General features: G+C 73.5%; 16 protein-coding genes and 1 riboswitch (2 of these 17 cut by a window edge). Of the genes, 11 read left to right on the forward strand and 5 right to left on the reverse strand.

Features of this window, described 5'->3' with window-relative positions; translation table 11 throughout:
* From ACIQRW_RS32530 to ACIQRW_RS32560, 7 genes are all read left to right on the forward strand, one after another.
* Positions 1–1,076: the final stretch of an SDR family NAD(P)-dependent oxidoreductase gene (locus ACIQRW_RS32530; RefSeq protein WP_403767261.1), read on the forward strand. 5,437 nt of this gene lie to the left of the window's left edge; only the last 1,076 of its 6,513 coding nucleotides appear in the window; the start codon falls outside the window, past its left edge; the stop codon is at positions 1,074–1,076.
* A gap of 25 nt (positions 1,077–1,101) precedes the next feature.
* Positions 1,102–10,662 carry a type I polyketide synthase gene (locus ACIQRW_RS32535; protein WP_403767422.1) on the forward strand — a complete coding sequence of 3,187 codons (9,561 nt, stop codon included), beginning with the start codon at positions 1,102–1,104 and terminating at the stop codon, positions 10,660–10,662.
* Positions 10,663–10,715: 53 nt separating this feature from the next.
* On the forward strand, positions 10,716–15,737 hold the full coding sequence (locus ACIQRW_RS32540) for a type I polyketide synthase (RefSeq protein WP_403767263.1): 5,022 nt from the start codon (positions 10,716–10,718) through the stop codon (positions 15,735–15,737).
* 96 nt (positions 15,738–15,833) lie between these two features.
* Positions 15,834–27,071 carry an SDR family NAD(P)-dependent oxidoreductase gene (locus ACIQRW_RS32545; RefSeq protein ID WP_403767266.1) on the forward strand — a complete coding sequence of 3,746 codons (11,238 nt, stop codon included), beginning with the start codon at positions 15,834–15,836 and terminating at the stop codon, positions 27,069–27,071.
* 68 nt (positions 27,072–27,139) lie between these two features.
* A complete protein-coding gene (locus tag ACIQRW_RS32550) occupies positions 27,140–34,276 on the forward strand; it encodes a type I polyketide synthase (RefSeq protein ID WP_403767425.1) in 7,137 nt (2,378 codons plus the stop codon).
* Between the two features lie 172 nt (positions 34,277–34,448).
* Positions 34,449–35,225, forward strand: a complete 777-nt coding sequence (locus tag ACIQRW_RS32555; RefSeq protein WP_403767268.1) for a thioesterase II family protein — start codon at positions 34,449–34,451, stop codon at positions 35,223–35,225.
* Positions 35,226–35,312: 87 nt separating this feature from the next.
* Positions 35,313–35,552, forward strand: coding sequence for a DUF5988 family protein (locus tag ACIQRW_RS32560; RefSeq protein WP_215109728.1), 240 nt, complete (start codon positions 35,313–35,315; stop codon positions 35,550–35,552).
* Positions 35,553–35,803: 251 nt separating this feature from the next.
* Here the strand turns inward: ACIQRW_RS32560 and ACIQRW_RS32565 are convergent, their stop codons facing one another.
* Positions 35,804–37,972 carry an MMPL family transporter gene (locus ACIQRW_RS32565; RefSeq protein ID WP_403767271.1) on the reverse strand — a complete coding sequence of 723 codons (2,169 nt, stop codon included), beginning with the start codon at positions 37,970–37,972 and terminating at the stop codon, positions 35,804–35,806.
* A 74-nt stretch (positions 37,973–38,046) separates the two neighbouring features.
* Here ACIQRW_RS32565 and ACIQRW_RS32570 point away from each other — a divergent pair, with 74 nt between their 5' ends.
* Both ACIQRW_RS32570 and ACIQRW_RS32575 read left to right on the forward strand, forming a co-directional pair.
* Positions 38,047–38,745: a TetR family transcriptional regulator gene (locus ACIQRW_RS32570; RefSeq protein WP_403767273.1), complete on the forward strand. Its 699-nt coding sequence runs from the start codon at positions 38,047–38,049 to the stop codon at positions 38,743–38,745.
* A gap of 327 nt (positions 38,746–39,072) precedes the next feature.
* Positions 39,073–48,444 carry a type I polyketide synthase gene (locus tag ACIQRW_RS32575; protein ID WP_403767428.1) on the forward strand — a complete coding sequence of 3,124 codons (9,372 nt, stop codon included), beginning with the start codon at positions 39,073–39,075 and terminating at the stop codon, positions 48,442–48,444.
* Between the two features lie 69 nt (positions 48,445–48,513).
* On the opposite strand, the gene ACIQRW_RS32580 is transcribed toward ACIQRW_RS32575, so the two are convergent.
* Together ACIQRW_RS32580 and ACIQRW_RS32585 are read right to left on the reverse strand one after the other, a co-directional pair.
* Positions 48,514–49,902, reverse strand: a complete 1,389-nt coding sequence (locus ACIQRW_RS32580) for a uracil-xanthine permease family protein (RefSeq protein ID WP_403767276.1) — start codon at positions 49,900–49,902, stop codon at positions 48,514–48,516.
* A 187-nt stretch (positions 49,903–50,089) separates the two neighbouring features.
* Entirely contained in the window at positions 50,090–51,319 is a 1,230-nt protein-coding gene (locus ACIQRW_RS32585; protein WP_403767279.1) for an MFS transporter, read from the reverse strand.
* A 158-nt stretch (positions 51,320–51,477) separates the two neighbouring features.
* On the opposite strand from ACIQRW_RS32585, the gene ACIQRW_RS32590 reads away from it, so the two are divergent.
* The gene (locus ACIQRW_RS32590; RefSeq protein ID WP_403767282.1) at positions 51,478–52,668 is read left to right on the forward strand and encodes an ROK family protein; all 1,191 of its coding nucleotides are present in this window, start codon (positions 51,478–51,480) and stop codon (positions 52,666–52,668) included.
* Positions 52,669–52,713: 45 nt separating this feature from the next.
* Here ACIQRW_RS32590 and ACIQRW_RS32595 read toward each other — a convergent pair whose 3' ends face one another.
* Both ACIQRW_RS32595 and ACIQRW_RS32600 read right to left on the reverse strand, forming a co-directional pair.
* Entirely contained in the window at positions 52,714–53,460 is a 747-nt protein-coding gene (locus ACIQRW_RS32595) for an SDR family oxidoreductase (RefSeq protein ID WP_403767285.1), read from the reverse strand.
* A 176-nt stretch (positions 53,461–53,636) separates the two neighbouring features.
* Positions 53,637–55,997, reverse strand: coding sequence for a chitinase C-terminal domain-containing protein (locus ACIQRW_RS32600; protein ID WP_403767288.1), 2,361 nt, complete (start codon positions 55,995–55,997; stop codon positions 53,637–53,639).
* Between the two features lie 323 nt (positions 55,998–56,320).
* Positions 56,321–56,451, forward strand: a riboswitch (FMN riboswitch).
* 172 nt (positions 56,452–56,623) lie between these two features.
* Between ACIQRW_RS32600 and ribD the strand changes: the two genes are divergently transcribed.
* Positions 56,624–57,671: the 5' portion of a bifunctional diaminohydroxyphosphoribosylaminopyrimidine deaminase/5-amino-6-(5-phosphoribosylamino)uracil reductase RibD gene (gene ribD / locus ACIQRW_RS32605; protein WP_403767291.1), read on the forward strand. Its footprint extends 53 nt past the window's final position; 1,048 of the gene's 1,101 nt are visible here — the first part of the coding sequence; it begins with the start codon at positions 56,624–56,626; its stop codon lies beyond the right edge, outside the window.

The raw sequence follows: 57,671 nt of genomic DNA on the forward strand, positions 1-57,671 counted from the left end.
TGATCCACGTCGCCGGTGTGTCCGACGACGGGGCACTCGACACCCTGACCGCCGAGCAGGTCGAGCGGGTACTGCGGCCCAAGGTCGACGCCGCCGTCAACCTCGACGAGCTCACCGCCGGAGCAGACCTGGCCGCCTTCGTCCTCTACTCCTCCGCCTCCGGTGTCGTCGGCACGCCGGGCCAGGGCAACTACGCGGCCGCCAACGCCTTCCTCGACGGGCTCGCCGAACGCCGGCGCGCCCGGGGCCTGCCGGGGCAGTCCCTGGCCTGGGGACTCTGGGAAGAGGAGAGCACGCTCACCGCACACCTGGGGGACAGCGACCGCGCCCGCATGGAGCGCACCGGGGTCCGCGCGCTCACCTCGGAGGAAGGCCTCGGCCTCTTCGACGCGGCGCTCGCCACCGACGAGGCCCTCCTCGTACCGCTCCACCTCGACCTCGGCACCCTGCGGACCCGCGCCGCCTCCGACGGCGAACTGCCGCCCCTCTTCCGCGGACTGGTCCGCGCCGCCGGCCGGCGTACGGTCGCGGGAGAGGCGGACACCTCGGGCGCCGACGCACTGCGCCGCCGCCTCGACGCGGCCGGCGAGCCCGAGCGCCGACGGCTGATCGTCGAACTCGTCCGGCAGCAGGCCGCCGCGGTTCTGGCGCTGCCGGAGGCCGCCCAGGTCGAGATCGAACGCCCCTTCCGGGAAGCGGGCTTCGACTCGCTGACCGGCGTCGAACTGCGCAACAAGCTGGGTGCGGCAACGGGCGTACGACTGTCGCCCACGGCCGTGTTCGACCACCCCACACCGGCGGCGCTCACCGAACACCTGCTGGAAGGCCTGGCCCCCGACGGGGGAGCGCAGGCCGTGCCCCGCCTCCTGACGGAGCTGAACCGGCTGGAGCAGACCCTCAAGTCCCTCGACGTGGACGCCACCGCCCACACCGAGGTCACCCTGCGGCTGCGCACCTTGCTCTCCCAGTGGGACACCAAGGCGGCTCCGGCCGCCGACGACTCCGCCGAGGATCTGCGCTCGGCCACCGACGAGGAGCTGTTCGGCTTCCTCGACGACGAACTCGAAACCCCGTGACGCGGTCCAGGACAGGTGAGAAGCGATCATGACCACCAACGAAGAAAAGCTTCGTGACTACCTCAAGCGGGCCACCACCGATCTGCGCCAGGCCCGGCGTCGTATCACCGAGCTGGAGGAGCGCGACCACGAGCCCATAGCCATCATCGGCATGGCCTGCCGCTACCCCGGGGACGTGACGTCCCCCGAGGACCTGTGGCGACTGGTCGCCGACGGCCGCGACGCCGTGTCCGGCTTCCCCACCGACCGCGGCTGGGACCTCGATGCGCTCTACGACCCCGAGCTGCGCAACCCCGGGACCAGTTACGTCCGGGAAGGCGGATTCCTCCACGACGCCGCCGCGTTCGACGGCGAACTGTTCGGCATCTCCCCGCGCGAGGCCCTCGCGATGGACCCCCAGCAGCGCATCCTGCTGGAGACCACCTGGGAGGCCGTCGAGCGCGCGGCGATCGACCCGGCCCACCTCAAGGGCTCCGACACCGGCGTGTTCATCGGCGCCGGGCACCCCGGATACGGCGTCACCTTCGGCCAGAGCGACCTTCCCGACGGCGTCGAGGGCTACTCGATGACCGGCAAGGCCGCCAGCGTCGTCACCGGCCGGATCAGCTACACCTTCGGCCTCGAAGGCCCGGCCGTCACCGTCGACACCGCGTGCTCCTCGTCGCTCGTCGCCCTGCACCTGGCGGTCACCGCTCTGCGCAAGGGCGAGTGCTCCCTCGCCGTGGCGGGCGGCGTCACCGTCATGCCCACCCCGGAACTCTTCGCCGAGTTCAGCCGCCAGCGCGGCCTCGCCACCGACGGCCGCTGCAAGGCGTTCGCCGCCTCCGCCGACGGCACCGGCTGGGCGGAAGGCGTCGGCGTCCTCCTGGTGGAGCGCCTGTCGGACGCCCGCGGCAACGGGCACCACGTACTGGCGGTGGTGCGGGGCACCGCCGTCAACCAGGACGGCGCGTCCAACGGTCTCACCGCCCCCAACGGGCCCTCGCAGCAGCGCGTCATCCGCCAGGCCCTCGCCAACGCCGGCCTGGCCTCCCACCAGGTCGACGCCGTCGAGGCGCACGGCACCGGTACCACCCTCGGTGACCCGATCGAGGCGCAGGCCCTCCTCGCCACCTACGGCCAGGGCCGCGACCCCGAAAACCCGCTGTGGCTTGGCTCGTTGAAGTCCAACATCGGCCACTCACAGGCCGCCGCAGGCGTCGGCGGTGTGATCAAGATGGTCATGGCGCTGCGCAACGGCACCCTGCCGAGGACCCTGCACATCGCCGAACCGACCCCCCGCGTCGACTGGGACGCGGGAGCCGTCGCCCTGCTCACCGACCCCCGCCCCTGGCCGGCCGGCGACGAGCCCCGCCGCGCGGGCATCTCCTCCTTCGGCGTGAGCGGCACCAACGCCCACGTCGTCATCGAGGCCGCCCCCGCCGAGGCGCCGGACGACGCTCCCGCCGCACCTGACGCGGACCGGGACCACCGGGCGACGGACACCCTCCCCTGGGCGATCTCCGCCGCCGGCCCCAAGGCCCTGCGCGCCCAGGCCGCCCGCCTGCTCGACCACCTCACCGACCACGAACGTCCCTCCACCGAGGTCGCCCGCGCCCTGCTCACCACGCGCGCCTCGCTCGGCCACCGCGCCGTGATCGTCGGCACCCGGCCGGACGACCTGCTCGGCGGTCTGCGGTCCCTCGCCGACGGCACGCCCGATACCCGAGTCACCCAGGGCACGGCAGCCGACGGGACGCACAACCCCGTGTTCGTGTTCCCGGGGCAGGGGGCGCAGTGGTCGCGGATGGGGTTGGAACTGGCGGATGCCTTCCCGGTGTTCGATAAGTCGCTGCGTGAGTGTGCGGACGCGCTTGCCCCGTTCGTGGGGTGGGATCTGCGGGTGGAGTTGGCGGGTGATCTGGCCCGGGTTGATGTGGTGCAGCCTGCTTCGTGGGCGGTGATGGTTTCTCTGGCTCGGTTGTGGGAGTCGTTCGGTGTGGTGCCGGCTGCGGTGGTGGGTCACTCGCAGGGGGAGATCGCTGCGGCTGTGGTGGCGGGTGCGTTGTCGTTGGAGGACGGTGCCCGGATCGTTGCTGAGCGCAGCCGGGTGATCGGTGAGCGTCTCGCCGGCCGGGGCGGTATGGCGTCGATCGCGCTGCCCGCCGAGACGGTACGGGAGCGGGTCGAGGGGTTCGGTGACCGTCTGGCGGTCGCCGCGGTCAACGGGCCTTCCTCCACGGTGGTTTCGGGTGAGCCGTCCGCGTTGGACGAGCTGCTGATGGTCCTTCAGGGTGAGGAGGTCCGGGTCCGGCGTATCGCGGTGGACTACGCCTCGCACTCCTCGCACGTGGAGTCGATCCGAGACGTACTCCTCGACGTCCTGGCCCCGATTACGCCGCGTTCGGCGACGGTCCCGTTCTACTCCACGGTCACCGGCAGCCTGCTCGACACCGAGGTTCTGGACGCCGCTTACTGGGTGCGCAACTTGCGGCAGACGGTCGAGTTCGAGGCGACGACGAAAGCACTGATAGCCGACGGGCTGTCGGCCTTCGTGGAGTGCAGCGCGCATCCCGTCCTCGCTGTGGGGGTGGAGGAGTCCGGCGCGTCCATCGTGGTCGGGTCCCTGCGCCGTGATGACGGAGGCGCTCAGCGATTCGTGACGTCACTGGCGCAGGCATTCACCCACGGCCTGCCCGCCGACTGGTCCACGCTGATCGGCCAGGGGCCCGTCGCGGAGCTGCCGACGTACGCCTTCCAGCGGCGGCCCTACTGGCTGGCCCACCGCCCGCCCACCGCCACCACTCCACGCGACGCGGCCGAGGACGACTTCTGGGATGCCGTCGAGCGCGAGGATCTGCCCGCGCTCGCCACCGCGCTCGACCTCGACGGAAACGACCTGCGCGATCTGCTGCCCGCCCTGGCCGGCTGGCGGCACCGCAGCCGCGAGCAGTCCGAGACCGACTCCTGGCGTTACAGGATCGCCTGGCACTCGCTGGCCGACCCGGGCACGGCACGGCTGGAGGGGCACTGGATCGTCGTCTCGCCCGACGCCGCCGGACCGCAGGTGTGGCACGAGGCCGCCCAGCGCGCGCTGCGCGACGCGGGCGCCCGGGTCACCCTCCTCACCCCCGACGCCGCGACGGCCGACCGGCACATGCTCGCCGCCGCCCTGCGCACCGCAGCGGGCGACGACCATGTCAGCGGCGTACTCTCGCTGCTGGCGCTCGACGGGCGGACGCACCCCGGGCAGACCACCCTCACCACCGGCTACGCCGCTTCCCTCGCCCTGATCCAGGCCGTCGCCGACAGCGAGCTCGGCGCGCCGCTCTGGTGCGCCACCCGAGGCGCCGTCGGAACCCGTCCCGACGAGCCACCGCTCGATGCCGCCCAGGCCCAGCTGTGGGGCCTCGGCCGCGTCGTCGCCCTGGAGCAGCCGCGGCTCTGGGGCGGGCTCGTGGACCTGCCGGAGCAGGCCGACTCCACCGCGTTGCGCCTCCTCGCCACCGCACTGTCCGGCCGCGACGGGGAGGACCAGCTCGCGCTCCGGGCCACCGGGCTCCTCGCCCGCCGCATGCTGCGGGCACCGCTCGGGGGTGCCGTCCCGCCGCGTACCTGGCGGCCCGAGGGCACCGTCCTCGTCACGGGAGGCACCGGCGCCCTCGGCACGCACATCGCGCGGTGGCTCGCCCGCAACGGGGCCCCGCACCTCCTCCTGCTCAGCAGGCGCGGACCGGACGCGCCCGGCGCGGCCGAACTCATCGCCGAACTCGCCGAGTCGGGCACCCGGACCACGATCGCCGCCTGTGACATCGCCGACCGCGAGGCCCTCGAAGCCGAGCTCGCCCGCATTCCCCAGGAGCTGCCGCTCACCGCCGTGTTCCACACCGCCGCCGTCCTCGACGACGGCGTGGTGGACGCCCTCGACGCCGACCGGATCGAGCGGGTCCTGAGGGTCAAGACACGCGGCGCGGACAACCTCCACGAGCTGACCCGGGACCGCGACCTCACCGCCTTCGTCCTCTTCTCCTCCTTCGCGGCCACCTTCGGCACCCCCGGCCTCGGCAACTACGCTCCGGGCAACGTCCACCTCGAAGCCCTCGCCGAACAACGCCGTGCGGCCGGGCTCCCCGCCACCGCCGTCGCCTGGGGAACCTGGGCCGGCGCGGGCATGGCCGAGGGCGCGGTCGGCGACCGGGCGCGCCGGCACGGCGTGTTCGCGCTCGACGCGGAACCCGCCACCCGGGCGCTGCAGCAGATCCTCGACCACGACGAGACCTGCCCCGTCGTCATCGACATACGGTGGGACCGCTTCGCCGTGGTCTTCACCTCCGAGCGGCCCAGCCACCTGCTCGACGAGATCCCCGAGGCCCGTCAGGCGCTCTCCGAGGCCGCCCCGGCCGCCGTCGCGGAGGACGAGCAGGAGGCGTCCGAACTGGTCGGCCGGCTCGTCGCACTGCCCGAGGGCGACGGGCGCCGCGAACTCACCGACCTGGTACGCCGCAACGCCGCGCTCGTCCTCGGCCACGACGACCCCGCCTCCGTCGACGAGAGCCGCGCCTTCCGGCACCTCGGCTTCGACTCGCTCACCGCCGTCGAACTGCGCAACCGCCTCAACACCCTCACCGGTCTGCGCCTGCCCGCCTCTCTCGTCTTCGACTACCCCACTCCCGCCGGGCTCGCCGTCCATCTGTACGCGGAACTCCTCGGCGACGCCGCCGAGCCGGTAGCCGCCGTCCACCAGGGTGGTGCCGCGGACGACGAGCCGATCGTCGTCGTCGGCATGGCCTGCCGGTTCCCCGGTGGCGTGGGCTCCCCGGAGGAGCTGTGGCAGCTCGTCGCCGGTGAGGGCGACGCGATCTCCCCGCTGCCGTCCGGCCGTGGCTGGGACGCCGACGCGCTCTACGACCCCGACCCGGCGGCGACCGGCAAGAGTTACGTACGCGAAGGCGGGTTCCTGCACGACGCCGACCGGTTCGACCCCGAGTTCTTCGGGATCTCGCCGCGCGAGGCGTTGGCGATGGACCCGCAGCAGCGGCTGCTGCTGGAGACGTCCTGGGAGGTGCTGGAGCGGGCCGGGATCGACCCCACCTCGCTCAAGGGCACGCGCACGGGCGTCTTCGCCGGGATGACCCACCACAACTACGGTGCCACCCACCCCTCCCTGCCCGTCCCCGAGGGACTGGAGGGCTACCGGATGACCGGCAGCACCACGAGCGTCGCCTCGGGCCGGATCGCGTACACCTTCGGCCTCGAAGGCCCGGCCGTGACCGTCGACACCGCGTGCTCGTCGTCGCTGGTCGCCCTGCACCTCGCCGTGCAGGCGCTCCGCCAGGGCGAGTGCACCATGGCCCTCGCCGGCGGGGTGACCGTCATGTCGTCGCCCGCCGCCTTCACGGAGTTCAGCCGCCAGCGCGGTCTGGCCCCCGACGGCCGCTGCAAGGCGTTCGCCGACGCCGCCGACGGCTTCGGACTCGCTGAGGGCGTCGGCATGCTCCTCGTGGAACGCCTCTCCGACGCCCGCCGCAACGGGCACCGGGTGCTGGCGGTGGTGCGGGGTTCGGCCGTGAACCAGGACGGTGCGTCCAACGGTCTCACCGCCCCCAACGGGCCCTCGCAGCAGCGCGTCATCCGCCAGGCCCTCGCCAACGCCCGCCTGGCGGCCGACGATGTGGACGCCGTCGAGACCCACGGCACCGGCACGAAGCTCGGCGACCCGATCGAGGCGCAGGCCCTCATGGCCACCTACGGCCGTGACCGCAACCCCGCGCAGCCGCTCCTGATCGGCTCGGTCAAGTCGAACATCGGGCACACACAGGCGGCGGCAGGCGTCGCCGGCGTCATCAAGATGGTCATGGCGATGCGGCACGGGGTACTTCCCCGCACTCTGCACGTGGACGAGCCCTCCTCCCACATCGACTGGTCGCAGGGCGCGGTCTCGCTGCTGACAGCGGCGGAGCCCTGGCCCGAGACCGGACGCCCGCGCCGCGCCGGTGTCTCCTCTTTCGGCATCAGCGGCACCAACGTGCACGTTCTGGTCGAACAGCCCGCACCGGCCGACGAGGTCTCCGCCGTGCCGGCCACCGACCCGGCCGGCACGCCGCACGGAGCCGTCCCCCTGACGCTCACCGCCGGCTCCGAGCACTCCCTGCGCCGACTGGCGCACCGCCTCCACGCACACATCGAGAACCACCTCGACGACGCCCCCCTCGCCGTCGCCGGCGCACTGCTGCGCTCCCGGGCACGGCTGGAGCGCCGCGCGGTGGTGGTGGGGGCCGATCGTTCGGCTCTGCTGTCCGGTCTGGCTTCGGTCGCGGCGGGTGAGCCGCACGCGGCGGTGGTCATGGGCACGCCGAGCGGTCCGGGGAAGGCGGTGTTCGTGTTCCCGGGGCAGGGTGCGCAGTGGTCGCGGATGGGGCTGGAACTCTCCGATGCCTTCCCGGTGTTCGACAAGTCGCTGCGCGAGTGTGCGGACGCGCTTGCCCCGTTCGTGGGGTGGGATCTGCGGTCGGAGCTGGCGGGTGATCTGGCCCGGGTTGATGTGGTGCAGCCTGCTTCGTGGGCGGTGATGGTGTCGCTGGCCCGGTTGTGGGAGTCGTTCGGTGTGGTGCCGGCCGCGGTGGTGGGTCACTCGCAGGGGGAGATCGCTGCCGCTGTGGTGGCGGGTGCGTTGTCGTTGGAGGACGGTGCCCGGATCGTTGCTGAGCGCAGCCGTGTGATCGGTGAGCGTCTCGCCGGTCGGGGCGGTATGGCGTCGATCGCGCTGCCCGCCGAGACCGTACGAGAACGGCTTAAGCGGTTCGGTGACCGTCTGGCGGTCGCCGCCGTCAACGGGCCTTCCTCCACGGTGGTTTCGGGTGAGCCGTCCGCGCTCGATGAACTGCTGACGGTCCTGGAGGGCGAGGAGGTACGTGTTCGCCGTATCGCGGTGGACTACGCCTCGCACTCCTCCCACGTCGAGTCGATCCGAGACGTACTCCTTGACGTCCTGGCCCCGATTACGCCGCGTTCGGCGACAGTCCCGTTCTACTCCACGGTCACCGGCAGCCTGCTCGACACCCAGCAGCTGGACGCCGCTTACTGGGTGCGCAACCTGCGGCAGACGGTCGAGTTCGAGGCAACGACCAAGACACTGATAGCCGACGGGTTCACCGCCTTCGTCGAGTGCAGTGCGCATCCCGTCCTCGCCGTGGGGGTGGAGGAGTCCGGTGCGTCCATCGTGGTCGGGTCCCTGCGCCGTGATGACGGAGGCGCTCAGCGGTTCGTGACGTCGCTGGCGCAGGCCTTCGTCGAAGGACTGCCCGTCGACCTCGGCTCCCTGGTGGCCGCTCCCGGTGACACCGTCGACCTGCCGACGTATCCGTTCCAGCGCAGTCGCTTCTGGCTGGAGTCGGGTGAGCTGCCGGCGTCGGTGGGTGTGTCGCGGGACGAGGTGGAGGACCGGTTCTGGGAGGCCGTCGAGCGCGAGGACCTGGAGTCGCTGGCGGTTTCGCTGGATCTTGATGGTGAGGATCTGCGGCCTCTGCTTCCGGCCCTGGCGTCCTGGCGGCGGGCCGGCCGTCAGGAGTCCGTGATCGACTCCTGGCGCTACAAGACCGCCTGGCGGCCCCTCACCGATCTCGGTGACGGATCGAGCCTCTCCGGAACCTGGCTCGTCGTCTCACCGGTGGCCGAGCGGGAGGGGACGACACCCGCTCTCGTCCGGGCCCTGGAGGACAGGGGAGCGGACGTCCGTCTGCTGGAGGTGTCCGCCGGGGACACCGACCGCGCCGGACTGGCCACCCGGATCTCCGAAGTGGCCGACGAGGACTTGCCGTTCTCCGGCGTGGTCGCCCTGTGGGGCCTGGACGACGCCCCGCACCCCCACTTCCCCGCCCTGACGGGCGGTTCGCTCGGGAGCCTCGCTCTTCTGCAGGCGCTCCACGACCTCGGCGCCGAGGCCCCGCTGTGGCTCTTCACCCGTGACGCCGTGGCTGTGTCGGACACGGACGGGCTCTCCGGCGCCGCGCAGGCCCAGCTCTGGGGCTGGGGCCGCGTGGCGGCTCTGGAGCACCCCAAGCTGTGGGGCGGGCTGATGGACCTGCCGACCGTGGTGGACGAGCGGGCACTGCGGCTCGCCGTGGGTGCGCTGGCCGCGCCCCCGGGCGAGGACCAGCTCGCCGTCCGGGCCGCCGGAGTGTTCGGACGCCGTCTCGTGCGCTCCACGCTCGGCGGCCGGACGCCGGGCCGCACGTGGACGCCGCGCGGCACCGTACTCGTGACCGGTGGCAGCGGTGGCATCGGCGGGCACCTCGCGCGCTGGCTGGCGCGGGGTGGTGCCGAACACCTGGTGCTGGTCAGCCGGCGCGGCAAGGACGCGATCGGTGCGCCCCAACTGGCCGCCGCCATCGAGGAGCTGGGCGCCCGGGTGACGTTCGCCGCGTGCGACATCGCCGACCGTGACGCCCTCGCCGCCCTGGTGCGGGAGGTGGAGGCGGACGGGCCACCCGTCACCGCCGTCGTGCACGCGGCGGCCCACATCGAACTGGGCATGCTCGCGGACACCACCCCCGGCACGCTCTCGGAGATCTGCCGCGCCAAGGTGCTCGGCGCCGAGAACCTGGACGCGCTCTTCGCCGACCGCGACCTCGACGCCTTCGTGCTCTTCTCGTCGATCGCCGGCTTCTGGGGGAGTGGTGACCACGGCGCCTACGCCGCGGCCAACGCCCACCTGGACACGCTCGCGGAGCGCCGCCGGACGCGGGGGCTGCGTGCCACGTCCGTCGCCTGGGGCATCTGGGACGCGGCGAACGACTGGGACGAGCGCAACACCGAGATGCGCGCGCTGAAGAACGAGAAGTCCAGCCGGCACGGACTGCCGCTGCTCGACGCGGATGCGGCGTTCACCGCACTGCGACGGATCATCGACCACGACGAGACGGTGGTGGCCGTCGCGGACGTGGACTGGGAACGCTTCGTCGCGCTGTTCACCATGGCCCGGGAGTCCGCACTGCTCGCGGAGGTGCCCGAGGCCGCGCGTGCGCTGGCGGCCCCGGAGGAGGCCGCGCCCGCCGGGGGCGGCGACCTCGCCCGGCGGCTCGAAGGCCTCTCCCGTCCCGAACAGGACCACCTCCTCCTGGAGTTGGTCCGTGCGCAGGCGGCCGCCGTGCTCGGGCACGGTCCGCAGGCGGAGTCCGTCGACGCCGGCCGGGCGTTCCGGGAGATGGGCTTCGACTCGCTGACGGCGGTCGAGCTGCGCAACCGGCTCGCCGCCACGACCGGTCAGAAACTGCCCGCCACGCTGGTGTTCGACCACCCGTCGCCCGTGGCGCTCGCCGAACGGCTGCGTGTCCTGCTGCTGCCGGACGACGCCTCGGCCCAACCGCTCGCCCTGGTGCGGTTCGGCGACTTCGAGACCGCCCTGGCGGCTGCCCCGCCCGACTCCGCCACCAGGCAGCAGCTCGCACGGAGGCTCCAGGGCCTGCTGTGGAGCTGGTCCGAGGGCGACGGGCCCGCGGCCGGTGACCCCGCTGCCGCGCAGGAGGACGACACGGCCCCGGTGGACGTCGCCTCGGCATCCGCCGACGAACTGTTCGACCTGATCGACAGGGGATTGGGCGCCTCATGACCGAGACGCACCCCGCCCCCCAACGACCCGAACGCCTGACTGGAGAGCCCACCATGTCGAACACGTCCACGCCGGCCGACGAGCGGAAACTCCTCGACTATCTGCGGAAGGTCACCACCGACCTCCAGCAGACCCAGCAGCGGCTGCGCGAAGCCGAGTCCCGTGACCACGAGCCGATCGCCGTCGTCGCCATGGCGTGCCGCTTCCCCGGCGGCGTACGCGACCCGGAGGACCTGTGGCGGCTGGTCAGCGGGGGCGGCGACGCGATCAGCGCCTTCCCCGCCGACCGTGGCTGGGACCTCGCCGCGCTGCACGACCAGGACGCCGACCGGGAGGGCACCACCTACGTCACCCAGGGCGGATTCCTCGACGGCGCCGACCGGTTCGACCCGGGGCTGTTCGGCATATCGCCGCGTGAGGCGCTCGCCATGGACCCGCAGCAGCGGCTCGTCCTCGAAACGGCCTGGGAGGTGTTCGAGCGCGGCGGCATCGATCCGCTGTCGCTGCGCGGCCAGAACGTCGGCACGTTCGTCGGCGCGAACCCGCTGGACTACCGCTCCGGACTGACCACCGTGCCCGTGGGATTCGAGGGGCACCTGCTGACCGGCGGCGCGGCGAGCGTGGTCTCCGGCCGCATCGCCTACGCCTTCGGCCTGGAAGGGCCCGCCGTCACCCTCGACACCGCCTGCTCGTCCTCGCTGGTCGCCCTGCACCTGGCCGTGCAGGCACTGCGCCGGGGCGAGTGCGAACTCGCCGTGGCCGGTGGCGTCGCGGTGATGTCGACGCCCGCCGAGTTCGTGGGCTTCAGCCGGCAGCGCGGGCTGTCCGCCGACGGCCGCTGCCGGGCGTTCTCCGAGGACGCCGACGGCATGGGCCTCGGCGAGGGCGTCGGGCTCCTGCTGGTGGAGCGGCTGGCCGACGCCCGGCGCAACGGCCACGAGGTGCTGGCCGTCGTGCGCGGCTCCGCCATCAACCAGGACGGCGCCTCCAACGGGCTCACCGCACCCAGCAGCCCCGCCCAGGCACGCGTCATCGAGGCGGCGCTGGAGGACGCCCGGCTGGCCCCCGACCAGATCGACGCCGTCGAGGCACACGGCACCGGCACGAAGCTCGGCGACCCGATCGAGGCACAGGCGCTGCTCGCCACCTACGGCCGGAACCGCCCCCGGGAACGGCCCCTGTGGATCGGCTCGCTCAAGTCGAACGTCGGCCACGCCCAGGCCGCCGCGGGTGTCGGCGGCGTCATCAAGACCATCCAGGGGATACGGCACGGTGTGCTGCCGCGCACCCTCCACACCGCGCAGCTCACCTCCGAGGTCGACTGGTCCGACGGTTCGGTCGCCCCGCTGACCGAGAACCTGCCCTGGCCCGACCGGGACCGCCCGCGCCGCGCCGGTGTCTCCGCGTTCGGCATGAGCGGCACCAACGCCCATGTGATCCTCGAACAGCCGGACCCGGCGGACCGCCCCGCGCCCGCTGCCGTCCGCGGGACGACCGAGGAGCCGGCCGCCGTCAGCGAGAAGACGGCGTTCACCAACGGCAGGGCCCTCGCCTGGGTGGTCTCCGGTGCCACCGAGGCGGCCCTGCGCGACCAGGCCGCCCGGCTGCATACGTTCCTCGGCGACCGCCCCACCACCGACCCCGCCGCCGTGGCCCGGTCCCTCGCCACCGGCCGGGCCGCCCTGGACCACCGGGCCGTCGTCGTCGCCGCCGACCCGGACGCCCTCCTCGACGGGCTCGCCGGCCTCGCCACAGCGGGCGGCAGCGCGGGCACCACTGCGGGCGCCTCCTCCTCCTCCGTCGCCGCCGGGTCCGTACGCGAGGGCGCCGCACGCCCCGTCTTCGTCTTCCCCGGGCAGGGCGCCCAATGGTCCGGCATGGCGCTGGCCCTCGCCGACGCCGAACCCGCCTTCGCCGCCTCCCTGCGCGCCTGCGCGACGGCGCTGGAACCCCACGTCGACTGGGACCTGTTCACCGAACTGGGCGGCCCCCTCGACCGGGTGGACATCGTGCAGCCCGCCTCCTGGGCCGTCATGGTCTCGCTCGCCGAGCTGTGGCGCGCGCACGGGGTGGAGCCCGCCGCCGTCGTCGGCCACTCGCAGGGCGAGATAGCCGCCGCCGTCGTCGCCGGCGCGCTGTCCCTGGAGGACGGCGCCCTCGTCGTCGCCCGGCGCAGCCGCGTCATCGGCCGCAGCCTGGCCGGCCTCGGCGGCATGGCCTCCCTGGCGCTCGGACGCGAGGACACCGAAGAACGCCTCCGGCCCTGGGCCGACCGGCTGGGGGTCGCGGCCGTCAACGGCAGCCGCGCCACCGTTGTCTCCGGCGACCCCGACGCGATCGCCGAACTCGTCGCCGGCTGCGAGGCCGACGGGGTGCGCGCCCGCGTCGTCCCCGTCGACTACGCCTCCCACTCCCCGCAGGTCGAGGCCGTCCGGGACGAACTCCTCGACGAACTGGCCGGGATCACGCCCCGCGCCTCGCGGGTGCCGTTCCACTCCACCGTCGACGCCCGCGCCCTCGACACCACGGTCCTCGACGCCGCCTACTGGGTCCGCAACCTGCGCAGGACCGTGGAGTTCGCCCAGGTCACCCGGCAGCTCGTGGACGCCGGCCACACCCTCTTCGTGGAGGCCGCCGCCCATCCGGTGCTCTCCCTCGCCATCGAGGAGACCGCGGGCCCCGACATCGTCACCGTCTCCTCCCTGCGCCGCGACGACGGCGGTCACGACCGCTTCCTGGCCTCCCTCGCCGAGGCGTTCACGTACGGCGCCACCGTCGACTGGACCCCCGCACTCCCCGGCACCGGCACCACGCCCCTGCCCACCTACGCCTTCCAGCACAAGCGTTACTGGCTGGAGCCGGAGCCCGTCGCGCACATCGCGGCACCGCCCGCGGACCGAGCGGAGGCCCACTTCTGGGAGGCCGTCGAACGGGGCGACCTGTCCGCCGTCACCGAGACCCTGCGCCTCACCGACGGAGCCGGACTGCCCGAGCTGCTGCCCGCCCTGGGAGCCTGGCGGCGCACCCGCCACGAGCAGGCCACCGTCGACGCCTGGCGCTACAAGACCGCCTGGCGCCCCCTCACCCCCGCCTCCGCCGCCCCGGCGCTCACCGGGACCTGGCTCCTCGTCGTCCCCGAGGAACACGTGGCCGTACCGTTCGTCGCCGCGACGCTGCGGGGGCTGGAAGCCTCCGGCGCCGACGCGCACCTCCTGCCGGTCGCCGCCGCCGACGCCGACCGGGGCAAACTCGCCGCCCGCCTGCACGAAGCCGTCGGTGACGGCCGGGACCTCACCGGCGTGCTCAGCCTCTGGTCCCTCGACGGCTCCCCGCTTCCCGGCAGCCCGACGCTCAGCACGGCCACCCTCGGCACCCTCGCCGTGCTCCAGGCCCTCGCCGACACCGGCGTCACCGCACCCCTGTGGTGCGTCACCCGCGGCGGCGTCGCCACCGACGACCACACCCCCGCCGACCCCGTACAGGCCGAACTGTGGGGCATGGGCCGCGTCGCCGCACTGGAGAACGCCCGCCTGTGGGGCGGCCTCGTCGACCTCGCCCCCGACACCGACGACGCCACCGCCGTCACCGAGATCACCGCCGCGCTGCGCCGCACCGACGCCGAGGATCAGATCGCCGTCCGCGGCGGGCGCCCCCTCGGCCGGCGGATGGTCCGCGACCTCGCCGCCGACCGCACCCCCGTCCGCGACTACCGGCCGCGCGGCACCGTCCTCATCACCGGCGGCACCGGCGCCCTCGGTAAGCTCCTCGCCCGCTGGCTCGCCCGCAACGGCGCCGAACACCTCGTCCTCACCAGCCGCCGAGGCCCCGACGCACCCGGCGCCGACACCCTCGAAACAGAACTCACCGGCCTCGGCGTCCGTGTCACCATCGCCGGCTGCGACATCGCCGACCACGACGAACTGGCCGCGCTCGTCGCCCGGGTCGAGGCCGACGGCCCGCCCGTCACCGCGGTCGTCCACACCGCCGCCCACATCGACCTCGGCCCGCTCCTGGAGACCACCGTCGAGGAGTTCGAGAGCGCCTACCACGCGAAGATCCGCGGCGCCCGGAACCTCGACCGCGTCTTCGAAGGCCACGACCTCGACGCCTTCGTGCTCTACTCCTCCATCGCCGCCTTCTGGGGCAGCGGCCTGCACGGCTCCTACGCCGCGGCCAACGCCCACCTGGACGCCCTGGCACAGCAGCGGCGCGCACGCGGGCAGACCGCGGCCTCACTCGCCTGGGGCGTGTGGCGGCCCGTGGACATCCAGGAGAGTTACGCCGCCGAACGCATGGCCATCAGCGAACGCGCCCAGGCGCAGGGGCTCCCGTTCCTGGAACCCGACCTCGGCATCGAGGCGTTCCGCCAGGCGGTCGACCACGACGACGTCAACGTCGCCCTCGCCAACATCGAATGGGACCGCTTCGTCTCCCTCTTCACCATGGCGCGCCCCACCCGCCTCCTCGACGACCTGCCCGAGGCCCGCGCGGCCCTGGAGCGGATCGCCGAGAGCGAGAAGCGCACCACGGACGACGCCGAGGAGTCCCACACCCTGCGGGAGAAGCTCTCCGCGCTCACCGGGGAGGAGGCCGACCGCCACCTGCTCGACCTGGTGCGCGAGCACGCCGCGGCCGCGCTGGGCCACGACGGCCCCGGCGAGGTGCTGCCCGCCCGCGCCTTCCGGGACCTCGGCTTCGAGTCGCTCACCGCCGTCGAACTGCGCAACCGCCTCAGCCGCGCGACCGGCCTGCGGCTCCCCGCCGGGCTCGTCTTCGACCACCCCACCCCGGCCGCGGTCGCCGTGCTGCTGCGCGCCGAACTCCTCGACGACGCCCCCGCCACCACCGAAGCGCTGCACGCCCAGCTCGACCGCCTGGAAACCGTCCTGGCCCGACTCGACACCGACACGACCGAACGCGCGCCCGTCACCGCACGCCTGCGCGCCCTCCTCGACCGCTGGACCGCCGACGAGGGAGCACAGGACGAGGGGCCAGCCTCCGTCGCCGAGCACCTCGAATCCGCCAGTGACGAGGAGATGTTCGAGTTCATCCGCCGGGAGTTCGGCCGCTCCTGAGCGGCCCCCGACCCGCCGGGCGGCAGCTTCCCCCGCTCCCGCCCGGCGCCCAGACCTGCCGACCGCTACACCGTGAACGACTCGTGGGAGACACCAGTGGCCAACAGCGAGAAGACGCTCCGTGACTACCTCAAGTGGGTGACCGCGGACCTGCACGAGACGCGTCAGCGCCTGCGGGACGCCGAGGACGCCGCCCACGAGCCGATCGCGATCGTGGGCATGGCCTGCCGCTTCCCCGGCGGCGTCAGCTCCCCCGAGGACCTGTGGCGGATGGTCGAGGACGGCGTCGACGCCGTCTCCCACCTCCCCACCGACCGCGGCTGGGACGTCGAGGGCCTCTACGACCCCGACGCCGACGCCCCCGGCAAGACGTACGTCCGCGACGGCGGCTTCCTCTACGACGCCTCCCGGTTCGACGCGGGCCTCTTCGGGATCTCACCGCGCGAGGCACTGGCGATGGACCCGCAGCAGCGGCTGCTCCTGGAGACCTCCTGGGAGGTCTTCGAACGGGCCGGACTCGACCCCACCGGCGTACGGGGCCGCCGCATCGGCACCTTCATCGGCGGCAACCGCCCCGACTACGCGGCGCACCTCGGCACCGTCCCCGACGGCGTCGAGGGACACCTGCTGACCGGCAGCAACTCCAGCGTCACCTCGGGCCGCATCGCCTACACCTTCGGCCTCGAGGGCCCCGCCGTCACCCTCGACACCGCGTGCTCCTCCTCGCTCGTCGCCCTCCACCTCGCCTGCCTCGCCCTGCGGCACGGCGACTGCGGCATGGCCCTCGCCGGCGGCTCCGCGGTGCTGTCCACGCCCGAGGGATTTGTCGCCTTCAGCCGCCAGCGCGGCCTGTCGAAGGACGGCCGCTGCAAGGCGTTCGGCGCCGGGGCGGACGGACTCGGGCTCGCCGAGGGCATCGGCGTGCTGCTGCTGGAGCGCCTCTCCGAAGCCCGCCGCAACGGGCACCGGGTCCTCGCGGTGATCCGTGGCTCCGCCGTCAACCAGGACGGTGCGTCCAACGGCCTGAGCGCCCCCAACGGCCCCGCGCAGCAGCGCGTCATCCGCGCGGCGCTCGGCGACGCCCGGCTCACCACGGCGGACGTCGACATGGTCGAGGCCCACGGCACGGGCACCCCGCTGGGCGACCCGATCGAGGCGCACGCCCTCATGGCCACCTACGGCCAGGGCCGCCCCGCCGGCCGGCCGCTGCACCTGACCTCCTACAAGTCCAACATCGGCCACGCGCAGGCCGCCGCCGGCGTCGCCGGGGTGATCAAGACGGTCATGGCGCTCCGCCACGGCGTGCTGCCCCGGACCCTGCACGCCGAGGAGCCGTCACCGCACATCGACTGGACCGCGGGCGACGTCTCGCTGCTCACCGAGTCCCGCCCCTGGCCGGAGACCGGCGAGCCGCGCCGCGCCGGCGTCTCCTCGTTCGGCATTAGCGGCACCAATGCCCACATCATCCTGGAGGAAGCCGGGACGGAAGAAGCCGAGGCGGGGAAAGCCGCGAGCCCCGACGCCGGGCCCGAGCGGGACGCGACGGCCACGACGACCACGACGACCACGACGGCCACGACGGCCACCACGGCCACGACGGCCACGACGGCCACGACGACGCCCGAGGAGTCCGCGACCGGGCACACCGCGCCGGAGCAGACCCGGGCCGCAGGGGAGGAGACCGCCGGGCAGCAGCCGCCCGTCACCCCCGCCGTGGTGCCCTGGACCGTCTCAGCGAAGAGCGCGGACGGACTGCGCGCCCAGGCCGGCCGCCTGCTGGCCCACCTGCGCGAGCACCCCGCGCTCGCCCCCGCCGACGTGGCCGCCGCCCTGGCCACCACCCGCGCCGCCCTCGAACACCGCGCCGTCGTGGTCGCCGGCGACCGTACCGAACTGCTCGCCGGCCTGGAGGCCGTCGCGTCCGGCACCGCGGCCGCCGGAACCGTCGTCGGCACCGGCGCCGTCGCCGACAAGGCGGTCTTCGTCTTCCCCGGACAGGGCGCCCAGTGGTCCCGCATGGGACTGGAACTGGCCGCCGCGTTCCCGGAGTTCGACCAGGCGCTGGGCGACTGCGCGGAGGCGCTCGCCCCGTTCGTGGACTGGGACCTGCGCACCGAACTCGCGGGCGACCTCGCCCGGGTCGACGTCGTCCAGCCCGCCTCCTGGGCGGTGATGGTCTCCCTCGCCCGCCTGTGGCGGTCCTTCGGCGTCACCCCGGCCGCGGTGGTCGGCCACTCGCAGGGCGAGATAGCCGCCGCCGTCGTCGCCGGTGCGCTCTCCCTGGAGGACGGCGCCCGCGTCGTCGCCGAACGCAGCCGCGTCATCGGGCAGCGGCTCGCCGGGCGCGGCGGCATGGCCTCCGTCGCCCTCCCCGCCACGACCGTCCGCGAGCAGATCGACGGTTACGGCACCCAGCTGGCCGTCGCCGCGGTCAACGGCCCCTCCTCGACCGTCGTCTCCGGCGAGCCCGAGGCACTCGACGCGTACCTCGCCGCCCTCTCCGCACAGGACGTCCGGGTCCGCCGCGTCGCCGTCGACTACGCCTCGCACTCCTCCCACGTCGAGTCGATCCGCGACGAACTCCTCGACGTGCTCGCCCCCGTGGCCCCCCGCGCCGCCGAGGTGCCCTTCTACTCCACCGTCACCGGCACCGTCATCGACACGAGCGGGCTCGACGCCGCCTACTGGGTACGCAATCTCCGGCAGACCGTCGAGTTCGAGACCGCGACCCGCGCTCTCGTCACCGACGGCTACACCGGCTTCATCGAGTGCAGCGCCCACCCCGTCCTCACCCTCGGCCTGTCCCAGACCGCCGACGCGACCGCCGCCGACATCGCGGCCGTCGGCTCGCTCCGGCGCGGCGAGGGCGACGCCGAGCGGTTCGTCACCTCCCTCGCCGAGGCGTCCGTCCACGGCCTGCGCGTCGACTGGACCCCGCTCCTCGCCGGGGCCGCCCCCGTCGCCGACCTGCCCACCTACGCCTTCCAGCGCACCCGCTACTGGCTGGAGAACGTCGACCCCGAGACCGCCGAGGCGGTCGGCGCCGCCGACGTCGTCGAGGCCGGATTCTGGGACGCCGTCGAACGCGAGGACCTCGAAGGGCTCGCCCACACCCTCGAACTCGACGCCGACCGGCTGAGCGACCTGCTCCCCGCCCTGTCGGCGTGGCGCACCCGCAGCCGCGAGCAGTCCGCCGTGGACGCCTGGCGCTACCACCTCACCTGGCAGAACCTCCCCGACCACGGCGACGCCCCCCGCCTCGACGGCACCTGGCTCCTCGTCGTACCGCAACTCCCGGACGGTCCGGACACCGGCGACGAGGCACCGGGCAACGACGCACCGGACCTCGACGCCCCGCACACGGCCGCGCACGCCGTCGCCCACTGGGCGGACGCCTGCACCCGCGCCCTGGCCGAGGCCGGTGCCGAGGTCGTCCGCCTCGACGTCGACTGCTCCTCCGCCCACCACGGCCTCACCGGCCCCCTCGGCACCGCACTCACCGACGCGCCCCCGATCGCCGGCGCCCTCTCGCTCCTCCCGCTCGACCAGCGGCCCCACCCCGACCACCCGGCCCTCGGCCGCGGCACCCTCGCGACCCTGGCCCTCCTCCGCGACCTGGGCCGTCACTCCCACGACGCACCGCTGTGGAGCGTCACCCGCGGAGCCGTCTCCACCGGCGCCGACGACCCGCTGCCCCACCCCGAACAGGCCCCCGCCTGGGGTGTCGGACGCGTCGCCGCACTCGAATACCCGGAGCGTTGGGGCGGCACCGTTGACCTCCCGGAGAGCGCCGACACCCTCGCCCTGCGCCGTCTCACCGCCACCCTCGCCCGTACCGACGGCGAGGACCAACTGGCCGTCCGGCCGTCCGGGCTGCTGGCCGCCCGGCTCGTCCGCGCCCCGCGCCCCGACCGCCCGGCACCGGCCTGGCGGCCCGAGGGCACCACCCTCGTCACCGGCGGGACCGGCGCGCTCGGCGCCCACCTGGCCCGCCTGCTGGCCCGCGAGGGGGCAGAACACCTCGTCCTCACCAGCCGCCGCGGCGCGGACGCCCCGGGCGCCGCCGACCTGGCACGCGAACTCGCCGAGTCGGGCGCCCGCGTCACCCTCGCCGCCTGTGACGTGGCGGACCGCGACGCCCTCGCCGGCCTGCTGGACGGCCTCGCCACCGACGGCGAACGGCTCACCGCCGTCTTCCACACGGCCGGCGTCGTCGACGACACCATCATCGACACCCTCACCCCCGAGCGTGCCGAAGGCGTCGCGCGGGCCAAGGCCCTCGCCGCCCGCCATCTGCACGAACTGACCCGCGGATCCGAGCTGTCGGCGTTCGTCCTCTACTCCTCCTTCGCCAGCGTCTTCCCGAGCACCGGCCAGGCCAACTACGCGGCGGCCAACGCCTACCTGGACGCTCTCGCCACCCATCGACGCGGCCTCGGCCTGCCCGCGACCTCCGTCATGTGGGGCTCGTGGGGCGGTGGCGGACTCGCCGACGGAGAGATCGGCGAACGCCTCCGCGCACAGGGCGTGCCCCCCATGGACCCCGGCACGGCCGTCGCCGCGCTCGTCCGCGCCCTCGCGGAGGGAGACACCGTCGTCGGAGTCGTCGACATCGACTGGGCGCGCGTCGCCCCCACCGCCGTCTCCGTGCGCCCGTACCCGCTGATCACCGGCGTCCCCGAGGCCCGCAGGGCCATCGCCCCCACCAGCGGCGCCGACACCGCCGACAGCGGCGGCAACGCCCTCGCCGGGCGGCTCGCCGGACTCGACCGGCCCGCCCGCGCCCGCGAACTGCTGCGCCTCGTCCGCGAACAGTCCGCCGCGGCCCTCGGCCACTCCGACCCCGACGCCGTTCCCGCGGGCAGCCCGTTCCGCGACCTCGGCGCGGACTCCCTCATCGCCGTCAACCTGCGCAACGGCATCGCCCAGGCCACCGGCCTGCGCCTGCCCGCCACCCTCGTCTTCGACCACCCCACACCGGCGGCGCTGGCCCGCCACATCGAGGAGCAGCTCTTCGCCGACGACGCCCCGAACAGTGCCGGCCCGGCACCCGAGGCCCTCGTCGCCGCCGACGAACCGGTCGCGATCGTCGGCATGGCGTGCAGGCTGCCCGGCGGCGTCACCACCCCGGAGGAGCTGTGGCAGCTTCTCGCGGACGGCACCGACGCCATCGCTCCCTTCCCCGACAACCGTGGCTGGGACGTGGACACGCTCTACGACCCGGACCCGGACGCCCCGGGGAAGTCGTACGTGCGTGAGGGCGGGTTCCTGTACGACGCGGCGGAGTTCGACGCGGGGTTCTTCGGGATCTCGCCGCGTGAGGCGTTGGCGATGGACCCGCAGCAGCGGCTGCTGCTGGAGACGTCCTGGGAAGCGATGGAACGCGCGGGCATCGACCCCGCCGCCCTGCGCGGCAGCCTCACCGGCGTCTACGTCGGGGCAGGCCACCGCGGTTACGTCACCAGCCTCGGCCAGCTCCCCGAGGGCGCCGAGGGCTACACGATGACCGGCAACGCCTCCAGCGTCATGTCCGGCCGGATCGCCTACACCTTCGGCCTCGAAGGCCCGGCCGTCACCGTCGACACCGCGTGCTCGTCCTCACTGGTGGCGCTGCACCTCGCCGCGCAGGCCCTCCGGCGCGGCGAGTGCGGTATGGCCCTCGTCGGCGGTGTGGCCGTCATGCCCGACGCCGAGGTGTTCGTCGAGTTCAGCCGTCAGCGCGGCCTGTCGCCGGACGGGCGGTGCAAGGCGTTCGCGGCTTCCGCCGACGGCACCGGCTGGGCGGAGGGTGCGGGCGTCCTGCTCGTCGAGCGTCTCTCGGACGCCGTCCGCAACGGACACCGGGTGCTGGCGGTGGTGCGGGGTTCGGCAGTCAACCAGGACGGTGCATCCAACGGTCTCACCGCCCCCAACGGCCCCTCGCAGCAGCGGGTCATCCGCCAGGCCCTCGCCAATGCCGGCCTGACCACCGGTGACGTGGACGCCGTCGAGGCGCACGGCACCGGTACCACGCTGGGTGACCCGATCGAGGCGCAGGCGTTGCTGGCCACGTACGGCCAGGACCGTACGGGCGGGGACCCGCTGTACCTGGGTTCGCTGAAGTCCAACCTCGGCCACACCCAGGCCACCGCCGGTATCGCCTCCATCATGAAGATGGTCCTCGCGATGGACCATGGCCTGCTGCCGCGGACGTTGCATGTGGAGGAGCCGTCGCCGGAGGTGGATTGGGCGTCGGGTGCGGTGGAGTTGTTGGTGAGTGAGCGTGGGTGGCCGGAGACGGGCCGTCCGCGTCGGGCGGCGGTGTCCGGGTTCGGTATCAGTGGGACGAATGCGCATGTGGTGTTGGAGCAGGCGCCTGTGTCGTCGGATCTGTCGGAGCCCGTCTCCGAGGTGGGGCCGGCTGTGTCGGGTGGTGCTGTGGTGCCGTGGGTGGTGTCGGCGCGGTCCGAGACGGCGTTGGTGAGCCAACTGCGGCGCTTGGCGGATCACTTGGCTGACCGGCCTGGTGTGGGTGTGGTGGATGTGGGTGCGTCGTTGTTGGGGCGTGCGGATCTGGATCATCGGGTGGTGTTCGCGGGGCGTGATCGGGAGGCCTTGCTGTCCGCTGCGGTGGCAGGTCCGGGCACGGATGCCGGTGTGGCGGTGAAGGACGGCCGGGTGGGGTTCCTGTTCGCTGGTCAGGGGTCTCAGCGGGTTGGTATGGGGCGGGAGTTGGCTGCTGCTTTTCCGGTGTTCGACGGGGTGTGGCAGGAAGTGTGGTCGTTGTTGGGGTTGTCGCCGGATGAGGTGGTGGTGGAGCGGACGGGGTGGGCGCAGCCTGCGTTGTTTGCTTTTGAGGTGGCGTTGTTCCGGTTGGTGGAGTCGTGGGGTGTGCGGCCGGAGGTGGTGGCGGGTCATTCGGTGGGGGAGATCGCTGCGGCTCACGTGGCGGGGGTGTTGTCGCTGGGTGATGCGGTGCGGTTGGTGGAGGCGCGTGGCCGGTTGATGCAGGGGTTGCCGGAGGGCGGGGCGATGGTTGCCGTCGCAGCCCCGGAGGCCGAGGTCATGGAGGCGATCGCGGCTCATCCGTGTGGGGGTGTGGTGTCGGTGGCGGCGGTGAACGGTCCGTCGTCGGTGGTGGTGTCGGGTGCGCGGGATGTGGTGGAGGAGGTTGTTGCCGGGTTTGTCGGGCGGGGTGTTCGGGTGCGGCGGTTGGGGGTGTCGCATGCGTTTCATTCGCCGTTGATGGAGCCGATGCTGGGTGAGTTCCGGCAGGTGCTGGAGCAGTTGACGTTCCACGCTCCGTTGGTTGGTTTTGTGTCGACGGTTGGGGGTGGTGGTGATGTCGGGTCGGTGGAGTATTGGGTGCGGCATGCCCGTGCTGAGGTGCGGTTCGCTGATGCGGTGGGGGAGTTGGAGGGTCGTGGGCTGACGGCTCTGGTCGAGATCGGTCCGGACGCGACGCTGACGGGGATGGCGGGTCAGGCGCTCACCGATCCCGAGGCGTTGGTGTTGGTGGCGTTGTGCCGTAAGGATCGTGACGAGGCCGTGTCGGTGGTCGAGGGGATCGGCAGGGCGTGGGCGTGTGGGGTTCCGGTGGACTGGTCTCCGTTGTGTGTGGGTGGCCGGCGGGTTGATCTGCCGACGTATGCCTTCCAGCGCAGCCACTACTGGCTCCAGCGGAGCAACAGCGCCTCCGACCCCGCAGGCCTCGGCCTTTCCGGCACCGGACACCCCCTCCTCGGGGCGGCGGTGTCGCTGGCCGAGGGCGGGAGTGTGGTGCTGACCGGGCGGGTCGGGCGTGGTGCGCAGTCCTGGGTGGCCGATCACCAGGTCGGTGGTGTGGTTCTCCTGCCGGGCACCGCGTTCGTGGAGCTTGCGGTGCGTGCCGGGGACGAGGTCGGGTGCGGGCGTGTCGAGGAGCTGACGCTCCAGGCCCCGCTGATCCTTCCCGAGCGGGGCGGTGTCCGTCTCCAGGTCGTGGTCGAGGCCCCGGACGCCACGGGCGGCCGACCCGTCGCCGTGCACTCACGGCCTGACGACGGCGACACCTGGACCCTCCACGCCACCGGACTGCTGACCGAGCCCGCCGGCGCCGAGCCGGACGACCTGGCGGCCTGGCCGCCCGCCGACGCGGAGCCGGTCGATCTCGCGTCCTTCTACGACGAGTTGGCCGATGCCGGTTCGGCGTACGGGCCGGTCTTCCGGGGTCTGCGGGCCGCCTGGCGGAGCGCCGGTGAGGTCTTCGCGGAGGTGGCCCTGCCCGACGGGGTGGAGGCCGCCGGATTTGGTGTGCACCCGGCACTGCTGGACGCCGCCCTGCACCCCATCGGCCTCGGCGGACTCGTCGACGCCCACAAGGGCGCCACGCTGCTGCCCTTCTCCTTCGGCGGGGTCGAACTGCACGCCTCCGGCGCGTCCGTCGTCCGGGTACGCCTCACCCCGGTCGGGGGTGACTCCGTGTCGCTGTTCGTGGCGGACGCGGCGGGGGAGCCGGTGGTGTCCGTGACGGCGCTGACACTGCGCCCCGTCTCCGCGGAGGCCCTGCGCGCGTCGTCCGCCGGCCATGACTCGCTCTACCGCATCGACTGGGTGCCGCTCGCCGCCGCGGAGGGCCCCGCGCCGGTCGCCGTCGTCCTCGGCGCGGCGTCCGAACTCGACGACGTCGCCGCCCGCGGAATCCCCGACCTCCTCGTTACGTACGTGGATCCCGCCGCCGACGTGCGGCAAGCGGTCGGGGACACCCTGGCCCTGCTGCAACGACTCCTCGGAGACACCCGGTACGACACAACCCGTCTCGCAGTCGTCACCCGTGCCGGCGCCCTCGCCCACGCGGCGGTGTGGGGTCTGCTCAGGACCGCGCAGACCGAGAATCCGGGGCGGTTCTTCCTGCTCGAAACCGACCAGGACCTGCACGACGCGGCCGAGGTGGCGAGCGCCGTGGCAACCGGCGAGAACCAACTCCGCGTAACAGAAGGGCAGTTGTTCGGGCCCCGACTTGCCCGCGCTGCCTCCGCCGACACGCTGCCCGTGCCCTCCGGCGCCCCCAACTGGCGGCTCGCGGTGCGCGGCGGCACGGGCACCCTGGAGGACCTGGTGCTGGCGCCGCTGCCCGACCCCACCGACGAGCCCCTGCGCCCCGGCGAGGTGCGGGTCGCCATCCGCGCCGCGGGCCTGAACTTCCGCGACATCCTCATCGCCCTCGGCATGTACCCCGGCGGTGGGGCCGCGCCCGCGATCGGCAACGAGGCCGCCGGAGTCGTCGTCGAGACCGGGCCCGGCGTGCCGGACCTGCTTCCCGGAGACCGTGTGTTCGGGCTTCTGCCCGACTCCATCGGACCCGTGGCCCGTACCGACCACCGGTTCCTCGCCCGGCTGCCCGAGGGCTGGTCGTACGAGACCGCCGCAGCCACCCCGGTCGCCTTCCTGACGGCGTGGATGGGGTTGGTGGATCTTGCGGGTGTGCGGGCGGGTGACGCGGTGCTGGTGCACGCGGGTGCTGGTGGTGTGGGGATGGCGGCGGTGCAGGTGGCGCGTCATCTGGGTGCGGAGGTGTTCGCGACGGCGAGTCCGGGGAAGTGGGGTGCGCTGCGGGGGCTGGGTCTGGACGAGGCGCACATCGCGTCGTCCAGGTCGCTGGAGTTCCGCGAGCGGTTCCTCACCGCGACCGGCGGCCGGGGCATGGACGTCATCCTCAACGCCCTGTCGGGTGAGTTCGTTGACGCCTCGCTCGATCTGCTGCCCCGGGGCGGCAGGTTCATCGAGATGGGCAAGACGGACCTCCGCGACGCCGACGCCGTGCGCTCCGACCACGAGGGCGTTGTCTACCGGGCGTTCGATCTGATCGAGGCGGGTGCGGAGCGGATCGGTGGGTGGCTGGCCGAGGTGGTGGGTCTGCTTGAGGGTGGTGTGCTGGAGCCGTTGCCGGTGGCGTCGTGGGATGTGCGTCGTGCGCGGGAGGCGTTCCGTCATGTGAGTCAGGCTCGGCATGTGGGCAAGGTGGTGCTGACGGTGCCCCGGGTGCTGGATGTCGGGGGCACGGTGCTGGTGACCGGTGGTACGGGCACGCTGGGCGGTTTGGTGGCCCGGCATTTGGTGTCCGTGCATGGTGTGCGTCATCTGGTGCTTGCTTCGCGTCGGGGTGGTGCGGCCGAGGGTGTGGCCGAGCTGGTCGTGGAGCTGGAGAAGAGTGGTGCGGTGGTCACGGTGGCGGCGTGCGATGCCGCTGACCGGGACCAGCTCGCGGCGACCCTCGCAGCGATCCCCGCCGAGCACCCCCTCACCGCCGTGATCCACACGGCGGGCGTCGTCGACGACGCGGTGCTGACATCGCTCACTCCCGAGCAGGTCGAGCGGGTGCTGCGGCCCAAGGTCGACGCCGCCGTCAACCTCGACGAGCTCACCGCCGGAGCAGACCTGGCCGCCTTCGTCCTCTACTCCTCCGTCGGCGGCATCCTCGGCGGCGCCGGCCAGGGCAACTACGCGGCCGCCAACGCCTTCCTCGACGGGCTCGCCGAACGCCGGCACGCACGCGGTCTGCCGGGGCAGTCCCTGGCCTGGGGACTCTGGGAAGAGGCCAGCGGTATGACCGGCCACCTCGGCAGCGGCGACCGCGCCCGCACCGACCGGTCCGGCGTCCGCGCGCTCACCTCGGAGGAAGGCCTCGCCCTCTTCGACGCGGCGCTCGCCACCGACGAGGCCCTCCTCGTACCGGTGGGCCTGGACCTCGCCACCCTGCGGGCGCGCGCCACGGCCGAGGAGGTGCCCGGCCTGTTCCGCGGGCTCGTCCGGACGTCGGGCCGCCGCACCGCCGGCGTCGTGAACGCCTCGGGCGCGGAAGCGCTGCGCCGCCGGATCGACGCCGCCTCCGGGGCCGAACAGCACCGGATCGTCCTCGACCTGGTGCGGCAGCAGGCGGCCGCGGTCCTCGGGCTCGGCGAGACCGGCCGTGTCGAGTCCGAACGTCCCTTCCGGGAGGCGGGCTTCGACTCGCTGACCGGCGTCGAACTGCGCAACCGGCTGGGCGCGGCCACGGGAGTGCGCCTCTCCCCGACCTCCGTGTTCGACCACCCCACCCCGGCGGCGCTCACCGAGCACCTGCTGGAACAGCTCGCCCCCGGCACCGGGGACGCGTCCCCGGGCGGCGACAGGGCGGAGGCCGAGTTCCGCCGCGCGCTGGCGGACGTACCGCTCTCCGCGCTGCGCGACGCCGGCGTCCTGAGCCTCCTGCGCCGCCTGACCGGGTTCGAGGACGAGACGGAAGGACCGGAGACGGCAGAACACGATGCCGCCTCCATCGCGGACATGGACGTCGACGCGCTCGTCGACATGGCGCTGCACAAGAACGAAGCATGACGCGACACCGAGACGGAGCTGGCATGACCACATCGACCGACAAACTCGTCGCAGCACTTCGGGCGTCGCTGACAGAGGCGGAAGAACTGCGCCGCCGCAACAAGGAACTGACGGCCGCTCAGAGTGAGCCCGTCGCCATCGTGGGCATGGCCTGCCGCTACCCGGGAGGCGTACGGAGCCCCGAGGACCTGTGGCACCTCGTCGCCGACGAGGCCGACGCCATGTCGGCCTTCCCGGCCGACCGCGGCTGGGACCTCGACGCCCTGTTCGACCCGGACTCCTCCCGAGGCGGCACGAGCTATGTCCGCGAAGGCGGATTCGTGCACAGCGCAGGGGAGTTCGACGCCGAGTTCTTCCACATCTCTCCCCGTGAGGCCCTCGCGATGGACCCCCAGCAGCGGCTGCTGCTGGAGACCGCCTGGGAGGCCGTGGAGCGCGCCGGCATCGACGCCGACACGCTCAAGGGCAGCCGCACCGGCGTCTTCATCGGATCGGGAACCCCTGGCTACGGTGCCGGTCTCAAGGACGCCCCGGAGGAGATCCAGGGCTACACCCTGACCGGCCTCGCCACCAGCGTGGTCTCCGGCCGGGTGGCCTACGCCTTCGGTCTCGAAGGGCCGGCCGTGACCGTCGACACCGCGTGCTCGTCGTCGCTGGTCGCCCTGCACCTCGCCGTGCAGGCCCTGCGGCAGGGCGAGTGCACCATGGCCCTCGCCGGCGGCGTCACGGTCATGTCCGACCCAGGAGTCTTCGCCGAGTTCAGCCGCCAGGGGGGACTCTCCCCCGACGGGCGCTGCAAGGCGTTCGCCGATGCCGCCGACGGCACCGGCTGGGCCGAGGGCGTCGGGGTCCTCCTCGTCGAACGGCTCTCGGACGCCGTCCGCAACGGGCACCGGGTGCTGGCGGTGGTGCGGGGTTCGGCCGTGAACCAGGACGGTGCGTCCAACGGTCTCACCGCCCCCAACGGGCCCTCGCAGCAGCGCGTCATCCGCCAGGCCCTCGACAACGCACGCCTGACCGTCGACCAGGTGGACGCCGTCGAGGCGCACGGAACGGGCACCACCCTCGGCGACCCCATCGAGGCGCAGGCCCTCCTCGCCACCTACGGCCGCCGCCGGAGCACGGAACGGCCACTGCGCCTCGGCTCGATCAAGTCCAACATCGGCCATGCGCAGGCCGCGTCCGGTGTGGCGGGTGTGATCAAGATGGTCATGGCGCTGCGCAACGGCACCCTGCCGAAGACCCTGCACGTCGACAGGCCGTCCACGCACGTCGACTGGGAGTCCGGAGCCGTCTCCCTGCTCACCGAGGCCGAGCCGTGGCCCGAGACGGGGGAGTCCCGGCGTGCCGCCGTCTCCTCCTTCGGCGTCAGCGGCACCAACGCCCACGTGATCCTCGAACAGGCTCCGACCGTGCCGGACCCCGAACGCCCGGCGGGCTCCCCGTCCTCCGTGCTGCCGTGGATCGTCTCGGCGCCGGACGCGCAGCAGCTCCGCACCGTGGCCGACCGGCTGCGGGCCCACGTGGAGCGCCGCCCGGAACTAACGACGGCCGCTACCGCTGCCACTCTCGCCTCCCACCGCACGTTCCTCGACCAGCGCGCGGTGGTGGTGGGGGCCGATCGTTCGGCTCTGCTGTCCGGTCTGGCTTCGGTCGCGGCGGGTGAGCCGCACGCGGCGGTGGTCATGGGTGCGTCGAGCGGTCCGGGGAAGGCGGTGTTCGTGTTCCCGGGGCAGGGGGCGCAGTGGTCGCGGATGGGGTTGGAACTCTCCGATGCCTTCCCGGTGTTCGATAAGTCCCTGCGCGAGTGTGCTGCGGCGCTTGCCCCGTTCGTGGGGTGGGATCTGCGGGTGGAGTTGGCGGGTGATCTGGCCCGGGTTGATGTGGTGCAGCCTGCGTCGTGGGCGGTGATGGTGTCGCTGGCTCGGTTGTGGGAGTCGTTCGGTGTGGTGCCGGCTGCGGTGGTGGGTCATTCGCAGGGGGAGATCGCTGCGGCTGTGGTGGCGGGTGCGTTGTCGTTGGAGGACGGTGCCCGGATCGTTGCTGAGCGCAGCCGGGTGATCGGTGAGCGTCTCGCGGGCCGGGGTGGGATGGCGTCGATCGCGCTGCCCGCCGAGACCGTACGAGAACGGCTTAAGCGGTTCGGTGACCGTCTGGCGGTCGCCGCCGTCAACGGGCCTTCCTCCACGGTCGTTTCGGGTGAGCCGTCCGCGCTCGACGAGCTGCTGGCAGGCTTGGAGGGTGAGGAGGTTCGGGTCCGGCGTATCGCGGTGGACTATGCCTCGCACTCCTCGCACGTCGAGTCGATCCGAGACGTACTCCTTGACGTTCTGGCCCCGATTACGCCGCGTTCGGCGACGGTTCCGTTCTATTCCACGGTGACCGGTGGTCTGCTGGACACCGAGGTTCTGGACGCCGCTTACTGGGTGCGGAATCTGCGGCAGACGGTCGAGTTCGAGGCGACGACGAAAGCACTGATAGCCGACGGACTGTCGGCCTTCGTGGAGTGCAGCGCCCACCCCGTCCTCGCCGTGGGGATCCAGGACTCCGGCGCCACCGGAGCCGTCGGTTCCCTCCGGCGCGACGACGGCGGAGCACACCGCTTCGTCACGTCGCTCGCCGAGGCCTTCGTCGCCGGCCTGTCCATCGACTGGACCCCGCTCCTCGGCGGCGCGGAACCTGCCGAGCTGCCCACCTACCCCTTCCGGGGAACCCGCTACTGGCTGGAGGGGGGAGAGTCCGACGCACCCGAACCCAGGTCCGCCGACGCGGCCGAGGCCGGATTCTGGGAGGCCGTCGAGCGGGGGGACGCCGCATCGCTCTCCGCCTCCCTCGACCTCGACCCCGAGGGCGAGGATCTGAGCGCCCTCCTCCCCGCCCTCGCGTCCTGGCGGCGGCGCAGCCGTGAGGAGTCCGTGATCGACTCCTGGCGCTACAAGACCGCCTGGCGGCCCGTCGCCACGCCGGAGGCCGTGCTCTCGGGTACCTGGCTGCTCGTCGTCCCCGAATCGGCCTCGGACCGCGCGGGCGTCTGGGCCGAAGCCGTCGAGACGGCCGTGCACGACGCCGGGGCCGACACGCTCCGCGTCGCCCTCCACCCGGGCGCCGCCCGCGCGGAGCACACGGCGCTGCTCTCCGCGGCCCGAGCGGGTGTCACGGACGTCGTCGGAGTGCTGTCGCTGCTGGCGCTCGCCGAGGACCCGCTGCCCGGCCTCCCCTCCACCCCGGCCGGGCTGGCCGGAACACTCACCCTGGTGCAGGCGCTCGGGGACGCCGGGATCGACGCGCCCCTGTGGTGCGCGACCCGCGGCGCGGTCTCCACCGCCCCGTCCGATCCGCTCACCAGCCCCTCCCAGGCCCAGGTCTGGGGGCTCGGCCGGGTCGTGGCCGAGGAGAACCCGCACCGCTGGGGCGGACTCGTCGACCTGCCCGAGCACCCGGACGCACGGGCGCTGGCCCGGCTCGCCGCCGTACTCGGTGGGACGGACGACGAGGACCAGGTCGCGGTACGCCGGTCGGGGGTTCTCGCCCACCGCCTGGTCCGGGCGCCCTGGGGCGACGGGCGGGAGCCGCGCTCCTGGCGGCCCGAGGGTACCGTGCTCGTCACCGGCGGCACCGGGGCGCTCGGCGGGCATGTCGCCCGCCACTTCGCCGCCCAGGGCGCGCCGCATCTGCTGCTGCTCAGCGGGCGTGGACCGGACGCACCCGGCGCCGCCGAACTGGAGCGCGAACTCACCGGTCTGGGCGCCAGGGTCACCCTCGTCGCCTGCGACGTCGCCGACCGCGACGCCCTCGCCCGCGTGCTCGACAGCGTGCCCGAGGACCTGCCCCTGCGGGCAGTCGTACACACGGCCGCCGTGCTGGACGACGCGATCGTCGACGCCCTGACACCCGCTCAGCTCGACCGCGTCCTGCACGTCAAGGCGCGGGGTGCGCACCACCTCGACGGGCTGACCCGTGACGCCGAGCTGACGGCGTTCGTCCTCTTCTCGTCCTTCGCCGGCACCTTCGGCGTGGCCGGGCAGGGCAACTACGCCCCCGGCAACGCCTATCTGGACGCGCTGGCCCGTGCCCGGCGCTCGCAGGGTCTGCCCGCCACCTCCGTCGCCTGGGGGCACTGGTCCGGCGGCGGCATCGCCTCCGGCACCGCCGAGGCGCAGCTCCGCCGGCGCGGCGGTTCGGAGATCGAGCCGCATACCGCGCTGCGCGCCCTCCAGCACGTCCTCGACCACGACGAGACCGTGGTGGCGCTCGCGCTGATCGAATGGGACCGCATCGCCGCCGGTGCGGCCCACGGTGCGGAGAGCCGGACACGTCCGTTCCTGCGGGAACTGGAGGACGTACGGCGTCTGCTGCGGTCCGCGCGGCACGAGCCCGTCGCCGACGACACCGGGGGCGGCCTCCCGGCCGCCCGCGACCTGGCCGCGCTGCCGCGGGCGGAACGCGAACGGGCGCTGGTCGACCTGGTGCGTACGCACGCCGCCGCCGTCCTCGGTCACGCGTCGCCCGACGCCCTGGACGCCGAACGGCCCTTCCGGGAGCTGGGGTTCGACTCGCTCACCTCCGTCGAGCTGCGCAACCGGCTCGGTGCGGCGACGGGTGTCACCCTCCCCGCCACGGTGGTCTTCGACCACCCCACGCCCCGCGACCTGGCAGCGCACCTGCGCGGCACGCTCCTCGGCGACGAGACCACCGGGACCGACGGCGGGCCCAGCCCCGCCGCGCCCGTCTCCCGTTCCGTGGCGGACGCCGACGCGAACGACCCGGTGGTCGTCGTCGGCATGGGCTGCCGACTGCCCGGAGGCGTCGACACGCCCGAGGACCTGTGGCAGCTGGTCGTGGAGGAACGCGAAGCCGTCGCCGGGCTTCCCGACGACCGGGGCTGGGACGTCGAGGCCCTGGTCACGGCCGGGATCGACGTACCCGGCATGCAGTACGTGCGACAGGGCGGCTTCCTGAGGGACGCCTCCCGGTTCGACGCGTCGTTCTTCGGTATCGGCGACGACGAGGCCCTCGCCATGGACCCGCAGCACCGGCTGTTGCTGGAGCTGGCCTGGGAGACCCTGGAGCGGTCCGGCACCGCGCCGGGCTCCCTGCGCGGCCAATCAGTCGGCGTCTTCCTGGGCACCTTCTCGCAGGGCTACTGGACGGGCATGCAGGAGGTCCCCGAGGCGACCCGGCCGTATCTGAGCGGCGGCATCTCCCCGGCGCTCGCCGCCGGCCGGATCGCCTACGCGCTCGGCCTCGAAGGGCCGGTGCTCACCCTCGACACCGGCTGCTCCTCCTCCGCGCTCGCCCTGCACCTCGCCTGCCAGTCGGTCCGCAGCGGCGAGTGCGAACAGGCGCTCGCGGGCGGGGCGTCCGTGCTCGCCAACCCGGCTGTCTCGCCGGACATGGGCATCGGCGCGGCGAGTGACGGACGCTGCAAGTCGTACGCCGAAGGCGCCGACGGCACCGGCTGGGGCGAAGGCGCCGGCATGCTGCTGGTCGAGCGCCTGTCGACCGCCCGCGCCCGGGGCCACCGCGTCCTGGCCGTGATCCGGGGCAGCGCCGTCAACCACAACGGCACCGGCAACGGCATCGGCGCGCCCAACGGCCCCTCCCAGCAGCGGGTCATCCGGCAGGCCCTCGCCAACGCGGGTCTCGCGCCCGCCGACGTGGACGTGGTCGAGGGACACGGCACCGGGACCGCCCTCGGCGACCCGATCGAGGCGCAGGCACTGATGGCGGTCTACGGACAGGACCGCGACCCGGCAAGGCCGCTCTGGCTCGGCACGGTCAAGTCCAACATCGGCCACCCGCAGGCCGCCTCGGGCGTCATCGGCGTCATCAAGACGGTGCTGTCCCTGACGCACGGCAGCCTGCCCCGGTCCCTGCACTCGGACGAGCCGAGCAGCCATGTCGACTGGGAGACCGGGGGAGTGCGGCTGGTGCAGAAGAGCACCCCGTGGCCCGAGACCGGCCGGGCCCGCCGCGCCGGGGTGTCGTCCTTCGGCGCCAGCGGCACCAAGGTCCACGTCCTGCTCGAACAGCCCGCCGCCGACGACGCCGAACCCTCCGCGCGGGGCAGCCGCACAGGCGGCCTGCCCGTGGCGCCCGTCGTGCTGTCGGCGCGCGGCGCGGAGGCGCTGCGCGAGCAGGCCGCCCGGCTGCGCGCGCACCTCACCGCGCGGCCCGGCACCGACGTCGCCGACGTGGCGTGGACCCAGGCGGTGGGCCGCTCGGCCTTCACCGACCGGGCCGTAGTCCTCGCAGCCGACCGGGAAGCGCTCCTCGACGGCCTGGCCGCCGTGGAACGGGGACAGGAGGGTGACTCCGTGATCCTCGGAACGCCGGCCACCGGCGACCGGCCGGTCGCCGTCACCTTCGGCGGTTCACCCGTGCCCCCGGGCGCGGCACGCCGGCTCCATGCCGCCCTGCCGGAGTTCGCCGACGCGCTCGACGCGCTCTGCGCCCGGCTCGAACCGCTGCTGGAGCAGTCACCGCTCGACCTGCTGCTGGCCGAAACCCCCGGCACGGCCGACGGGCCCGAGCCCGGTGCCGGCGCGTCCGGCATGGCCGGCCCCGGTGCGGTCGCGACCGCACCGGCGACCGTGCACGCCGCGTCCTACGCGTTCGGGCTCGCCCTGTTCCGGCAGCTGTCCTCCTGGGGCGTACGGCCGGTGGCCACCACCGGGCAGGGCCCGGGGGCGGTGGCCGCGGCCGTCGCGGCCGGGGCACTGGACGAGGACGAGGCGGCACGGCTCGTGCTCGCCCTCGGCACGGGCGAGAACCTGGAGGCCGCCGTCGCCGCGCTGACCCCGCCGCCGCCCGGGACCGCACTGCCGCCGGTCGACGCCGAGGGCGTGGAACCGGGGTCGGCCGCCTACTGGGCTGCCGCCTGGGACGGCGGCAGCGGTGCGGCACCCGCCGGGGCCGTCGTCCTCGACCTCGGCGGCGCCCTGCCGTCGGAGCCGGTGACGGACCGCGTCCCGCTGCCGGTCACCGGAGACGGCACGGCAGCCGCCGTGCCGGCCGCACTCGCCCGGCTGCACACGCTCGGTGCCGCCGTCGCCTGGGACCGGGTCTGCGGCGAGGCCACACACCGTCTGGCCGACCTGCCGACCTACCCGTTCCAGCGCTCCGGCTACTGGCTGCGCACCCCGGTGCACCTCTTCACGGCCGGGGCCACCGCCGGAGCCTCGCCCGGGACCGCGGCCGACTGACCCTCCCCAGTCCCCCGCCGGTGCCGGCACCGACGGGCACCGGCGGGGGCCGCACCACGCACGACGCAGCAGGCAACACGCACCACGCGACTCTCGACACGCAATTAGCAGGACGCACGACGCAGGACGCAGGACGCACGACGCGCACGACAACCAGGAGGCACCACCGCCCATGCCGTCCACCGACACGCACACGGACCTGTGGATCCGCAGGTTCGCCCCCGCCTCGGCCACCCCACCCGGAGTCCGTCTGGTCTGCTTCCCGCACGCCGGTGGGTCGGCCTCGTTCTACCACCCGCTGCACCGGGCGCTCGGGCCCACGGCCGAGGTCCTCGGCGTGCAGTACCCGGGCCGCCAGGAACGCCGGGCCGAGGCCCCGCCGTCCGATCTCGCCGTCCTCGTGGACGGCGTCCGCAAGGAACTGGAGGAATGGACCGACCTGCCCTACGTCTTCTTCGGGCACAGCATGGGCGCGGTCATCGCCTACGAAGTGGCCCGCCGGCTGGAGCGGGAGACCGGCGCGGGGCCGCTCGGGCTGATCGCGTCGGGGCGCCGCGCCCCCGGCGTACTCGTCGAGGAGACCGTCCATCTGCGGGAGGACTCCGGCCTGGTCGCGGAGGTGCGGGCGCTGAGCGGCACCGCCGCGAGCCTGCTGGACGACGCGGAGGTCCGCGAAATGATCCTGCCGCCCCTGCGCGCCGACTACACGGCGGTCGAGACGTATCGCCATGTCCCCGGGCGCGAACTGGACTGTCCCGTCACCGTGATGGTCGGCGACGCCGATCCGCGGGTCGACGCTGACCACGCCCGCGCCTGGTCACAGCACACCACCGGTGCCTTCACGCTGCGCACCTTCCCCGGCGGCCACTTCTACCTCGGGGACCAGTGGCCCGCCGTCGGCGCGGCGGTACGCACCTGTCTGACGGCGTTCGGCGCGGAACCGCGCTGACGTGCCGCGCGGCCGGCGCCCGTCGGACGCGCACCCCATCCCACCCCCCCCCACATCCCCACCATCCGAGACGGAGAGTGATGCCGTATGAGTTCAGCCCAGCCCGAGGTCCTGCCCGCGCACGCGCCCAACATCGTCCTGCGCGGCGGTCCGGCCTGGCTGCCGGACGAGCAGCGCACCCGCTACGAGACCGACGTCGAGGGAAACCTGAAGGTGCTCTTCGGCAATGCCTACGAGCACTTCCTCCCGACGGCCGAGACCGTGGAGCAGGAGGGGGTGCGGCTGAGGGTGTTCGAGTGGTCGCGTCGCACCTACGTCGCCGAGTGAACCGGCACGGAGTGAACCGGGACGGCGTGAACCGGGACGGCGTGAACCGGGACGGCGTGAACCGGGACGGCGTGAACCCGCACCGAGTTGCCCGGCACGGAGTGAACCGGCACCGAGGGAGCCGGGACCGAGTGAATCTGCGCCGCGCGAATCTGCGCCGCGTGAACCTGCGTCCTCTGTGACGTCAGGAGGGGCCGGGCCCGTCCGGGCCCGGCCCCTCCCTGTGTGTCGCCGCGGTCGCGGCGGGCCCGTCAGCTCTCGCCGGCCGTCGCCGGTTCCGGCTTCTCCGCCTTCTCCACGCTCTCCGGCTTCTGTGCCTTCCCGGTCCGGCTCATCCCCGGCCGCCACCACGCCCGGTCGCCCATCAGGCTCATCACGGCCGGCACCAGCACCATCCGGATCACGGTCGCGTCCATGATCACGGCTGTCGCCAGTCCGATGCCGATCATCTGGATCAGCGTCTCCGGTACCGAGACGAAGCTGAGGAAGACCACCGCCATGATGATGGCCGCCGTGGTGATCACCCGGGCCGTCGAACCGATGCCCTGCACCACGGCCCGCTGCGCGTTCCCGTCACGGTCGTACGCCTCCCGGACGGCCGACAGCAGGAACACCTCGTAGTCCATGGAGAGTCCGAACAGGACCGCGAACAGCAGCATCGGCACGGCCGACATGATGGGCACCGTCTTGTCCAGGCCCAGCAGGTCCAGGCCCCAGCCCCACTGGAACATCGCGATGATGACCCCGAACGAGACGCCGATCGACAGCAGCGTCATCACCGCGGCCTTGAGCGCGATCAGCGGAGCCCGGAACATGCCGTACAGCAGCAGCATTCCGGCGCCGACCACCGCGAGGATCACCCATGGCAGGCGTTCGCCCACCACGTCCGCCATGTCGATGACCACGGCGGTCGCGCCGCCGACCATCGCCGTGCCGCCGGCCGGGCCGAGCGCCTGGGGGGCGAGGTCGTCGCGGATGCGGTGCACCAGCTCGCTGACCTGCTCGTCCTGCGGTGCGTGCCGCGGGATCACGGTTACCACGGCGGCCTTGCCGTCCTCGCTGGGCGCGGGCGGCATGACGGTCTCCGCCTCCTCGTCCGCCTCCAGCGCGTCCTTGAGCCGGCCCAGTCCGGCCTCGTCGGCGCCCTCGACGGTGATGACCAACGGGGCGTTCCAGCCCGGCCCGTAGTGCTCGGCGACCAGGTCGTACGCCTGGCGCTGGGTGAGTTCGGCGGGCTGGATGCCGTCGTCGGGCGTTCCGAGGCGCAGCCCCAGCACGGGAATCGTCAGCAGCAGGAGGACGGCGGTGGAGCCCACCGCGTACTGCACCCGGTGCCGCTGCACATGGCTGCCCCAGCGGTACGTCAGGGTGTCCTCGTCGTCGGGCGCCGGCCGGGGCTTACCGCGCCGGCGCAGCCGCGGCACGGGGAGGGCGTCCACCCGGTGGCCGAGCAGACCGAGGAGGGCCGGGAGCAGCGTCACCGCGGCGACGACCATCACGCCCACCGTCAGCGCTCCCGCGATACCCATGGCGCCGATGAAGGGGATACCGGCGAACATCAGGCCGAGGATGGCGACGACGACGGTCCCGCCGGCGAACACCACAGCGTGTCCCGCCGCCGCCGTGGCGTGCCCAGCGGCCTTCACCGGTGGGTGCCCGTGGGCCAGTTCGACGCGGAAGCGGCTGAGCACGAAGAGGGCGTAGTCGATGCCCGCGCCCAGGCCGAGCATCACGGCCACGATCGGTGCCGAGGTCGGGATGTCCATCACCAGGCTGACCAGCAGTACCAGCGCGGTGCCGGCGGCGATGCCGATGAGCGCCACCGCGAGCGGCAGACCGGCGGCGACGACCGAGCCGAAGGCCACGATCAGGACGATGAGCGCCGTGCCCACGCCGATGATCTCGGCGCCGCTGGTGGACGGTTCGGTGCCGAGGTCCACCACCATGCCGCGGAACTCCACGGTGAGACCGGCCTTCTGAGCCGGCTCGGCTGCCTCCCGCAGCCGCTCGTAGTGCGAGGCGTCGAGCTCGCCCAGCTCCTTGTCGTAGTCCACGTTGACCATGGCGGCTTCCCCGTCGGGACTGGGGAAGGGATCATCCACGCCCGCCACGTCGGGCTGTTCCCGGATGTCCGTGAGCATCCGCTGGACGGCCGCGGTGTTCGCCGGGTCCTCCAGCTTGCCCTCGGGCGCCTTCCAGACGACCTGGGCGTTGACCACACCGAAGTCCGGGAAGTGCTCACGAGCCACGTCGGTGGCTTCCTGAGACTCGGCGTTCGGCACCCGGAAATCGTTGACGAAGGTGCTGCCGGCGGCCTGCCCGACGACCAGCAGGGCCGCGGCCATCAGCAGCCAGGCGGAGATCGTGCGCCACGGGCGCCGGGCGCAGAGCGCACCGAGCCGTTCCAGTAAGCGTTCCATGGATCCATCAAATCGCACTCGATGTAATTTTTCAACGCGTGCGAATATGCGGCAGCTGTAGATAAAATGTGCGCATGACAGACGTCCCCGCCACCATCGCTCCGCACACCACCGAGTCCGGCGAGCAGACTCCCGCCCCTGGGCTGCGCGAACGCAAGAAACAGCGGACACGGGCCACGCTGATCGCCGCCGCGGTGGAACTCATGTACGCCAAGGGGTACGACGAGACGACGGTCGCCGAGATCGCCGCCGCGGCCGAGGTCTCCACCCGCACCTTCTTCGCGTACTTCCCCAGCAAGGAGGACATCCTCTTCGCCGAGACCGGCCTGCGGATCGATGACGCCGTACGACGCGTGACGGAGCGCAGAACCGGCGAGAGGCCCGCCGACGCGCTGCTGCGCGCCCTGCGGGACACGGTCGACACCGGGGCCGCCGAGCAGGAGCTCTCCGGCGAGCTCGCCTCCCGGCGCATCCGCCTGGTGCTCTCCACACCCGCGCTCCAGGCGGGCGCCATGCGCCGGATCACCGGTGCCCAGCGCGCACTCACCGAAGCCCTGCAGCGCACCTTCCCGGACGAGATCACCCCGGCGGAAGCGGCCGCCGCCGTCGGAGCGCTCGTCGGAGCCCTCGTCAACACCGCGCTCACCGTGCTGCCGGACGACCCCGCCCCCGGCGAACTCCTCGACGCGATCGGCACCGCGGCCACCGTGGCCCTGCGCGGCATCGGTACCCTCGGCGCTGCTCGCCCCGGCCCCGGGCAGCCGGCCGTCTGACGCGGGGCCGGCCGCCCCGGAGGCCGGCGGCGTCCCCACCCCCGGGGGCGACCGCGCCGGGGACCCCCGGGAAAGTCTGGGGGTGTGGCCGGGGGAGACCACGGGGGCCGTGCCGCCGGTACCCGCACACAATGACGACCGGTGTCCGAAGGGCGCCGTACGGCATCAGGAAGCCGCACCACCAATGGAACCACCTGGTCAGCGGGGGCTGAAGGCATGAGGAACGACGAGTCGACGGTGCACGGATCCGGCCCGCGGACCACGGCGGACCGGCCCGCACCGGGGCCCGGGGCGCCGACGGCCGGGGCACCGGTGCCTCAGGCGTCGATGCCCGAGGAATCGGCCTTTGACGCATCGATACCCGAGGTATCGGCCCCTGACGCATCGATACCCTTGGTATCGGCTCCTGCGACGTCGGCAGCCACGGCCCCGCCCGCCCCGCACGATCGTGACGCACCCGTCGCCGTGATCGGCGTGGCCTGTCGCCTGCCCGGCGCCGACGGCCCCGACGCGTTCTGGGAACTGCTCCGCTCGGGCCGCGACTCCGTACGCGAACTCCCCGCCGGACGCCGATCCGAGGGCGCCCCCGCGGTCGCCGGCTACCTCGACCGCATCGACACCTTCGACCCGGAGTTCTTCGGCATCTCTCCCCGTGAGGCCGCTGCCACCGACCCCCAGCAGCGGCTTCTCCTCGAACTCGGCTGGGAGGCCCTGGAGAACGCGGGCACCCTCCCCGCCGGACTGCGCGGCAGCCGGACGGCCGTGCTGGCCGCCGCGATCTGGGACGACTACGCCGAACTCACCCACGGTGGAGGCCCCGACGCCCTCACTCACCACTCGTTCACCGGCACCCGGCGGGCGATGCTGGCCAACCGCCTCTCCCACACCCTCGGACTGACCGGCCCCAGCCTCACCGTCGACACCGGACAGTCGTCCTCGCTCGTCGCCGTGCACCTCGCCTGCGAACTGCTCAGGACGAACGAGGCCACCACCGCGCTCGTGGGCGGCGTCAACCTGATCGCCGGACCCGGCTCCACCGCCGCCTCGCAGCGCATGGGCGCGCTCTCTCCCACCGGCCGCTGCCACACCTTCGACGAGCGCGCCGACGGCTACGTCCGCGGAGAGGGGGGCGCCGTCCTCGTTCTCAAGCCGCTCGACCTGGCCCGCGCCGACGGGGACCGCATCCTCGGCGTCATCCGGGGCAGCGCCGTCAACAACGACGGCGGCGGCGACGCGCTCGGCGTGCCTCGCCGCGAGACCCAGGAGGACGTTCTCCGGCTCGCCCACGGGCGGGCCGGCACCGACCCTGCCGACCTGCACTACGTCGAACTCCACGGAACCGGTACGCCGGTGGGCGACCCGGTCGAGGCTGCGGCCCTCGGCGCCGCACTCGGTGCCCGGCGGCCGGACGGCGACCCGCTCACCGTCGGCAGCGTCAAGACCAACATCGGCCACCTGGAGGGCGCGGCCGGCATCGTCGGCCTGCTCAAGGTCCTTCTGAGCGCAGGCCACCGCGAGATTCCCCCCACGCTGCACCACGTCACCCCCAACCCCCGCATCCCCCTCGACGCGCTCAACCTGCGCGTTCAGACAGGCCTGACGCCCTGGCCCGCCACCGGACGCACCCCGTTGGCCGGGGTTTCCTCCTTCGGCCTCGGCGGCACCAACTGCCATGTGGTCGTGGAGGGGCCCACCCCCGCCCCCGAAAAGCCCACCCCCGCCGATGAGCCCGCCCCTGCCTCCGGCCGCGTGCTGTGGCCGCTCTCAGCCACCAGCCCCGCCGCCCTGCACGCCCAGGCGGCACGGCTGCGCGACCACCTGGCGCGACACCCGGACGCCGCTCCCGCGGACATCGGCCACTCCCTCGCCACCACCCGCACCGCCTTCCGCCACCGCGCCGTCGCGTGCGGCGACGACCTCGACCGCCTCACAGGCGCCGTCACCGCCCTGGCGGAGGGCCTGCCCGACCCCGACCTCGTCATGGGCGCACCCGCCGGCTCGCCGTCCCCCGTGTTCGTGTTCCCGGGACAGGGGGCGCAGTGGTCGCGGATGGGGTTGGAACTGGCGGATACCTTCCCGGTGTTCGACGACGCTCTGCGCGAGTGTGCTGCGGCGCTTGCCCCGTTCGTGGAGTGGGATCTGCGGTCGGAGCTGGCCGGTGAGCTGACCCGGGTTGATGTGGTGCAGCCTGCTTCGTGGGCGGTGATGGTGTCGCTGGCTCGGTTGTGGGAGTCGTTCGGTGTGGTGCCGGCCGCGGTGGTGGGTCACTCGCAGGGGGAGATCGCTGCTGCTGTGGTGGCGGGTGCGTTGTCGTTGGAGGACGGTGCCCGGATTGTCGCTGAGCGCAGCCGTGTGATCGGTGAGCGTCTCGCCGGTCGGGGCGGTATGGCGTCGATCGCGCTGCCCGCCGAGACCGTACGAGAACGGCTTAAGCGGTTCGGTGACCGTCTGGCGGTCGCTGCGGTCAACGGACCGTCCTCCACGGTCGTTTCGGGTGAGCCGTCCGCGCTCGATGAGCTGCTGACGGTCCTGGAGGGCGAGGAGGTTCGGGTCCGGCGTATCGCGGTGGACTACGCCTCCCACTCCTCCCACGTCGAGTCGATCCGAGACGTACTCCTCGACGTTCTGGCCCCGATCACGCCGCGTTCGGCGACGGTCCCGTTCTACTCCACGGTCACCGGCAGCCTGCTCGACACCCAGCAGCTGGACGCCGCCTACTGGGTACGCAACCTGCGGCAGACGGTCGAGTTCGAGGCCACGACGAAGGCGTTGATAGCCGACGGGCTGTCGGCCTTCGTGGAGTGCAGCGCCCACCCTGTCCTCGCCGTCGGGATCCAGGACTCCGGCGCCACCGCCGTGATCGGGTCACTGAAGCGGCACGACGGTGGACGGGACCGCTTCCTCGCCGGGGCCGCAGCCGCGTGGGCGAGTGGGTTGACCGTGGCGGCCGACGCGCTGTTCCACCGGCCGGGCGCCCGACGTCGCCCGCTGCCGACCTACGCCTTCCAGCGGGAGAGCCACTGGCTCTCGACAGCCGGCAGCACCGCACCCACCACCCCGCCCCCCGCTGCCGGCCCGCTCGCGGAGACCGCGCCCGCCCCCGACGCCCCCCTCACCGGCACCTCCGCGGCCACCCTCGCCGGACGGACCCCCCAGCAACAGCGCCGCGCCCTGCTGGACCTCGTCCGCCGCCACGCCGCCGCCGTCCTCGGCCACACCGACGCCACGCACGTCGAGGAGCAACGGACCTTCAAGGACACCGGGTTCGACTCCCACATGAGCCTGGAGCTCCAACAGAGCCTGTCGCGCGCCACCGGCCTCGCGCTTCCCTCCGGCGTGCTGTTCTCGCACCCCACCCCGGAAGCCCTCACCGACCGGATCCACCAGGATCTCCTCGGGAGCACGGCCCCGGGCACGCATCCCGAGGCGGACGCCCCCGGGGCGAAGGACGACGCGGTCGCCGTCGTCGGCATGGCCTGCCGCTTCCCCGGCGGGGTCACCTCGCCCGAGGACCTCTGGCACCTCGTGGCCCAGGGCGCCGACGCCATCGGCCCGTTCCCCACGGACCGTGGCTGGGACCTCGACGCGCTGTACCACCCGGACCCCGACCACCCCGGCACCTCCTACGTCCGCAAGGGCGGATTCCTCGACGGGGCCGGCGACTTCGATGCCCCGTTCTTCGGTATTTCGCCCCGCGAGGCCCGGACGATGGACCCGCAGCAACGGCTGCTGCTGGAGACCTCCTGGGAGGCCGTCGAGCGCGCCGGGATCCTCCCCAGCGCCCTGCGCGGCACCCCGACCGGAGTCTTCGCCGGTGCCATGGCCATGGAGTACGGCACCCGCCTCCACGAAGCACCCCAGGACTTCCAGGGCCAGATGCTCACCGGCACGGCGGGCAGTGTCCTCTCCGGGCGCGTGGCCTACGGTCTCGGCCTGCGCGGCCCCGCCGTCACCGTGGACACCGCCTGCTCCTCCTCACTCGTCGCCCTCCACCTCGCCGCCCAGGCGCTCCGCCAGGGCGACTGCTCCCTCGCCCTCGCCGGCGGGGTCACCGTCATGCCGCACCCCGGCATGTTCCTGGAGTTCAGCCGGCAACGCGGGCTGTCGGCCGACGGCCGCTGCAAGGCGTTCGGCTCCGGTGCCGACGGCACCGGATGGGCCGAGGGTGTCGGTGTGGTCGTCCTCGAACGGCTCGCGGACGCCCGGCGCAACGGGCACCGGGTCCTCGCCGTACTTCGTGGCTCCGCCGTCAACCAGGACGGCGCAAGCAACGGCCTCACCGCTCCGAACGGCGATGCCCAACAGCAGGTGATCCGGCAGGCGTTGCGCGGGGCAGGGCTCGCCCCGGACGACGTGGACGCCGTCGAGGCGCACGGCACCGGCACCCGCCTCGGCGACCCCATCGAGGCCCAGGCACTGCTCGCCACGTACGGCACCGACCGCGACCCCGAGCACCCCCTGCGGCTCGGCTCCCTCAAGTCCAACATCGGCCACGCCCAGGCCGCCGCGGGCGTCGGCGGTGTCATCAAGACCGTCATGGCCCTGCACCACCGCACCCTCCCGAAGACGCTCCACGCCGACCAGCCGTCCCCGTACATCGACTGGGACGCGGGCGCCGTGTCGCTGCTGACCGAGGCCACGGCCTGGCCCGACCGCGGCCGCCCCCGCCGCGCCGCCGTGTCGTCCTTCGGCATCAGCGGCACCAACGCCCACGTCATCCTGGAAGAGGCCCCGCCGGGCCCGGACGACGGCGCCGCCCAGCGCCGCACCGACGCTCCCGTCGCCTGGAGCCTCTCCGCCCGTACCGCCCCGGCGCTCGCCGCCCAGGCCCGGCGCCTGCACACCCGCCTCAGCGCCGACGACGCCCCCCACCCGGCCGACATCGGCCTCTCCCTCGCGACCACCCGGGCCGCCCTCGACCACCGCGCGGTCCTGATCGGCGACAGCCCGGACGAACTGTTGCCCGCCCTCGCCGCGCTCGCCGACGGCGCACCGGCCGGCACCACGGTCACCGGGACCGTCGGCTCCACCGCCGCCGGACCCGTCTTCGTCTTCCCCGGACAGGGCGCCCAGTGGTCCGGCATGGGACGTGAACTGGCCGCCGCGTTCCCCGTCTTCGACGCGTCGCTCGACGCCTGCGCCCGGGCTCTCGCGCCCTACACGGACTGGGACCTGCGGGCGGAACTGGCCGGCGACCTGTCCCGCGTGGACGTGCTGCAACCCGCGACCTGGGCGGTGATGGTGTCGCTCGCCCGCCTGTGGCAGTCGTTCGGCGTGACCCCGGCCGCGGTGGTCGGCCACTCGCAGGGCGAGATAGCCGCCGCCGTCGTCGCGGGTGCGCTGTCCCTGGAGGACGGCGCGCGCGTCGTCGCCGAGCGCAGCAGGATCATCCGCCGCAGCCTCGCCGGGCGCGGCGGCATGGCGTCCGTGGCGCTGCCCGCCGACACCGTACGGGCACGCCTCACCGAGGTGGGGGAGGGGCTGGAGGTCGCCGCCGTCAACGGACCCCAGTCCACGGTCGTCTCCGGCGACCCCACCACCCTCGACCGCCTCCTCGCCCTTCTCGAACCCGAGGACGTCCGCGTCCGCCGCATCGCGGTCGACTACGCCTCGCACTCCTCGCACGTCGACTCGGTGCGCGACCAACTCCTGGAGGTGCTGGCCCCGGTCCGGCCGCGCGACGGGAACGTACCGTTCCACTCGACCGTCACCGGAGAGGCACTCCGTACCACGGAGCTCGACGCCGCCTACTGGGTGCGCAACCTGCGCCGGACCGTCGAGTTCACCACCGCCGTCGAAGGGCTCGCCGCCGACGGCCACAGCCTGTTCGTCGAGATGAGCCCGCACCCCGTGCTCACCATGGCCGTCGAGGAGACCGCCGCCGGCTCCCTCTCGGCCGTCGGCTCCCTGCGCCGCGACGACGGCGGGCCCCGCCGCTTCCTCACCTCGCTGGCCGAGGCGCACGTCCGCGGCGCGGACATCGACTGGGCCCCCGTCTTTCCCGGCGCGGCCGTCGTGGACCTGCCCACCTACGCCTTCCAGCACCGGCACCACTGGCTCGACGGCGCCACGGCGCGCCCCGCCGTCGGAGACCATCCGCTCGCCGCGACCGTGGAACGCCTCGCCGACGGCGACGGCGCCCTGCTGACCGGACTCCTCTCCCGGTCCACCGCGCCCTGGATCCCGGACCACGCCGTCGCCGGCGACGTCCTGCTGCCCGGCACCGCCTTCGTCGAACTGCTGCTGCGCGCCGGTGAACAGGTCGGCTGCGCCCGGCTGGAGGACCTCACGCTCCAGGCCGCGCTGCCGCTGCCCGGCGACGGGTCCGCGGTGCGCCTGCAGATCTCCGTCCGCGAACCGGAGGAGGGCACCGGCTCCCGCCCCTTCACCGTGCACACCCGCCCGGCCGGCAGCGCGCCCGACACCCCCTGGACCCGCCACGCCACCGGCACCCTCGCCCCCGCCCGGGCCACCGCCCAGGCGCCCGACCCGGGCCTCACCAACTGGCCGCCCCCGGACTCCGAACCGGTGGCCCTGGAGAAGCTGTACGGCGAACTCGCCTCCCTCGGCTACGAGTACGGCCCGGCGTTCCGTGGGCTCACCGCCGCCTGGCGCCACGGCCGCACCGTCTACGCGGAGGTCGCGCTGCCCGCCGACCGGCACCCCGAGGCGGCCGGCTACGGCATCCACCCGGCGCTCCTGGACGCCTGTCTGCACGCCGCGCTGCTGGACCGCCTCGACACCGATGCGGCCCGGCCCGCCCTGCCCTTCGCCTGGTCCGGCGTCGAACTGCACGCCACCGGCGCCACCGCGGCTCGTGTCCGTATCGTCCCGGCCGAGCCCGGGTCCGACACCGTCGCGGTCACCGTCGCCGACGCGGGCGGTCAGCCGCTCGCCGAGGTCGAGGCCCTGGTGCTCCGCGAGGCGCCCGCCGCCATCGGCCCGGCCGACGCACTCCCGGAGGGTCTGTACCGCGTCACCTGGACGCCCGCCCCCGGCCCCGCCGCCACCCCGCCCGGCGAGTGGTGCGCTTACGGCGACGAACTGCCCGACCCCGTCCCGCCGACCGTCGTCGCCCGGGTCGAGGCCCGGGCCGATGTGGCCGACGCCGTCAACCACGCGCTGCGGACCGTCCAGCGGTGGCTCGCCGACGAACGGTGCGCCCGCTCCCGGCTCGTCCTCGCCGTCTGCGGCGACACCCCGGCCGAGGCCGCCGTCGCCGGTTTCATCCGCTCGGCCAGGACCGAGCACCCCGGCCGCTTCGTCCTCGTCCACCTGCCCGCCGACGCGTCCGACGCGGACGCCGCCGCGGCCGGCGACGAACCGGAGATCCGGATCGGCGCCGGCGGCCCCACCATGCCGCGGCTCGCCCGCGTCGGCGCCGACGGCGTCCTCGCCCCGCCCGCCGAAGGGCCCTGGCGGCTGGACGTCACCGACCCGGGCACCCTCGCCCTGCTCCCCTCGCCCGCCGCCGCCCGCACCCTGGCACCCGGCGAGGTACGGGTGAGGATGGCCGCGGCGGGGCTCAACTTCCGGGACGTCGTCGTCTCCCTCGGCATGGTGCCCGGACTGGAGGGCGTCGGAGTGGAAGGCGCGGGGGTGGTGGAGGAGACCGGCCCCGGCGTCACCCGCCTCGCCGTCGGCGACCGGGTGATGGGCCTGCTCCCCGAGGCCATGGCACCCCTCGCCGTGGCCGACGCCCGCACCCTCGTACACGTCCCCGACGGCTGGACCCTGCGCCAGGCCGCCTCCGTCCCCGTCGCCTTCCTCACCGCCGAACTCGGCCTCGTCGAGGGCGCGGGCCTCGGGCCGGGCGACCGCGTGCTGGTCCACACCGCCACCGGCGGACTCGGGCTCGCCGCCCTCCAGCTGGCCCGCCGCGCCGGCGCCGAGGTCTTCGCCACCGCCAGTCCGGGCAAACACGCCCTCCTGCGTGAACTAGGCCTCGACGACGACCACATCGCCTCCAGCCGCGACCTCGGCTTCCGTGAGCGGTTCCTCGACGCCACCGGCGGCGCCGGCCTGGACGTCGTCATGAACACCCTCAGCGGCGAGTTCACCGACGCCTCCCTCGACCTCCTGCCGCGCGGCGGCCGGTTCGTCGAGATGGGCAAGACCGACATCCGCGACCCCGGCACCGTCGCCGCCGGCCACCCGGGCGTCGACTACCTCTACTTCGACCTGCTCGCCGAAGCACCCGACCGGATCCGCGACGGCCTCGACCGGCTGGCCGCCCCCCTCGCCGACGGCGACCTGACGCCGCCGCTCATCAGCAGCCGGGACATCCGGCACGCCCCCGAGGCGTTCGACACCCTCCGTGCCGCCACCCACCTCGGCAAGATCGTGCTCACCCTCCCGCACACCTGGGACGCCGACCGGACCGTCCTGGTCACCGGCGGCACCGGCACCCTGGGCAAGCTCCTCGCCCGGCACCTCGTCACCCGGCACGGAGTGCGCCACCTGCTCCTCACCAGCAGGCGCGGACCCGACGTCGAAGGGGCCGACGCCCTCGTCGACGAGCTGCGCGAACTCGGCGCCCACGCCGCCGTCGTCGCCTGCGACGCCGCCGACCGCGACGCGCTCGCCGCCCTGCTCGCCGGTATCCCCGCCGACCGGCCGCTCGGCGCGGTCGTGCACACGGCGGGCCTGCTGGACGACGCCACCGTGGAGACCATGACGCCCGCGCAGGTGGAACGGGTCCTGCGGGCCAAGGTCCGGTCCGCCGAACTGCTCGACGAGCTGACCGCCGGCATCGACCTCGACGCGTTCGTCCTCTTCTCCTCCGTCGCCGGGGTGCTCGGCACGGCGGGGCAGGCCAACTACGCCGCCGCCAACGCGGCCCTGGACGCCCTCGCCACCCGCCGCAGGCGGCAGGGGCGTGCGGCGGTGTCGGTCGCCTGGGGGCTGTGGGAGCAGTCCAGTGGCATGACCGGGCACCTGGACGGGCAGGACATCGGGCGGCTCGCCCGCACCGGCACGGCTCCCCTCGCGTCCGCCGACGGACTGGCCCTGTTCGACGCGGCCCTCGCCGTGGACGAGCCCGGTGTGGTCGCGACCCGCCTCGACCACGCCGTCCTGCGGGAGCAGAGCCCCTCCGCCCTGCCGGCCGTGCTGCGCACCCTGGCCGGCCCCGGACGCCGTCGCGCCACCGCACCCGCCCCGGGCGGGGAGGGCGACGAGGCGACCCTCGCGCGGCGCCTCGCGGACGCCGCCCCCGCGGAGCGCCGCCATACCCTGCTGGAGCTGGTCCGCACCCAGACGGCGACCGTGCTGCGGCTCTCCGGGGCCCACGAGGTGGAGGACGAGCGACCGTTCCGCGAGGTCGGATTCGACTCGCTCACCGCGGTGGAGCTGCGGAACCGGATCAACGCCGCCACCGGTCTGCGGCTGCCGAGCACCGTCATCTTCCGGCACCCCACCCCCGCGCAGCTCGCCGACCGGCTGCACACCGAGCTGGTGCCGGAGCAGGACACCGTCGTGGCCGCCACGACCGTCCTCGCCGACATCGGCCGTCTGCGCACGGCCGTCGCCGGCATCGCCGCCGAGGAGCGGGGGGCCGTGGCCGAGGAGCTGAGCCGGCTCCTCACGGAGGTCGGCGGCGTCGAGGACCTGCTGGGCTCCGCGGGGCAGAGCGATCTCGCCGCCGCCACCGACGACGAGATGTTCGCGCTGATCGACAAGGAGCTGGAGATGGAGTGAGAACACCGCCCGGGCCGCCGGGCCCACCGGCGCCGCCCGGGCTTCGCGCCCCACCGGCGCCGCCCGCGGTCACGCTCCGCCCGGCGCTCCTCGGTCGTCTTTCCGGTCGCCCGCCTCCGTCGGCACGGGCTCGCCCTTCATATGGGCGGGAGCCATCACGCGCAGGGCGTGGTAGCCGGTGATCACGACGATCGTGCCGAGGGCGATGCCGCCCAGCTCGAAGTTGTCGGTGATCTTCAGGCTCACCCCGCCGACGCCGATGATGATGCCCGCGGCCGCCGGGACGAGGTTGAGCGGATTGCGCAGGTCCACCCGGCCGTTCAGCCAGATCTGCGCACCGAGCAGGCCGATCATCCCGTACAGGATCACGGTGATCCCGCCGAGGACCCCGCCCGGGATCGCGGCGACGACCGCGCCGAACTTGGGGCACAGACCGAACAGCAGCGCGAAGCAGGCCGCCGCCCAGTACGCGGCGGTGGAGTAGACGCGGGTCGCGGCCATCACGCCGATGTTCTCGGAGTAGGTGGTGTTGGGCGGCCCGCCCACAGCGGTGGAGAGCATCGACGCGGCGCCGTCCGCCGCGATGGCGGTGCCGAGCTTGTCGTCCAGGGAGTCGCCGGTCATCTCGCCCACGGCCTTCACATGCCCGGCGTTCTCCGCGATCAGCGCGATCACCACGGGCAGCGCCACCAGGATCGCGGACAGCTCGAAGCTCGGCGCGTGGAAGGACGGCAGCCCGATCCAGTCGGCCGAGCCGACGGCGGACAGGTCGAGGCGCCAGTGGTCGGTGGCCTCGCCACCGCCCACCGGCGAGTGGATCTTGCCGAACACCAGGTCGAGGACCCAGGACAGCACGTATCCGAAGATCAGCCCCAGGAAGATCGCGATCCGGGAGAGGAAGCCGCGCAGGCACACCACGGCCAGGCCGGTGAACAGCATCACCGCCAGCGCCGTCCACTGGTCCTGCGGCCAGTACGTCGACGCGGTCACCGGCGCCAGGTTGAAGCCGATCAGCATCACCACCGCGCCCGTCACCACCGGCGGCATCGCCGCGTGGATGATCCGCGCGCCGAACCGCTGCACGGCGAGACCCACGAGGAACAGGGCCACCGCGACCACGAAGACCGCGCCCGTGATGGTGGCGGCGTCGCCTCCGCTCGCCCGGATCGTGGCCGCGACGCCGACGAAGGAGAGCGAGCAGCCCAGATAGCTGGGCACCCGGCCCTTGGTCGCCAGCAGGAAGATCACGGTCGCGACGCCGGACATCATGATCGCGAGGTTCGGGTCGAGGCCCATCAGGACCGGAGCGACGAACGACGCCCCGAACATCGCCACCACGTGCTGTGCGCCGAGTCCGAACGTACGGGGCCAGGAGAGCCGCTCGTCGGGGCGGACCACCGCCCCGGGCGCCGGTGTCTTCCCGTCGCCGTGCAAGGTCCAGCGCACGCCGAGGCTCATGGATGCTCCCTGAAGGTCTGCTCGGTGTGCCGGCCGGTCTGCGACCCGGTCTTCGGTGTTCACCTGCGGAAAAGATCAGCGCCATGGTAGTGGTGCGCCGAGCGGCGGCCGCGCGGAGGTCTCCCGCCGCGCGCCGCCGTACCGCGTCCCGGGCCGCCGCACCCGCGCGCGCCGCCGCCCGGTCCCGTCAGCTCCCGGTCGCGCTCTTCGTCGTCGTACCGCTTCCGGCCGCCGAGCCGGTGACCTTGCGGTCGGCCGACCGCAGCACCCCGGCGCCCAGCACCAGGCCGAAGGCCAGCGCCGTCACCACGCCGAACGACACCACCAGCGAGGTGGCCTCGGCCAGCGAGCCGATCGCGGAGGGGGCGATCAGGCTGGAGGTGTACGTGATGGTGGCGACGCCCGCGATGGCCTGACTCGGGTTCGGCCCGCTGCGCCCGGCCGCCGCGAAGGCCAGCGGGACCACGACCGCCACACCGAGGCCCAGCAGTGCGAAGCCGCACATCGCGGCCGCGGGGGAGGGCGAGATGACGACCAGCAGCCCGCCCGCGGTGGCCATCAGCCCGCCGGTCCGCACCGTGCGGACCGCGCCGAACCGGTCGACGATCCGGTCCCCGGCGATCCGGGCCAGGGCCATCGTCAGGGTGAAAGCCGTGGTGGACGCCGCGGCGAGACCGTCCGAGCTGTCCAGCACATCCCGCAGGTAGACCGCCGACCAGTCCAGGCTCGCGCCCTCCGCGAACACCGCGCAGAACCCGATCGCCCCGATGATCAGGGCCGACTTCGGCGGCAGCGTGAAACGCGGCGGCGGCTCCTCGTCCGGGCGGCTCTGGAGATCGAGGACGCCCCGGCAGGCGATCAGCCCCAGGGCCGTGAGCACCAGGGCGGCGATGGTGTGGTGCAGCCGGGCGTCGGTCGCGGTGTGCGCGGCGACGGTGCCCGCCGCCGAACCGATCAGCGCGCCCACGCTCCACATGCCGTGCAGCCCGGACATGATCGACTTGTCGAGGCGGTTCTCCACCTCGATGCCCAGGGCGTTCATCGCCACGTCGGACATCCCGGCCGTCGCCCCGTAGACGAACAGTGCCGCGCACAGCGTGACCAGGCTCGGCGCGAGCGCGGGCAGGATCAGCGCCAGCGTCCACAGCGCCAGCAGCCCCCGCAGGGCGGTCCGCGCGCCGAACCGGTGGCTGATCCGGCCGGCGAGCGGCATCGCGATCGACGCGCCGATCGCCGGGAAGGCCAGCGCCAGACCGAGCTGGCCCGCGCTCACTCCGGCGTGGTCCTGGATCCACGGCACCCGGGTCGCGAAACTGCCGGTCACCGCTCCGTGGACGGTGAAGACCGCGGCGATGGCGATCCGCGCCCGCTTCACCTGCTCCGTGCTGTAGACCGTGACGGTCGGGTCGTCTCTCATGCCGTCGTGTCCCTCCCCTGGGAATTCTCGGATGCCGGCGGTCCCGGCGCCTCCGTGCGACGATGCGGGCCGTAAACTATCAGGAACCCTGCCTGATAAATAGTCGTTACCGCGCGGCCCCGGAAAGCGGTGGGGCGGCGATCTGGAAGGATCCCGGTATGCCCGCATCACCGAGCACGGCTCGGGCCATCAACGACCGGCTCGCCCTGCGGCTGCTCCAGCAGGACGGCCCGCTGACGGCCACCCAGCTCAAGACGTTGACCGGACTCTCCCGCCCGACCGTCGCCGACCTCGTCGAACGGCTTCAGGGGGCCGGGCTGATCCGGGTCGTGGGCGAGTCCGGGGCCGTCCGCCGCGGACCCAACGCCCGGCTGTACGGGATCGTCGCCGACCGGGCTCATCTCGCGGCGCTCGACGTACGGCTCGGAAGCGTCAGCGTGGTCGTCACCGACCTGTTGGGGGCCACGCTCGCCGAGGGCTCCCTGCCCATCGGCAGCGATACCGGCACCGAACCGGCCGTCGAGCGGGCCGCCGCCCTTCTGGAGCGCACCGCCCGCGCGGCCGGGTCCGTCCCGCTGCACAGCGTCGGGGTCGGAGCGCCGGGGCTGATCGACCCCGGCACCGGCGAACTGCGCGACAGCACCGGCCTGCCCGCCTGGCACCGGGGCCTGGTCCGGGAGCTCCAGCGGCGGCTTCCCGCCGCCGTACTGGTGGAGAACGAGACCAACCTCGCCGCCGTCGCGGAACACCGGGCGGGCGCCGCCCGCGACCGGGAGACCTTCGTCCTGCTCTGGCTCGGCCAGGGGATCGGGGCCGCCGTCATGCTGGACGGCAAACTGCGTCAGGGCGCGTCAGGCGGCGCGGGCGAGATCGGTTTCCTCCCCGTCCCCGGAGTGAGCGGGCTGCCCTCGGCGGTCAACTGCGAGGGCGGCTTCCACTCCTTGGCCGGCTCCGCCGCGCTGTGCGAACTCGCCGTCGCGCACGGCCTCGTGGACCCCGGCGCGGTGACCGACGGCCGGGAGGAGGCGGCGGCCGTGGACGCGGTGCGGACCGCCCTGGGAGCGGGGGAGGCGGGCGAGCCCTTCCTGAAGGAGCTGGCGGACCGCCTCGCCCTCGGCGCCGCCGCCGTCGTCTCGGTGCTCGACCCCGGCTGCGTCCTGCTCGCGGGGGCCGTCGGCCACGCGGGCGGTCCCGCGCTCGCCGCCCGGGTCGAGGAACGGCTGGCCGCGATGTCACCCCTGCGGACCGAGGTCCGGGCCGGTTCGCTGGGCGACGGGGCCGTGCTGCGCGGTGCGCTGATCACCGCCCGGGACGCGGCGCAGGACGCGCTGTTCGCGCCGGAGGGCTGACCGGTCGGCCACAGCTCCGCGTAGACGCCGGCGGACCGGTCCGGCTCAGGCCGGGTGGCGGTGGCGGTTGTCGAGGAACTCCTCGAACGTCACGGTCCCCGTGGCGTGCCCGGGCGCCAGGTGGTCGCCGCGCCGGTAGCCCGCGTACGCCTTGCCGGCCAGCCGGACCGGTACCACCCGCCGCTTGCGTCCGGTGGCCCGCAGGAACGTCCCGGCCAGTTCCGTGAGCCCGCGGACCTCGGGGCCGCCCAGGTCGGGCACCCGGCCCGCCGGCCCGCCCAGCGCCAGGGCCACCAGCCGGTCGGCGACCTCGCCGCTGTCGACCGGCTGGACCTGGACACCGGAGGGCACCGGCAGCACGGGCAGCTTCGCCGCGCCGGAGAGGATGCGCAGGACCAGGTCGTGGAACTGCGTGGTCCGCAGGATCGTCGAGCCAAGACCGGAGTCCTCGATCATCCGCTCCACCCGGCGCTTGACCGTGTAGTAGCCCAGCGGCAGCCGGTCCACGCCCACGATCGAGATGTAGAGCAGATGCGGCGTCCCGGCCCGCTCCGCCGCGTCGATGAGGAACCCCGCCGCCCGGTCGTCGCCGCCGCGCGGGGTCGTGGCGCAGTGGACGATCACGTCCGCCCCCTCGACCGCGGCGTCCAGACCCTTGCCGTCGCGCAGATCGACGGCGTACGAGGGGGAGCGGCGGCTGAGACCGCGGACGTCGGCCCCTTCGGTGCGCAGCCGCTCCGCGACCTGCCGGCCGAGGGTTCCGGTGGCGCCGGTGACCAGAATCGTCGTCATGGTGCCAGCCTGCCAGAACGGGGTCCGGCCCGTCGGAAAGCGCCCGTGGCCGGTCAGCGGCCCCGGCAACGCCCCCGGCCCCGGCGGTGGACGCCGGGGCCGGGGACGACAGGGCCGGTCGCCCGGTGGTGAACGGAGGGGTGGAGCCGCTCACCACCGGGCGGTCGGAGAAGGGTTCAGCAGGCGCCGAGGTCCTTCCAGGCGCCCCACTGGCCGGCGGATCCGGGCGTCTCGCCCTTCGTCCACCACGAGGCCTTCCACTGGTGGCCGCCGTGGCTGACGGTGGAGCCGCCGCCGTACTCGGTGGCCGCGTTCCAGGCCGCGGCCGAGCAGCTGCCGCCCGGCTGCGTCGGGGTCGGGGTCGGGGTCGGTGTCGGGCCGGTCGGGTCCGGCGTCGGCGTGGGGTTGGTCCCGGTGCCGGGCTCGACCACGGTGGTGCCCCGGGCCAGGTCACCGGCGAGGGAGTAAGACTTCCCGCCGAAGGTCACCGTCCAGTTCGACGGCGTGGAGGTCGGCAGGTAGTAGACGAAGTCCAGCTCCACCGATGCGCCGGGGGCCAGCGTCTGCCAGGCCGGGAGCTTCAGCGAGACGCGGTTGTAGTCGCCCTTGAGGCCGCCGATGTTGTTGGCCGCCGTGTGATCGCTGCGGATGATCGTCGTGCCGAAGCCGGACTGGTCCTTGGCGTTGGCCGGGGCGGAGGTGGAGTAGTCGAACTGGAACTCCGTACCGCCGGGCAGCGTGGCCTGGGTCCGGTTGGTGATCTTCAGCTTCGGGCTGATCGGGTAGTTGGAGTCGCCCAGGGGGAACTGCCCGAAGGAGACGTCGATGTTCACGGCCTGGGTGGGCAGGTCGATCGTGGAGCGCTTCGCGCCGTACGGGGTCGCCGACTTGAAGGCGTCGTACATCGCGGTGGTCAGCGTCGAGCCGGTCTCGTACTGGCCCTTGGCCGCGTTCCACTGGTAGTCGCCCGCCAGCTCCCAGATCATCGTGCCGCCGATGCCCTTGTCCACGACGTAGTCGGCCTTGGCCTTCACCGACTGCTCGTCCTCGGTGGAGAGGAACACCTTCTTCTGGGCGTTCCACAGCCACGGGGCGACCAGCGTGGAGTCGTACTTACGGACGTACGTGCCGGTCAGCTGGGTGTTCGCGGGGAAGCCGTAGTCGGTGACGTAGTCGCCGACGATGCCCTTCTCCAGGTTCTTCGCGTGCCACATCGGGTTGGAACCGGCAGGCGATTCCTTGCCGTTGGTGTCCTTGTCGTGCCAGAGGTTGTCGATCCCGACCGCGCCGTCACCGCACTTGGTCAGACCCGCGCCCGCCGGGCAGTCGGTCGTGGCCGCCTTGCCCCACAGGCCGTCGGTGCCACCCTGCACGTTCTTGAAGCCGCGGGTGTAGTACGGCAGACCGATGTTGATCCGGCCGGCCGGCATCGAGCCGCGGAAGTAGTGGTAGGCCCAGTCGGTGTTGAGGTAGCCGGTGCCGCCGTACTGCGAGGTGGAGTACACGCTCGCCTGCGCCAGTTCGGCGTCCTTGCCGTCGTCGAACAGGGAGGCGTTCGGGCCGACGTACTCGTTCCAGGCGCCGTGCAGGTCGTAGGACATGATGTTGACGTAGTCCAGGTACTTCTGCATCTGGTACGTCTCCATGCCCCGCAGCAGGTAGCCGGAGGAGGGAGCGGCGACCGTCAGCAGGTAGTGCTTGCCGTCGGCGGCGCCCGCGCGGTCGAGCTTCTCGCGCAACGTCTTCATCAGGGCGTCGTAGCCCTTGACCAGCCCGGCGCGGCGGCCGTTGGACAGCGTGTGGTCCAGCGGGTTGCCCGCGTCCTTCATGGTCGTCGCGTACTCGTAGTCGATGTCGACGCCGTTGAAGCCGTACTTCTTGATGAAGCCGACGGCCGAGTCGGCGAAGGTGTTGATGCCCGCCTGGTTGACCGATCCGTCCGCGTTGGTCGCCATCGAGTAGAAGCCGCCCGAGTCGACGCGCTTGCCGTCGGGACCGAAGTAGCCGCCGGTCTCGGCCCAACCGCCCACGGAGACCAGGGTCTTCACGTTCGGATGCTGCTTCTTGTACTTCGTCAGCAGGTTGAAGTGCCCCTTGTAGGGGAGCGTCGGGTCCATCTCCGCGCCTGCGACACCGGGCCAGGTCATACCGGTGGAGGCGTTGTCGGCGCTGTCGGGGCCGACCGAGAGCTTGTTGGAGCCGTCGACGTGCGCGAAGGCGTAGTTGAGGTGCGTGACCTTGTCCCACGGGATGTCCGGGACCAGATAGGCGTCCTTGCCGTCCTTTCCGGTACGCCAGTTGGTGAAGTAGCCGATCACGCGGCGCTTGTGGTCGGCGCCCATCTTCTCGCGGCCGTCGGCGTCGTAGACGGAGCAGTAGGGGACGTCGACGCCGGGGGTCTGGTAAAGCCCGTCGGGGCGACAGGAGTTCTGGTCGGCGGCGGCCGACGGACCTGCGGCGAGTGAGCTCATCAGCAGTCCGGCGACGGCGGCGCCGGTGGCGAGCAGGGTGGCTCTCGCTCGGGTGGGGGACAGCATGTGGTCGTTCCTCCTGGGGAGGTCGGCAGAACACAACTGGCAAAAGGGGGTGGGTCGTGTCGGGGTCCTGGTGTGCGCACACCGCCGGACCGAACCTCGGAGGTGACGCAGAGATTAAGAGGACTAGACCAGTGCGTCAATAGGTCTGGACCTTCAAGCGTCAACTTTTCCGACGGCTTCCCTGTGACTTCCCTGTGGCTCCCCGATGACTACGTTGTCGACTTCGCGCCGACGAGAACGCGCCAGGTTTCCTGTGACCCAGCCCACAGTGCTCACCCGCATGGCCGTGAGGCGTCCGTGGCAGACTGGTTCTGTACCAGTAGCAGCGCACTCCGGGGTCGGTGTAATTCCGAACCGGCGGTTATAGTCCGCGACCCGTCCGCAGCCAGCGGCCGGTTGACCAGGTGAGATTCCTGGACCGACGGTGAAAGTCCGGATGGGAGGCAGTGCGCGGCGGGTTGTCATCGGTACGCCGCCGTCGGCGGACGCATGGCCGGGAGTCTCCCGTGACGCCGTGCGTTCCTGACGTTCCCGTTCTCGGGTTTCGGCGTTTCCGCTGGTGAGCCGCTCTATCTGTCGTCATCGACAGGCCCCGGAGTCCGTGCCCGAAGAGGCAGGAGGACCCGGTGGACACCGCAGCCGACATCACCGCCATGCGCCGAGCGATCACGCTCGCGGCGTGCGGTCTCGGCTCCACCAGCCCCAATCCGGTCGTCGGATGTGTGATCACCGACGCCGCCGGAGCCGTCGCCGGCGAAGGCTTCCACCAGCGCGCCGGAGGGCCGCACGCCGAGGTCCACGCCCTGCGCGCGGCCGGCGAGCGGGCCCGCGGCGGCACCGCCTACGTCACCCTCGAACCCTGCGACCACACCGGCCGCACCGGCCCCTGTTCTCAGGCCCTCCTGGCCGCCGGGATCAGCCGCGTCGTGTACGCGGTCGCCGACCCGAACCCGGGCGCCGCGGGCGGCGGCGACACCCTGCGCCACGCCGGGGTCCGGGCCGAGCAGGGTCTCCTCGCGGAGGAGGCCGAGGCGGGCAACGCCGCCTGGCTGACCTCGGTGCGCCGGGGGCGGCCGTACGTCCTGTGGAAGTACGCCGCCACCCTCGACGGCCGGATCGCCGCCGCCGACGCCACCAGCCGCTGGATCACCTCGCCCGAGGCCCGCGCCGACGTCCACCGGCTGCGCGCCGAGGCCGACGCCGTGCTCGTCGGCTCCGGCACCGCCCGCACCGACGACCCCCAGCTGGCGGTACGCGGCATCGACGGCGTCACCCAGCCGCTGCGGGTCGTCGTCGACACGAACGCCACCGCCGTGAAGCCCGGCGCCCGGGTCCTGGACGACACCGCGCCCACCCTGGTCGCCGTCGCCGACGACGCCCCCGCCGACCACCTTCCCGAGGCCGCCGTCCTGCGCCTGCCCCGTGCCGCCGCCGGACCCGGCCTCGACCTCGACGCCATCCTCGGAGCCCTGCACGAACGCGGCGTCCTCTCCGTACTCCTCGAAGGCGGCCCCACCCTCGCCGGCGCGTTCGTCGCCGCGGGAAAGGTCGACAAGGTCGTCGGCTATCTCGCCCCGGTGCTCCTCGGCGCGGGCCCCGCCGCCCTCGCCGACGCCGGAATCTCCACGATCGCCGAGGCGTTGCGCCTCGATGTGACCGAGACCGTGCCGATCG

It is taken from the genome of Streptomyces sp. NPDC091287, from assembly GCF_044768525.1.
In the GTDB taxonomy this organism is placed as follows: Bacteria; Actinomycetota; Actinomycetes; order Streptomycetales; family Streptomycetaceae; genus Streptomyces.

Excerpts from the sequence above, each read along its gene's own strand:
- ACIQRW_RS32585 (WP_403767279.1), bottom strand. The coding sequence starts at position 51,319 with ATGAGAGACGACCCGACCGTCACGGTCTACAGCACGGAGCAGGTGAAG.
- ACIQRW_RS32580 (WP_403767276.1), bottom strand. The coding sequence starts at position 49,902 with ATGAGCCTCGGCGTGCGCTGGACCTTGCACGGCGACGGGAAGACACCG.
- ACIQRW_RS32570 (WP_403767273.1), top strand. The coding sequence starts at position 38,047 with ATGACAGACGTCCCCGCCACCATCGCTCCGCACACCACCGAGTCCGGC.
- ACIQRW_RS32595 (WP_403767285.1), bottom strand. The coding sequence starts at position 53,460 with ATGACGACGATTCTGGTCACCGGCGCCACCGGAACCCTCGGCCGGCAG.
- ACIQRW_RS32540 (WP_403767263.1), top strand. The coding sequence starts at position 10,716 with ATGTCGAACACGTCCACGCCGGCCGACGAGCGGAAACTCCTCGACTAT.
- ACIQRW_RS32575 (WP_403767428.1), top strand. The coding sequence starts at position 39,073 with ATGCCCGAGGAATCGGCCTTTGACGCATCGATACCCGAGGTATCGGCC.
- ACIQRW_RS32560 (WP_215109728.1), top strand. The coding sequence starts at position 35,313 with ATGAGTTCAGCCCAGCCCGAGGTCCTGCCCGCGCACGCGCCCAACATC.
- ACIQRW_RS32565 (WP_403767271.1), bottom strand. The coding sequence starts at position 37,972 with ATGGAACGCTTACTGGAACGGCTCGGTGCGCTCTGCGCCCGGCGCCCG.
- ACIQRW_RS32600 (WP_403767288.1), bottom strand. The coding sequence starts at position 55,997 with ATGCTGTCCCCCACCCGAGCGAGAGCCACCCTGCTCGCCACCGGCGCC.
- ACIQRW_RS32555 (WP_403767268.1), top strand. The coding sequence starts at position 34,449 with ATGCCGTCCACCGACACGCACACGGACCTGTGGATCCGCAGGTTCGCC.
- ACIQRW_RS32590 (WP_403767282.1), top strand. The coding sequence starts at position 51,478 with ATGCCCGCATCACCGAGCACGGCTCGGGCCATCAACGACCGGCTCGCC.